The sequence below is a fragment of the Stenotrophomonas sp. SAM-B genome (genome assembly GCF_013387485.1).
Lineage (GTDB): Bacteria > Pseudomonadota > Gammaproteobacteria > Xanthomonadales > Xanthomonadaceae > Stenotrophomonas > Stenotrophomonas maltophilia_AA.
In genome coordinates this window covers 276,539-334,032 of the sequence record NZ_JABBXB010000004.1, presented here as the reverse complement: position 1 = coordinate 334,032, position 57,494 = coordinate 276,539, and the positions used below count along the sequence as shown (strand labels likewise).

General features: G+C 66.5%; 49 protein-coding genes (1 of these 49 cut by a window edge). 17 read left to right on the top strand and 32 right to left on the bottom strand.

All coding sequences use genetic code 11. The features are described from left to right. Positions 1–44 carry the beginning of a PACE efflux transporter gene (locus HH110_RS11635; RefSeq protein WP_176989810.1) on the bottom strand. Its footprint begins 379 nt before the window's first position, so 44 of the gene's 423 nt are visible here — the first part of the coding sequence; it begins with the start codon at positions 42–44; its stop codon lies beyond the left edge, outside the window. A gap of 98 nt (positions 45–142) precedes the next feature. Here HH110_RS11635 and HH110_RS11630 point away from each other — a divergent pair, with 98 nt between their 5' ends. Next, positions 143–1,027, top strand: coding sequence for a LysR family transcriptional regulator (locus tag HH110_RS11630; RefSeq protein ID WP_176989809.1), 885 nt, complete (start codon positions 143–145; stop codon positions 1,025–1,027). 94 nt (positions 1,028–1,121) lie between these two features. On the opposite strand, the gene guaA is transcribed toward HH110_RS11630, so the two are convergent. From guaA to moeB, 5 genes are all read right to left on the bottom strand, one after another. Then, the gene (gene guaA / locus HH110_RS11625) at positions 1,122–2,687 is read right to left on the bottom strand and encodes a glutamine-hydrolyzing GMP synthase (protein ID WP_176989808.1); all 1,566 of its coding nucleotides are present in this window, start codon (positions 2,685–2,687) and stop codon (positions 1,122–1,124) included. 111 nt (positions 2,688–2,798) lie between these two features. Continuing rightward, positions 2,799–4,256 (bottom strand): IMP dehydrogenase, encoded by a 1,458-nt coding sequence (guaB, locus tag HH110_RS11620; protein ID WP_176989807.1) that lies wholly within the window; start codon positions 4,254–4,256, stop codon positions 2,799–2,801. A gap of 154 nt (positions 4,257–4,410) precedes the next feature. Beyond that, complete coding sequence (gene folD, locus HH110_RS11615) at positions 4,411–5,292, bottom strand: bifunctional methylenetetrahydrofolate dehydrogenase/methenyltetrahydrofolate cyclohydrolase FolD (RefSeq protein ID WP_152150574.1); 882 nt, start codon at positions 5,290–5,292, stop codon at positions 4,411–4,413. Positions 5,293–5,439: 147 nt separating this feature from the next. Next, a complete protein-coding gene (locus HH110_RS11610) occupies positions 5,440–7,266 on the bottom strand; it encodes a monovalent cation:proton antiporter-2 (CPA2) family protein (protein ID WP_176989806.1) in 1,827 nt (608 codons plus the stop codon). A 223-nt stretch (positions 7,267–7,489) separates the two neighbouring features. Beyond that, complete coding sequence (moeB, locus tag HH110_RS11605) at positions 7,490–8,626, bottom strand: molybdopterin-synthase adenylyltransferase MoeB (RefSeq protein ID WP_176989908.1); 1,137 nt, start codon at positions 8,624–8,626, stop codon at positions 7,490–7,492. A gap of 293 nt (positions 8,627–8,919) precedes the next feature. Between moeB and HH110_RS11600 the strand changes: the two genes are divergently transcribed. After that, positions 8,920–9,366: a hypothetical protein gene (locus HH110_RS11600; RefSeq protein WP_176989805.1), complete on the top strand. Its 447-nt coding sequence runs from the start codon at positions 8,920–8,922 to the stop codon at positions 9,364–9,366. Between the two features lie 322 nt (positions 9,367–9,688). On the opposite strand, the gene der is transcribed toward HH110_RS11600, so the two are convergent. From der to ndk, 7 genes are read right to left on the bottom strand one after another with little or no spacing between them, the layout of a single operon-like run. Then, complete coding sequence (gene der / locus HH110_RS11595; RefSeq protein WP_176989804.1) at positions 9,689–11,080, bottom strand: ribosome biogenesis GTPase Der; 1,392 nt, start codon at positions 11,078–11,080, stop codon at positions 9,689–9,691. Positions 11,081–11,092: 12 nt separating this feature from the next. Beyond that, positions 11,093–12,301, bottom strand: a complete 1,209-nt coding sequence (gene bamB, locus HH110_RS11590; RefSeq protein WP_176989803.1) for an outer membrane protein assembly factor BamB — start codon at positions 12,299–12,301, stop codon at positions 11,093–11,095. Next, positions 12,301–12,939, bottom strand: coding sequence for a tetratricopeptide repeat protein (locus tag HH110_RS11585; RefSeq protein ID WP_176989802.1), 639 nt, complete (start codon positions 12,937–12,939; stop codon positions 12,301–12,303). The genes bamB and HH110_RS11585 overlap by 1 nt, the downstream gene beginning before the upstream one ends. Before the next feature lie 59 nt (positions 12,940–12,998). Then, positions 12,999–13,862, bottom strand: coding sequence for a RodZ domain-containing protein (locus HH110_RS11580; RefSeq protein WP_176989801.1), 864 nt, complete (start codon positions 13,860–13,862; stop codon positions 12,999–13,001). A 6-nt stretch (positions 13,863–13,868) separates the two neighbouring features. Continuing rightward, positions 13,869–14,666, bottom strand: a complete 798-nt coding sequence (gene pilW / locus HH110_RS11575) for a type IV pilus biogenesis/stability protein PilW (RefSeq protein WP_176989800.1) — start codon at positions 14,664–14,666, stop codon at positions 13,869–13,871. Continuing rightward, positions 14,653–15,858 (bottom strand): 23S rRNA (adenine(2503)-C(2))-methyltransferase RlmN, encoded by a 1,206-nt coding sequence (gene rlmN, locus HH110_RS11570; protein WP_176989799.1) that lies wholly within the window; start codon positions 15,856–15,858, stop codon positions 14,653–14,655. Before rlmN ends, pilW begins: the two co-directional genes overlap by 14 nt. A 10-nt stretch (positions 15,859–15,868) precedes the next feature. Then, on the bottom strand, positions 15,869–16,294 hold the full coding sequence (gene ndk, locus HH110_RS11565) for a nucleoside-diphosphate kinase (RefSeq protein WP_008265389.1): 426 nt from the start codon (positions 16,292–16,294) through the stop codon (positions 15,869–15,871). A gap of 319 nt (positions 16,295–16,613) precedes the next feature. On the opposite strand from ndk, the gene HH110_RS11560 reads away from it, so the two are divergent. From HH110_RS11560 to HH110_RS11550, 3 genes are all read left to right on the top strand, one after another. Continuing rightward, positions 16,614–17,276, top strand: a complete 663-nt coding sequence (locus tag HH110_RS11560; RefSeq protein ID WP_176989798.1) for a TetR/AcrR family transcriptional regulator — start codon at positions 16,614–16,616, stop codon at positions 17,274–17,276. A gap of 44 nt (positions 17,277–17,320) precedes the next feature. Continuing rightward, positions 17,321–19,693, top strand: coding sequence for a 3-hydroxyacyl-CoA dehydrogenase/enoyl-CoA hydratase family protein (locus HH110_RS11555; RefSeq protein WP_176989797.1), 2,373 nt, complete (start codon positions 17,321–17,323; stop codon positions 19,691–19,693). A gap of 90 nt (positions 19,694–19,783) precedes the next feature. After that, positions 19,784–20,992, top strand: a complete 1,209-nt coding sequence (locus tag HH110_RS11550; protein WP_176989796.1) for an acetyl-CoA C-acyltransferase — start codon at positions 19,784–19,786, stop codon at positions 20,990–20,992. 243 nt (positions 20,993–21,235) lie between these two features. On the opposite strand, the gene galU is transcribed toward HH110_RS11550, so the two are convergent. The 8 genes from galU to cmk all read right to left on the bottom strand — a co-directional run bounded on the left by galU (position 21,236) and on the right by cmk (position 29,545). Continuing rightward, complete coding sequence (gene galU / locus HH110_RS11545; protein WP_176989795.1) at positions 21,236–22,117, bottom strand: UTP--glucose-1-phosphate uridylyltransferase GalU; 882 nt, start codon at positions 22,115–22,117, stop codon at positions 21,236–21,238. Continuing rightward, entirely contained in the window at positions 22,117–24,024 is a 1,908-nt protein-coding gene (locus HH110_RS11540) for a nucleoside-diphosphate sugar epimerase/dehydratase (RefSeq protein WP_176989794.1), read from the bottom strand. Before HH110_RS11540 ends, galU begins: the two co-directional genes overlap by 1 nt. 16 nt (positions 24,025–24,040) lie before the next feature. Then, complete coding sequence (locus tag HH110_RS11535; RefSeq protein WP_176989793.1) at positions 24,041–25,015, bottom strand: glycosyltransferase family 4 protein; 975 nt, start codon at positions 25,013–25,015, stop codon at positions 24,041–24,043. Positions 25,016–25,018: 3 nt separating this feature from the next. Further along, entirely contained in the window at positions 25,019–26,197 is a 1,179-nt protein-coding gene (gene lapB, locus HH110_RS11530; RefSeq protein WP_176989792.1) for a lipopolysaccharide assembly protein LapB, read from the bottom strand. Between the two features lie 6 nt (positions 26,198–26,203). Further along, entirely contained in the window at positions 26,204–26,488 is a 285-nt protein-coding gene (locus HH110_RS11525) for a LapA family protein (RefSeq protein ID WP_121042138.1), read from the bottom strand. Between the two features lie 103 nt (positions 26,489–26,591). Beyond that, positions 26,592–26,897 (bottom strand): integration host factor subunit beta, encoded by a 306-nt coding sequence (locus tag HH110_RS11520; RefSeq protein ID WP_019183098.1) that lies wholly within the window; start codon positions 26,895–26,897, stop codon positions 26,592–26,594. An 87-nt stretch (positions 26,898–26,984) separates the two neighbouring features. Beyond that, positions 26,985–28,670: a 30S ribosomal protein S1 gene (rpsA, locus tag HH110_RS11515; protein WP_176989791.1), complete on the bottom strand. Its 1,686-nt coding sequence runs from the start codon at positions 28,668–28,670 to the stop codon at positions 26,985–26,987. 194 nt (positions 28,671–28,864) lie between these two features. Beyond that, positions 28,865–29,545, bottom strand: a complete 681-nt coding sequence (gene cmk, locus HH110_RS11510) for a (d)CMP kinase (protein WP_176989790.1) — start codon at positions 29,543–29,545, stop codon at positions 28,865–28,867. 194 nt (positions 29,546–29,739) lie between these two features. Between cmk and ykgO the strand changes: the two genes are divergently transcribed. The 6 genes from ykgO (at position 29,740) to HH110_RS11480 (ending at position 34,456) form a co-directional block, all read left to right on the top strand. Continuing rightward, on the top strand, positions 29,740–29,865 hold the full coding sequence (gene ykgO, locus HH110_RS11505) for a type B 50S ribosomal protein L36 (RefSeq protein ID WP_057628212.1): 126 nt from the start codon (positions 29,740–29,742) through the stop codon (positions 29,863–29,865). Positions 29,866–30,046: 181 nt separating this feature from the next. Further along, positions 30,047–30,373, top strand: a complete 327-nt coding sequence (locus HH110_RS11500) for a hypothetical protein (RefSeq protein WP_176989789.1) — start codon at positions 30,047–30,049, stop codon at positions 30,371–30,373. A 47-nt stretch (positions 30,374–30,420) separates the two neighbouring features. Beyond that, positions 30,421–31,455: an agmatine/peptidylarginine deiminase gene (locus HH110_RS11495; protein ID WP_176989788.1), complete on the top strand. Its 1,035-nt coding sequence runs from the start codon at positions 30,421–30,423 to the stop codon at positions 31,453–31,455. A gap of 337 nt (positions 31,456–31,792) precedes the next feature. Then, complete coding sequence (locus HH110_RS11490) at positions 31,793–32,680, top strand: carbon-nitrogen hydrolase (protein WP_176989787.1); 888 nt, start codon at positions 31,793–31,795, stop codon at positions 32,678–32,680. 20 nt (positions 32,681–32,700) lie between these two features. Further along, positions 32,701–33,231, top strand: a complete 531-nt coding sequence (locus HH110_RS11485; protein WP_123729052.1) for a GNAT family N-acetyltransferase — start codon at positions 32,701–32,703, stop codon at positions 33,229–33,231. A 4-nt stretch (positions 33,232–33,235) separates the two neighbouring features. Further along, the gene (locus tag HH110_RS11480) at positions 33,236–34,456 is read left to right on the top strand and encodes a TraB/GumN family protein (protein WP_176989786.1); all 1,221 of its coding nucleotides are present in this window, start codon (positions 33,236–33,238) and stop codon (positions 34,454–34,456) included. A gap of 91 nt (positions 34,457–34,547) precedes the next feature. Here the strand turns inward: HH110_RS11480 and HH110_RS11475 are convergent, their stop codons facing one another. From HH110_RS11475 to HH110_RS11465, 3 genes are read right to left on the bottom strand one after another with little or no spacing between them, the layout of a single operon-like run. Next, positions 34,548–37,646, bottom strand: a complete 3,099-nt coding sequence (locus tag HH110_RS11475) for an efflux RND transporter permease subunit (protein ID WP_176989785.1) — start codon at positions 37,644–37,646, stop codon at positions 34,548–34,550. After that, positions 37,643–41,152: an efflux RND transporter permease subunit gene (locus tag HH110_RS11470; protein ID WP_176989784.1), complete on the bottom strand. Its 3,510-nt coding sequence runs from the start codon at positions 41,150–41,152 to the stop codon at positions 37,643–37,645. The genes HH110_RS11475 and HH110_RS11470 overlap by 4 nt, the downstream gene beginning before the upstream one ends. Beyond that, positions 41,149–42,294, bottom strand: coding sequence for an efflux RND transporter periplasmic adaptor subunit (locus HH110_RS11465; protein WP_176989783.1), 1,146 nt, complete (start codon positions 42,292–42,294; stop codon positions 41,149–41,151). Before HH110_RS11465 ends, HH110_RS11470 begins: the two co-directional genes overlap by 4 nt. Positions 42,295–42,498: 204 nt before the next feature. On the opposite strand from HH110_RS11465, the gene HH110_RS11460 reads away from it, so the two are divergent. Together HH110_RS11460 and HH110_RS11455 are read left to right on the top strand one after the other, a co-directional pair. Continuing rightward, entirely contained in the window at positions 42,499–42,891 is a 393-nt protein-coding gene (locus HH110_RS11460) for a c-type cytochrome (protein ID WP_019183109.1), read from the top strand. A gap of 8 nt (positions 42,892–42,899) precedes the next feature. Next, a complete protein-coding gene (locus tag HH110_RS11455) occupies positions 42,900–43,361 on the top strand; it encodes a cytochrome c (RefSeq protein WP_019183110.1) in 462 nt (153 codons plus the stop codon). 185 nt (positions 43,362–43,546) lie between these two features. Here the strand turns inward: HH110_RS11455 and HH110_RS11450 are convergent, their stop codons facing one another. Both HH110_RS11450 and HH110_RS11445 read right to left on the bottom strand, forming a co-directional pair. After that, positions 43,547–45,430, bottom strand: a complete 1,884-nt coding sequence (locus tag HH110_RS11450; RefSeq protein WP_176989782.1) for an ATP-binding cassette domain-containing protein — start codon at positions 45,428–45,430, stop codon at positions 43,547–43,549. Positions 45,431–45,465: 35 nt separating this feature from the next. Beyond that, complete coding sequence (locus tag HH110_RS11445; RefSeq protein ID WP_176989781.1) at positions 45,466–46,362, bottom strand: LysR family transcriptional regulator; 897 nt, start codon at positions 46,360–46,362, stop codon at positions 45,466–45,468. 104 nt (positions 46,363–46,466) lie between these two features. On the opposite strand from HH110_RS11445, the gene HH110_RS11440 reads away from it, so the two are divergent. Both HH110_RS11440 and dbpA read left to right on the top strand, forming a co-directional pair. Further along, complete coding sequence (locus HH110_RS11440) at positions 46,467–47,543, top strand: YeiH family putative sulfate export transporter (RefSeq protein WP_176989780.1); 1,077 nt, start codon at positions 46,467–46,469, stop codon at positions 47,541–47,543. A 33-nt stretch (positions 47,544–47,576) separates the two neighbouring features. Continuing rightward, positions 47,577–48,959, top strand: a complete 1,383-nt coding sequence (gene dbpA / locus HH110_RS11435) for an ATP-dependent RNA helicase DbpA (protein ID WP_176989779.1) — start codon at positions 47,577–47,579, stop codon at positions 48,957–48,959. Positions 48,960–49,144: 185 nt separating this feature from the next. On the opposite strand, the gene HH110_RS11430 is transcribed toward dbpA, so the two are convergent. Next, positions 49,145–49,681 carry an adenine phosphoribosyltransferase gene (locus tag HH110_RS11430; protein WP_176989778.1) on the bottom strand — a complete coding sequence of 179 codons (537 nt, stop codon included), beginning with the start codon at positions 49,679–49,681 and terminating at the stop codon, positions 49,145–49,147. 305 nt (positions 49,682–49,986) lie between these two features. Between HH110_RS11430 and HH110_RS11425 the strand changes: the two genes are divergently transcribed. After that, positions 49,987–52,446: a membrane-bound PQQ-dependent dehydrogenase, glucose/quinate/shikimate family gene (locus HH110_RS11425; protein ID WP_176989777.1), complete on the top strand. Its 2,460-nt coding sequence runs from the start codon at positions 49,987–49,989 to the stop codon at positions 52,444–52,446. 96 nt (positions 52,447–52,542) lie between these two features. Beyond that, the gene (locus tag HH110_RS11420) at positions 52,543–53,397 is read left to right on the top strand and encodes an IclR family transcriptional regulator C-terminal domain-containing protein (protein ID WP_176989776.1); all 855 of its coding nucleotides are present in this window, start codon (positions 52,543–52,545) and stop codon (positions 53,395–53,397) included. Between the two features lie 94 nt (positions 53,398–53,491). On the opposite strand, the gene pcaC is transcribed toward HH110_RS11420, so the two are convergent. The 5 genes from pcaC to pcaH form a co-directional block, all read right to left on the bottom strand. Then, entirely contained in the window at positions 53,492–53,884 is a 393-nt protein-coding gene (pcaC, locus tag HH110_RS11415; protein WP_176989775.1) for a 4-carboxymuconolactone decarboxylase, read from the bottom strand. A 49-nt stretch (positions 53,885–53,933) separates the two neighbouring features. Continuing rightward, positions 53,934–54,710 (bottom strand): 3-oxoadipate enol-lactonase, encoded by a 777-nt coding sequence (gene pcaD, locus HH110_RS11410; RefSeq protein ID WP_176989774.1) that lies wholly within the window; start codon positions 54,708–54,710, stop codon positions 53,934–53,936. 15 nt (positions 54,711–54,725) lie between these two features. Beyond that, positions 54,726–56,078: a 3-carboxy-cis,cis-muconate cycloisomerase gene (locus HH110_RS11405; RefSeq protein WP_176989773.1), complete on the bottom strand. Its 1,353-nt coding sequence runs from the start codon at positions 56,076–56,078 to the stop codon at positions 54,726–54,728. 68 nt (positions 56,079–56,146) lie between these two features. Beyond that, complete coding sequence (pcaG, locus tag HH110_RS11400; protein ID WP_176989772.1) at positions 56,147–56,710, bottom strand: protocatechuate 3,4-dioxygenase subunit alpha; 564 nt, start codon at positions 56,708–56,710, stop codon at positions 56,147–56,149. Positions 56,711–56,714: 4 nt separating this feature from the next. Beyond that, on the bottom strand, positions 56,715–57,425 hold the full coding sequence (pcaH, locus tag HH110_RS11395; RefSeq protein WP_176989771.1) for a protocatechuate 3,4-dioxygenase subunit beta: 711 nt from the start codon (positions 57,423–57,425) through the stop codon (positions 56,715–56,717). Positions 57,426–57,494 lie beyond the last annotated feature (69 nt).

Genomic DNA, 57,494 nt, shown 5'->3' with positions numbered 1-57,494 from the left:
TCATAGCCCCCGACGTAGATCACCTTGCGTTTTACGCCCTGCATTACATCCTCCTGCTTGGTCACTGGCGAAGGGTCTGGATGCTATATTCAGAATCACTGACTGAAAAAGTCATCTCCTTTCAGAATTATTGAAAAGATATATGTCCCTCTCCAGCGATGACATCGATCTCTTCCTCGCTGTGGTCGACCACGGCTCCTTCTCCGGCGCGGCCCGCGCGCTGCGTCGGGTGCCTTCCGCAGTGAGCATGGGCATCGCCAACATCGAGGCCGGATTGGGTTATCCACTGTTTGACCGCTCGCGCCGCGAGGCGTTACCGACCGCACAAGCACTGGCCCTGCTGCCCCACGCGCGCTCCGTCGCCAGCAGGTTGCGGCTGTTGCAGATCCATGCCGTGGAGCTTTCGCAGAATCTGGAGAGCACTCTGACCGTCGCTGTCGCCGCCGGCGTTCCGGACCAGACGTTGCTGGAGGCGCTGGCCCGGGTGGGCTGTCGGTACCCTCTGCTGCGGGTGAACCTGCTTCGACTGCCCCAGGACCAGGTTCGCGAGATGCTGCACCAGGAGCGGGCCGATCTGGTCCTGCTGCCCGTCTCCACGGAGGTGGATCGAGAAGAGGCCTTCACCTATGTCACCAACGTTCTTTTCATCGCCGTCGCTTCGGCCACGGCGGACACGCCCGGTCTCCCGGCGGACCTTCGGCGTCTGGAGGATCTCAGCGGCAGCCGCCAGATCGTGGTGGCTGGGCCCGACGACGACGTCGCAGATCGTCGGCTGCTGGTGTCCGACGCCCGCTGGCATGTGGACTCTGTGGATGCTGCGCTGGGGCTGGTGGAACGCGGTGCTGGCTGGGCCAACCTGCCGGCGGATGTCGTTGAGGTCGCCGTTTCTGCTGGACGCGTGAGTGTACTGGCGTTCGACAACCTGGAGAACGGCGTCACGATGCCGGTGCACCTGGTGTGGCTGCGCAGGAAGCCGGTGCGACGTGCCGCTGGCGATGTGATCGCGCTGATGCGCGACCACCGGTGACCCCGTACACCCGAAGAGAACAAAAAAGCCCGCATTTCTGCGGGCTTCCGTGTACGTCCGTGCGTCTAGATACGAGCCAGGGCTGGACGCAGACTCATTCCCACTCAATGGTCGCCGGCGGCTTCCCCGAGATGTCGTAGACAACCCTTGAAACCCCCCGCAGCTCATTGATGATCCGGTTGCTCACCGTGCCCAGGAACTCATACGGCAGATGCGCCCAATGCGCGGTCATGAAATCAATCGTCTCCACCGCGCGCAGCGCGATCACCCACTCATACGCACGCGCATCACCCACCACGCCCACCGACTTCACCGGCAGGAACACCGCGAACGCTTGGCTGGTCTTGTCGTACAGATCGGCCTTGCGCAGTTCGTCGATGAAGATGGCATCGGCCTTGGCCAGCAGTTCGGCGTATTCGCGCTTCACTTCGCCGAGGATGCGCACGCCCAGGCCCGGGCCCGGGAACGGATGGCGGTAGACCATGCTGCGCGGCAGGCCGAGTTCGACGCCGAGGCGACGCACTTCGTCCTTGAACAGCTCACGCAGCGGCTCGACCAAGCCCAGCTTCATGTGCTCGGGCAGGCCGCCGACGTTGTGGTGGCTCTTGATCACGTGGGCCTTGCCGGTCTTGCTGCCGGCCGACTCGATCACGTCGGGGTAGATGGTGCCCTGCGCCAGCCACTTGGCATTCTTCAGCTTGGTGGATTCTTCATCGAAGATGTCCACGAACAGGTTGCCGATGATCTTGCGCTTGGCTTCCGGATCGCTCACGCCTTCGAGCTTGCTGAAATAGCGGTCCGCGGCATTCACGCGGATCACCTTGACGCCCATGTGCTCGGCGAACATCGCCATCACCTGGTCGCCTTCCTGCCAGCGCAGCAGGCCGGTATCGACGAACACGCAGGTCAGCTTGTCGCCGATTGCCTTGTGCAGCAGCGCGGCCACGACCGACGAATCGACGCCGCCGGACAGGCCCAGGATCACTTCGTCATCGCCGACCAGTTCGCGCACGCGGGCGATCTGGTCGTCGATGATGTTGGCGGCGGTCCACAGGGTCTCGCAGCCGCACACGTCCACCACGAAGCGGCGCAGCAGCGCCTGGCCCTGCAGGGTGTGGGTCACTTCCGGGTGGAACTGCACGCCGTACCAGCGCTTTTCTTCGTTGGCCATCGCGGCCACCGGGATGCGATCGGTCACGGCGGTGACGGTGAAGCCCGGGGGCGCGACGGAGACGTGGTCGCCGTGGCTCATCCAGACGTTCAACTTCGGCTCGCCGCCGTGGTCGCTCAGGCCCTTGAACAGCGCATCCGGGGCGACGACGTTGACTTCGGCATGGCCGAACTCACGCTGGTCGGCCGCTTCGGTGGCCCCGCCGAGCTGGGCGGCCAGGGTCTGCATGCCGTAGCAGATGCCGAAGATGGGCAGGCCGCTGTCGAACACTTCCTGCGGTGCGGCGGGCGCGCCCGGCAGCGTGGTCGATTCCGGGCCACCGGACAGGATGATGCCCTTGGCGCCGAACGCGGCGATGTCGGCCGGGTTGTGGTCCCATGCCCAGATCTCGCAGTACACGCCGAGCTCGCGGATGCGGCGCGCGATCAGCTGGGTGTACTGGGCGCCGAAATCGAGGATGAGGATCTTGTCGTTATGGATGTTGGTCATGGTGCCCGGGCAATGCAGGAGTGAATACGGGGAACACAGAGTCGTCACCGGCGGCGGATAGAGAAAGAGGAACGGGAATCAGCTTCCTCGTTCCTCTTTGCTCATGCCGCGTCAGGCGCGGTAGTTCGGCGGCTCTTTGGTGATCTGCACGTCGTGGACGTGGCTCTCACGTTGGCCGGCGCCGCTGATCTTGACGAACTTCGGCTTGGTGCGCATGTCATCGACGGTGCCGCAGCCCACGTAACCCATGGTGGCGCGCAGGCCGCCCATCAGCTGGTGGATGATGCCGCCGACCGGGCCGCGGTACGGCACGCGGCCTTCGATGCCTTCGGGCACCAGCTTGTCGGCGCTGGAGGCGTCCTGGAAGTAGCGGTCCTTGGACCCCTTCTCCATCGCGGCCAGCGAGCCCATGCCGCGGTAGCTCTTGTAGGAGCGGCCCTGGAACAGCTCGGTCTCGCCGGGCGATTCCTCGGTACCGGCCAGCAGGCCACCGATCATGATGGTGGAGGCACCGGCGGCCAGCGCCTTGCCGATGTCGCCGGAGTAACGGATGCCACCGTCGGCGATCAGCGGGATGCGGTCCTGCAGCGCCTCGGCGACCAGGTCGATCGCGGTGATCTGCGGCACGCCGACACCGGCGACGACGCGCGTGGTGCAGATCGAGCCCGGGCCGATGCCGACCTTGACCGCGTCCGCGCCGCTGTCCAGCAGCGCCAGTGCGGCTTCACCGGTACAGATGTTGCCACCGACGACCTGCACCTGCGGGAAGTGCTTCTTGACCCAGCTGACGCGGTCCAGCACGCCCTGCGAGTGCCCGTGCGCGGTGTCGACCACCAGCACGTCCACCCCGGCGGCGACCAGCGCCTCGACCCGGCGGTCGGTATCCCCACCGACGCCGACGGCCGCGCCGACCAGCAGGCGGGTGGCGGTGTCCTTGGCGGCGTTGGGGTAATCGGTGTTCTTCTGGATGTCCTTGACGGTGATCAGGCCGCGCAGGGCGAACTCATCGTTGACGACCAGGATTTTCTCGATGCGGTTGCGGTGCAGCAGCTGCAGCACTTCATCGGAGGCCGCGCCTTCCTTGACCGTGATCAGGCGATCCTTCTTGGTCATGATGTGGCGGACCGGATCGTCCAACTCGGTCTCGAAGCGCATGTCACGGTGGGTGACGATGCCGACCAGCTGGCCGCCGCCGTCCACTACCGGCACGCCGGAGATGTTGCGCGCCTGGGTCAGGGCCAGCACGTCGCGGATGGTGGTTTCCGGGCCGACCGTGATCGGGTCGCGGATGACGCCGGCCTCGAACTTCTTGACCTTGGCGACTTCGGCAGCCTGCTGCTCGACGCTCAGATTCTTGTGGATGATGCCCATGCCGCCGAGCTGGGCCATGGCGATGGCCAGGCGGGCTTCGGTGACGGTATCCATGGCAGCCGAGAGGATCGGAAGCTTCAGCCGCAGGTCGCGCGTCAGGCGCGTTTCCAGACTGACATCCTTGGGCAGGATGATGGAATGAGCGGGGACGAGGGAGACGTCGTCGTAGGTGAGAGCTTCAGCCTGGATGCGCAGCATCGGCATACCCGAGATGTGGGGAAGCGCGACATTTTACCCTGATTCGGGCGTCTTTGGCAGGGGTCGGATGCGACGCTGTGTCGCGCCGGCAAACGCCGGTTCAGGACGGTGGTGCCGGTAGGTGACGACCGTTGGTCGTCACGCCGTTCCCGGGTCAGAAGGCTTCCGCCGCCTCGATCGTGTTCTGCATCAACGTGGCCACGGTCATCGGCCCTACCCCACCCGGGACCGGGGTGATCCAGCTGGCACGCTGGGCGGCAGCCTCGAAGCCGACGTCACCGACCAGGCGGCCATCGTCCAGGCGGTTGATGCCCACGTCGATGACCACGGCGCCCGGCTTCACCCATTCACCCGGGACGATGCCCGGGCGGCCCACGGCGACCACCAGGATGTCGGCGTTGCGCACCGACTGCTCCAGCACGTCCTTGGGGGTGAACTTGTGGCAGCTGGTGACGGTGCAGCCGGCGATCAGCAGCTCCAGCCCCATCGGGCGGCCGACGTGGTTGCTGACGCCGACGATGGTGGCGTTGCGACCGCGAACCGGCTGGTCGGTGTGGCCCAGCAGGGTCACGATGCCGCGCGGGGTGCACGGGCGCAGGCCGAACTCGCGCAGGGCCAGGTGGCCGACGTTCTCCGGGTGGAAGCCGTCCACGTCCTTGCGCGGGTCGATCCGGTGAATCAGGCGGTTGGCGTCCGGAATGCCCGGCAGCGGCAGCTGGACCAGGATGCCGTGGATCTTGGGATCGGCGTTGAGCTGGTCGATCAGGGTCAGCAGCTCGGCCTCGGTGGTGCCGGCCGGCAGGTCGTAATCAAAGGCTTCGATCCCCACTTTCTCGGCCGCGCGGCGCTTGTTGCGCACGTACACGGTCGAAGCCGGGTCGCCACCGACCAGCACCACGGCCAGGCCCGGACGGCTGCCACCGGCAGCCAGGCGGGCATCGACCCGGACCTTGAGGCTGTCCAGCAGGTCTTCGGCGATGCGGCGGCCGTCGAGAATGCGGGCGGAAGAAGCGGTGTCGGAAGTCGGTGAGCTCATCGAGGGCGGCAGGCGTGGGGGCGACGGTCGTCTATTGTCCCCGATTCGGCCCGCCCCGCCCACCGGGGTAGTGCCGGCCGCTGGCCGGCAGCCACGACCGCCCGGCAGCGCTACCTGGGTGCCGGCCAGCGGCCGGCACTACCCTCATCATTCTTCTTCGGGCACCTCGTCCGCGTTGAGCGTGCGCGCCTTGCGCTTGGGTGCGGTGAACGGCGTCGGCGTCGGCACACCGGGCAGCGCGCTGCCGAACACCATGTGCGCGCCGGCGCGCAGGTCTCCGCCGGCCATCTCCAGCTCGAAGCGCTCCGCATCTCGTTCGCGGATCTGCTCGGCGATCTCGCGCGCATCGTCCGGATCGGCGCCCAGCTCCATCAGCGCGGCCTGGCCGAACTGCAGCGCCGACTCGAAGGTTTCGCGGATCTGGAAGTCCACGCCGGCATGGATCAGGCGCAGTGAATGTTCGCGATCGAACGAGCGCACCAGCAGCTTGGCCTGCGGGAACTCGTGGGTGACCAGCTCGACGATGCGATCGGCATCCTGGTCGTTGTTCACGCACACCGCGATCGCACGCGCCGACGCCGCGCCCGACGCATGCAGTACATCCAGCCGGGTACCGTCGCCGTAGTAGATCTTGAACCCGAAGCGCTCGGCGTTGTGGATCATGTCCACGTCGTTGTCGATGATGGTCACATCCACGTCGCGCGCCAGCAGCGACTGACTGGCGACCTGGCCGAAGCGACCAAAGCCGATCAGCAGCACGCTGCCGGACAGACCGTCGGCTTCTTCGACGCCATCGAGCGAGACTTCGCGGTCCGGCATCAGCTTGTCGTGCAGCAGCACGAACAGCGGCGTCAGTGCCATCGAGAGCACGACGATCGCGGTCAGATTGGCGTTGACCTGCACATCGATCACACCGGCCACGGCCGCGGCGGAGAACAGCACGAACGCGAACTCGCCGCCCTGTGCCATCACCACGCCGCGATCCAGCGCCTGTCGATGATCACTGCCGAGGATGCGCGCGACCACGTAGATGCACACCGCCTTGGCCAGCATCAGCGCGAACACGCCGGAGACGATCAGCGGCCAGTTGTTGGCGACGACGGTGAGGTCCAGCGCCATGCCGACGCTGAGGAAGAACAGGCCGAGCAGGATGCCGCGGAACGGTTCGATGTCCGCTTCGATCTGATGGCGGAAGGTGGATTCGCTGAGCAGCACGCCGGCGAGGAACGCGCCCATCGCCATCGACAATCCGCCCAGCTGCATCAGCAGCGCGGCGCCGAGCACGACCAGCAATGCGGCAGCCGTCATCACTTCGCGCGCCTTGGCGGCGGCGAGGATGCGGAACAGCGGATTGAGCAGGAAGCGGCCGACCAGCACCAGCCCGACGATCGCACCGGCGGCGATACCCACGGTGACCCAGCGCGAACTCTCGCCGGCATCGCTGTGCACGGGCGCCATGAACGCGACGACGGCCAGCAGCGGCACGATCAGCAGATCCTCGAACAGCAGGATCGAGACGATCTTCTGGCCGCTCGGCAGCGCGATGTCGCCGCGTTCGGCGAGCAGCTGCATCACCACTGCGGTGGAGGTCAGCACGAAACCGGCGGCGCCGATGAAGGCCACCGGCAAGGGGAAGCCGAGCAGCATGCACACGCCGGTCAGCACGGTGCCGCAGACCACGATCTGCAGCGTGCCCAGGCCGAAGATCTCGTTGCGCAGGCTCCACAGGTGCGAGGGCCGCATCTCCAGGCCGATCACGAACAGGAACATCACCACGCCGAGCTCGGCGGTATGCAGGATCGCCTGCGGATCGGAGAACCAGCCGAACCCGAACGGGCCGATCGCCAGGCCTGCGGCGAAATAGCCCAGCACCGAGCCCAAGCCGAGCCGGCGGAACAGCGGCACCATGACCACTGCCGCACCCAGCAGGGCGACCACTTTCACCAGTTCACTGGCACCTGCTTCCACCGCCATGCGGTTGTTTCCCCGGACTGCACAAGATGGGTCAACGATAGGGCAAAGCGGTGAAGGGCAATAGCGCGGATGATGCGTTTTATCGTGCTGAATTCAGAACGATATTGAATCCGGATGCGGCATCGTCCCGAAATCGCTACCGAACCCACCGGTAGACCCATGCCACGCGTGGCTGCGCTCACCCGGCGGCCCCTGGCCAACGGCATCCACGCATGGCGTGGATCTACGCGCCGCTGCAGAACGCCGCGTAATCGATGTAGCCCGGGAATGCGCGCCCGGGCGCGCACAACGGGCAGGCCGGATCCGGGCGCAGGCGTGTCTCGCGGAAGCGCATGCCCAGCGCATCGAAGCTCAGCAGCCGGCCGATCAGCGGCTCACCGATGCCGAGCAGCAGCTTGAGAACTTCGGTGGCCTGGAGCAGGCCGACCATGCCGGGCAGCACGCCGAGGACACCGGCCTCGGCACAGTTGGGCGCGAACGCCGGCGGCGGGGGCTCGGGAAACAGGCAGCGGTAACACGGCGCGGTGCCGCGCTGACGCCCGGCATCGAACACACTGACCTGGCCGGTGAAGCGCTCCACCGCCCCATACACCAGCGGGATGCCGTGCTGGACGCAGGCATCGTTGAGCAGGTAACGCAGCGGGAAGTTGTCCGAACCGTCCAGCACCACGTCGACACCTTCGAGCAGTGCATCGATGTTGGCCGAAGTGACCCGCGCCTGCACAGCCTCCACGTCCAGCGAGGGATTGAGGGCAAGCAGGCGTGTGCGCGCGGAGAGCACCTTGGGCTCGCCGACGCTGGCATCGGTATGGATGATCTGCCGATGGAGGTTGCTGCGGTCGACCACGTCGTCATCGGCGATGCGCAGGTGCCCTACCCCGGCCGCGGCCAGGTAGAAACTGGCCGGCGCGCCCAGCCCGCCGGCGCCGAGCACCAGCACGCGCGAGGCGAGCAGCGTCTTCTGGCCGTCGATACCGACCTGCGGCAGAAGCAGATGACGCGAGTACCGCTCGTTGAAGTCACGCTCGGCGTCGCTCTGCATCGGCTGCACCAAAGGCAACCCATCGGCACGCCATGCGGCGGTGCCGCCATCGACGGAGGCGATATGCGTGTAGCCCAGGTCCGACAGGAAAATCGCGGCGTCCATCGAACGCCTGCCGCTCTGGCAGATCAGGAGGGCCTCGCGATCGAGTCCCGGCAGGTGTGTGCTCGGCTCGGCCTGGAGATCGCCCCGCGCAATGCCGAGCGCGCCTTCGGCCATGCCGGTGGCACGTTCATGTGCCTCGCGGATGTCGATCAGCAGTGCGCCGTGGGCGAGGCGCTGGCGGGCCTGGGCGGGAGATAGCTGCGGGATGTCCATGCCGGCATTATTGCGCACGAGGGTGTAGGCCGGAGCCCGGTCGTCTTCCATCTACAGCCTCCGGCCAGCGCGTGGCACGTGGCCCCTGGCGATCTGGCAACGTGGGTGTCGATGCGCGCAGCGTATAAAAGTAGGGAAGCTGCTCCGCCCTGGAAAGTTGGTGCGATTCACGTGCGTGCAGGGAAACCAGTGAATTGCAAATAAGCGTGACTGAGCACGCAATTTGAAGACATTCCCGGATATAGCCTGTCCGCGCCTCGATAAGCCCCCGATGACCAATGACAAGGATTGCCATGCGCATCATGCACCTATCAAGACTTCCATTCATTTTCGCTACGCTTGCGGTACTGCCGAGCACGCCCGCCATGGCTGCATCGGCGCCCATCACCCATGCCAGTGGAACGCCCATTGAAAACATCGGCCGTCCCGAGCGCGCGCGCATCGAAAAGATGCTCGACAAGGCGCTCTCTGAAGCAGCCGAAAACCTGACCCTCATCGAAGGTCAAACGGGATTCAACATCCGGACGCGGCTCGTTCCAGAGCGCCGAACCGTGATCATAGACCTGGGCGGGGGGGCGGTTCCCTCCCATACGGGCGGGGACCTGGAGGACCAACAACACCGTCTGGCGCTCGTGGCGCTGGATCTCCTGCGCGGAGTCGTCGCCGTGGATGGCGCGGATTTCCAGTTTGCCGGCCACTACATCCACCAGCTACGGCCGGATCCACTGCCCCCCGATTGAACCACGCCAGCGACAAGGCTCCAGAACGAACGTTGCTCCTCCGAAGGTTGCGCTGGCGGGTGGACATGCGCTGTATTTCAACTATCAGTAAAACGATTGGCGTGCCCAGCGTGATCCGTCAAACGGAATCACCGAGGATTTCATCACTCCGTATTTTGCCCTCGTCGCGTGGCTGACCGATACAAGCGACATCAAGACGAAGGAAGTTGAGTACACATACAGCTGTACAGCCAACGCTTGAATTCCGCCGCAACTGGAAGCAGAAGAGCCGGCTCGCGCCGGCTCTTCTTTGCTCTGTCCCGTCAGGTTCACCCCGCCGGTTTCAGCGGCCCTTGACGTGCTTGATCAAGCGGCGCTTGCGCTTGAGCTGACGTTCGGTGAGCACGTTCTTCTTGCCTTCGTACGGGTTCACACCCTCGCGGAAGATGAACTGCACGGGCGTGCCGACCAGCTTGAAGCGCTTGCGGAAGAAGTTCTCCAGGTAGCGCTTGTACGACTCCGGCAGGTCTTTCAGACGGGTGCCGTGGACGATGAAGGTCGGCGGATTGGAACCGCCCGGATGCACGTAACGCAGCTTGGACACGTGACCACGGATCGCCGGCGGCGGGTTGGTCTCGTACGCCGTTTCCAGCGCCTTGTTGACTTCGCTGGTGCTGAACTCGTGCGTCGCCGAGGCGTGCGCGGCGTGGATGCAGCGGAACAGCTCACGCAGGCCCGAGCCGTGCTTGGCCGAGATGCGCACCACTTCCGCCCACGGCACGAAGCCGAGCTTGCGCGATACCAGCGCTTCAGCCTGCTCGCGCTGGTAATCGGTCAGGCCATCCCACTTGTTGATCGCCACCACCAACGCACGGCCGGCATCGAGCACCGCGCCGAGCACGCTGGCGTCCTGATCGGTCACGCCTTCGGAGGCATCGAGCATCAGCACCGCGACCTGGCACTGCTCGATGGCCTGCAGGGTCTTGATGACGCTGAACTTCTCGACCACTTCCTCGACACGCGCCTTGCGACGCAGGCCAGCGGTATCGATCAGGCGGTACTCACGCCCGTCGCGCTCCATGTCCACCGCGATCGAGTCACGGGTGGTACCGGGCACTTCGGAGGCGATCATGCGCTCTTCGCCGAGCAGACGATTGACCAGCGTCGACTTGCCCACGTTGGGGCGGCCGACGAAGGCGATGCGAATGCGGTTCGGATCAGTGTCCAGGGTCTCGGTGGTGCCCTCTTCCGGCAACCGTTCCACGACCTCGTCCAGCAGATCATCCAGGCCCTGGCGGTGCGCGGCCGAGACGGTCAGCATTTCGCTGAAGCCGTAACGGGCAAACTCCGAACGCACGGTGTCTTCATTCATGCCGTCGATCTTGTTGATCAACAGCAGGGTCGGACGGGCCAGCCTGCGCAGCCAGGACAGGATCTCGTCGTCCATCGGGCCCTCACGGGCATCGACCACGAACAGGATCAGGTCCGCCTCGGCGGCGGCGGCGCGGGCCTGGCGGGCGGTAGCGCCGGCCAGACCTTCTTCTTCACCGGCGATACCGCCGGTATCGACCACCAGGAACGGGTGGTCCTCATCAAGACGACAAACACCGTAATTACGGTCCCGGGTCACGCCGGGCTGGTCATGGACCAGCGCGTCGCGCGTACGGGTAAACGCATTGAACAGCGTGGACTTGCCGACATTCGGCCGTCCAACCAGGGCGACCAAGGGCAGCATCGCGGTAACTCCTTATTGTGCCAACCGGAATGCGGTCAGCTTTCCATCAACGTTCTGCACCAGCAGAATCCCATCGGCGGCTACCGGCTGGGCCAGGAGGGCGTCGCCGCCACTCTTGGCGCGCGCCGCGAACTCACCGTTATCGGTCCGCAACCAGTGCAGATACCCCTTGTAATCACCGACCACAACGTAATCGCCGTGGATGACCGGACCGGTCAGCGAACGACGGGCCAGGCCCGTCTGCGACCACATGGCCGAACCGCTGGCCTTGTCCAGGCCGAACACGCCGCCCTTGTTGTCGGTGACGAACACAGTGCTCGAGGTCAGGGCCACGCCGCCGGCGCCACCATGATCACGGGCCCACAGCGGACGGCCGGTCGGGCCCTCGATCGCCATGGTCTGGCTCTTGAAACTGCTCACGAACAGCGTATTGCCTTCCAGCACCGGCGCGCCGTCGATATCGGCCATGCGGTCCAGCTCGGTACGGCCTTCGCCGGTGCCGACCATCTGGTCCCACAGCGTGCGGCCGTCCTGCATGGCCAGCGCGGCGACGGAGCCGTCGTCGTTGCCGATGAACAGCACGCCCGGGCCGGTGACGACCGGCGCGTTGCCGCGCACGGTCAGTGCCGGCAGCTCGCGCGGATTGAACCAGCGCTGGGTGCCGTTTTCGGCATCCAGGCCGGTCACGCGACCGTCGTTGCTGCGCACGAACACCATGCCCTGGCCCACGGCCGGTGCGGAAATCACTTCACCCGGCACCTTGGCCCGCCACTTTTCGGTGCCGTCGGCCGCGTTCAACGCGATGACTTCGCCGTCCAGGGTGCCGATGACGACCAGGCCGTCACCCACGCCCGGGCCACCGGACAGACGAAGCTTGGGCTTCTTCTTTTCCTTGGCCGGCTCGTAGGTCCAGACCTTCTTGCCGGTCTGCAGGTCGATGGCATGCACGCCACCGTAGATGGCGGCTGCGTAGACGCGGCCATCGGCGACCACCGGGCCCTGGCGGACGCCGATGCGCTTCTCGCCCTTGCCGACGTTGGCCGTCCAGATCTTGTCGACCTTGGCGGTGGCATCGAACTTGACCAGTTCGGCCGGTTCCAGCGCCTTCTTGGCCGCCGCATCCTTGCCGGCGAACCAGCCCTTCATCGTGCTGCAGCCGGTCAGGGCCATGCCCAACAGGGCAACCGTGGCAACGCGCTTGATCATGACCATCTGATTCATTACACCGACTCCGCAGGATCGGTGACGGTGCCACCGGCATCCGTCAACTTGGTTTCCAGCAGGCGCCGCTGGGGCGCTGCCACGTCCAGCGTCTTGAGCGCCTTCTCATACTGCTCGCGGGCAGCATCACGCTTGCCCTGCGCCATCAGTGCATCACCATGGATTTCCAGGCTGGCGCTGTCGGTAGCGGTGCCGAGCTGCTTGATCGCATCCTCGGTCTTGCCGGTGGCCACCAGCAGGCGCGCGACGCGCTGCTCGATCACCGGCTTGAATTCGGGGTCGGCCTTGATCGCGCGCAGGGTCGCCAGCGCGTCTTCGTTCTTGCCGGCATCGACCTGGGCCTTGGCCAGTTGCAGGGCAGCCAGATCGGCATAGATGTTGGCCTTGCCGCTTTCCAGGTCCTTCACACCCTTGGCGGCCTGCTCCAGATCCTTGTCTTCCAGGCTCTTGAGGACGATCTGGTACTGGACGTTGGCGCCGGCCAGGCTATTGCTGTGCCGGGTCTGCCATTCTTTCCAGCCCCAGATGCCACCGATCGCGATGGCTACGCCAGCGAGGATGCTGACACCGTTCTTCCGCAGCCAGCCGCGGACGCGTTCACTTTGTTCGTGCTCGTCGAGCAGGTCGTCGATCGCCATGCGTACTCTCGCCCCGCCCATGAGGAGGAGCTATTTGAATTGGATTGGGGAAACGCGGTTCAGTGCGAAACTGGGACCACGGAGCCGTCAGAGGATACCGTAAAGCGTGCCACGTTGGCTCGCTGGTACGGCGAAAGGTCGACGATAGTGCCGGCCTGCTGAACCTCGACCGCCGATGCATTGCCCAGCACCATGCGGGCCACCTGGCCCGGTGCGAAGCTGCGGGTCTCGCCCGACTTGATCAGGGCCTTCTCGACGGTGGCGCCGTCCGGCCCGGAGATGTCCACCCAGCTGTCGCCTTTGAACTGCAGGCTCAGCGCGCCGGCCTGCGGCATCGGCGCGGACGCCGGACGCGGGACCGGGGTCAGCGATGCCAGGTACGGTGCTGCCGGTGCCGTCGGCTTGGCCGCCTCGACCGCCGCGGGTGCGGCCGGATCCGGGGTCTCGCCACCGGCCACCGGCACCGCCGCCGGGATCACATCCAGCGAGGCGGTGTTCGGGGTGCTCGCCGTGCCATCGAAATGGCCGCGGGTGGCGAACCAGACCGGCACGGCCAGAACCGCGGTGATGCCGACATACAGGACGCGACGCCCCAGGCTCTCGGCAATGCGCCGGGCCCGCGGGGTATGGGTATGGCTGACCAGCTGCGGCGGCACGATCGGCCCGATATGGGCCTGTTCGAGGATATCGCCGATGTCCACCTTGAGCAGACGGGCGTAGCTGCGCAGCTGGCCGCGGACGAAGACCGGCGCGCCGAGGCGCTGCCACTGCTCGTCTTCGAGGGACTTCACGACCTGGACCGGCATGTGCAGCTGCTGCCCCACGGCCTCCAGGGTCAGTCCGGCCGCTTCCCGGGCCTGGCGAAGACGAGCTCCGCAACCGGCCGCAGTATCAAAAGCGTTCACAGTCTGGTCATCAATCACAATGCTTCAACCCCGGGGATTAGGTGCCGCATCCTGCGGAAATTCGTCATGAATTCGCTGCAGATAGCGACCGGATGCCACGCTGTCGCCAAGCCGCGCCTCGATTTGAGACGCAAGTTGTAACACGGAACGTGTGGCCGGTGCAGCCGTCAAACGCCGTTGCGAAAAGGCGCGGGCCTCGAAATAACGCCCTTGGGCGAACTCGTTGCGGGCCATCGACTCCAGCGCGTAGGCATTGACCGGATCGATCTCAAGCGCCCTGCGCAGGTCCGGAACCGCCCGTTCGGGCTGGCCGGCATCCAACGCACAGCCACCGGCATTGGCCAGGGCAGAGGCCGGTGTCGTATAGCCCGGCGCCTGGAGGGCCCGGTCGAACCACACCAGCGACTCGGCCGGTCGGCCATGAGCACATAGCCACGCGCCATAATTGTTGAGCACATCGCCGCGCTCCGGGCCCAGCTCGGCGGCCTTGGCGTACAACTGCCCGGCCTCGGCCTCGTTGCCGCGCTGGGCGGCGATGGCCGCCAACAGCATGTAGGCCTCGGGACGGCGCGCGTCGATCTTCATCGCCGCCCGCACCCGTTTTTCGGCCGCCTCCGGCGAGCCCGCACGCAGCGACTCGCCGGCCAGGACCATCTGGTCCTGGTAGTTCACGCGCTTGCGGATCTCGGGGTTGTCGCGGGCCTCATAGGTCGGCGCGACCTCGAGGGTACCGGACGGCGGTTTGATGCCCTGTTTGCCGCAGCCGGCCAATGCCAGCGCGATGAAAACAACGGCTGGCAATCGGCGATCAGGCAGCGGCATCCCGGTTTTTCCCGTCCTGCAGCGTTTTGTTGAACTCGGCCTGGCGGCGCGTGCGATCCATGACCTGGCCCTTGAGCTGGCCACAGGCGGCATCGATGTCGTCGCCACGGGTGCGCCGCACCATCGTCAGCACCTTCGCATCGAGCAGGATCTTCTGGAAGGCGCGGATGTCGGTTTCGCCGGAACGCTCATAGCGCGTGCCCGGGAATGGATTGAACGGAATCAGGTTGACCTTGCCCGCGTTAGAGGCCTGCACGGCGTTGTCGAACTGGCGCATCAGCCGCGCCAGCTGGCGGGCGTGCTCGGGCTGGTCGTTGATTCCCTTCATCAGGGTGTATTCGAAGGTGACCGATTCGCGGCGCTTGTTGGCGCGCAGGTAGCGTGCACACGAGGCCATCAGCTCGACGATCGGGTACTTCTTGTTGAGCGGGACCAGGGTCTCGCGCAGGGCATCATTGGGCGCATGCAGCGACACCGCCAGCGACACGTCGCTCTCGGCGGACAGCCGGTCGATCTGCGGCACCAGGCCGGAGGTGGACAGCGTCACGCGCTTGTTGGCCAGGCCATAGCCCAGATCGTCGCGCATCACGCTCATGGCGCGCACGACGTTGTCGAAATTCATCAACGGCTCGCCCATGCCCATCATCACCACGTTGGTGAGACGACGCTGCTTGTGCGGGATGTTGCCCAGATGCCGCGCCGCCACCCACACCTGGCCGATGATCTCGGCGGTGGAGAGATTGCGGTTGAAGCCCTGGGTCGCGGTCGAACAGAACGTGCAGTTCAGCGCGCAGCCGACCTGCGAGGACACGCACAGCGTGCCGCGGTTCTTGTCCGGGATGTAGACCGCTTCGATCGCGTTCTTGCCGTCGGTGCCCATGGCCAACAGCCACTTGTGGGTGCCATCGGCGGAGGGCTTGTCGAACACGATGTTCGGAACCAGCACCTCGGCATGCTGCTTGAGCTTGGCGCGCAGCGCCTTGCCGAGGTCGGTCATTTCATCGAAATCGGTGACGTAGTGATGGTGGATCCACTTCATCACCTGATGGGCACGGTAGCGCGCTTCGCCGAGCGTCTCGGCGAAGAAGCGCTCCAGACCCTCGCGATCGAGGTCGAGCAGGTTCTGCTTGGCCACAGCCGGGCTCGACACGAGCACGGATGGGATGGCGGTGGGCTGTACGACCTCGTTCACGGCATCACTCTCAGCGCGAGACGACTTCAGTCGCGGCGAAGAAGTAGGCGATTTCGATCGCGGCATTCTCAACCGAGTCCGAGCCGTGGGCGGCATTGGCATCGATGGATTCAGCGAAGTCGGCGCGGATGGTACCGGCGGCGGCTTCCTTCGGGTTGGTGGCGCCCAGCAGGTCGCGGTGGGCCAGGACAGCGTTCTCGCCTTCCAGCGCCTGGATCATCACCGGGCCGGAGATCATGAACTCGACCAGCGCGTTGAAGAACGGACGCTCGCGGTGCACGGCGTAGAAACCTTCGGCTTCACGGCGCGACAGCTGCTTGTACTTGGCGGCGACGACCTTCAGGCCGGCCTTTTCAAAGCGGGCGTAGATTTCGCCGATGACGTTCTTGGCGACGGCGTCCGGCTTGATGATGGAAAGGGTGCGCTCCAGCGCCATGGGAATACTCCGTTGGGCGGGCCACTTGATCGGCCCGAGGTTAACATGAAAAAAACCCGCGTCAAAACGCGGGCTTAGCCTGATATACGTGCGCCAATTCTAACGTGTCCTCCGGATCTACGGTAGTGCCACGCCATGCGTGGCAGGCCCGGACCGCATGGGGCAGCCCGCCCCGTTCAGGCACAGCGAGGTTGCCAGCCATGGGCAGGCACTACACAGCGGCGGATGAACGGACGCCCATTTCTGCTGCGCCGCACAATGCGACGGCGCAGCCACGGGTCTAATATCAAACAATCGTTTGATTGAACTTCCCTGCCCCATGGCCAAACCCGCCCACTTCTCCACCAAGGACCGCATCCTCGGCGCCGCCGAGGAACTGTTCGCCCTGCACGGGTTCGCGGGCACCTCGCTGCGCCAGGTCACCAGCCAGGCCGATGTGAACATCGCCGCGGTCAACTACCACTTCGGTTCCAAGGAAAACCTGGTCAATGAGGTCTTCCGCCGCCGGATGGATGAAATGACCTCGGCGCGCCTGGCCCAGCTGGACGCCGCTCGTCGCGAACACCCCGGTGAACTGCGCCCGGTGCTGGCCGCCTTCGTCGAACCGGCCCTGGCCATGGCCCAGGACCGACAGACCGGCGGCGCGTTCGTACGGGTCATCGCCCGCGCCTATGCCGAAAAGAACGACAACCTGCGCAAGTTCCTCTCCGACCATTACGGCCACGTCCTGCGCGACTTCGGCAAGGCGATCTCCGCCTGCGTGCCGGGGCTGAGCAAGGAAGAGCTGTACTGGCGCCTGGACTTCCTCGCCGGCTCGCTGACCTATGCCATGGCCGACTTCGGCCTGATCAAGCGACCCGCCGGTGTCACCGAAGCGGCGCATCGTGCCCATGCCGCCCAGGAACTGATTCATTTCGCCGACGCAGGATTCCGCGCCAGCGCGGCCTCGAGCGCTTCGACGACCTCCCTTTCCACCCCGTAGAGCCAGGCGCTGCCCGGCTGCCCGACCAACAAAGGCTTATCGACATGTCCAATTCCCTGCTAGTCCGCCGTGCCGCCGTGCTGGGTGCCGGCGTCATGGGTGCCCAGATCGCCGCCCACCTGACCAACGCCGGTGTCGACACGGTGCTGTTCGACCTCCCCGCGAAGGAAGGTCCGGCCGATGGCATCGTGCTCAAGGCCATCGCCAACCTGGGCAAGCTCAGCCCGGCCCCGCTCGCCAGCAAGTCCTACGCCGAGGCGATCACGCCGGCCAACTATGAGACCGGCCTGGAGCAGCTGAAAGACTGCGACCTGATCATCGAAGCCATCGCCGAACGCATGGACTGGAAGCAGGACCTATACAAGAAGATCGCCCCGTTCGTGGCCGATCACGCCGTGCTGGCCTCCAACACCTCCGGCCTTGGCATCAACAAGCTCGCCGACGTCCTGCCCGAGCAGCTGCGCCACCGCTTCTGCGGCGTGCACTTCTTCAACCCGCCGCGCTACATGCACCTGGCCGAGCTGATCCCGGCCACCACCACCGATGCCGCCGTGCTGGAAGGCCTGGAAGCGTTCCTGGTCACCACCCTGGGCAAGGGTGTGGTGTACGCCAAGGACACCCCGAACTTCATCGGCAACCGCATCGGCGTGTTCTCGATCCTGTCCACCATCCATCACACCCAGGCATTCGGCCTGGGCTTCGATGAGGTGGACGGCCTGACCGGCCCGCTGGTCGGCCGCCCGAAGTCGGCCACCTACCGCACCTCGGACGTGGTCGGCCTGGACACCATGGCGCACGTGATCAAGACCATGGGCGACACCCTGCCCAACGATCCGTGGCATGAATTCTTCAAATCGCCGAAGTGGCTGGATGCATTGATCGCCAAGGGCGCGCTCGGCCAGAAGACCGGTGCCGGCATCTTCCGCAAGGTCGGCAAGGACATCGTCGTCCTCGACCTGGAAAAGCAGGACTACCGCCCGGCCGATCGCACCGCCGCCCCGGAAGTGGTCGAGATCCTGAAGATCAAGAACCCGGCCGAGAAGTTCGCCAAGCTGCGCGAGAGCCAGCATCCGCAGGCGCAGTTCCTGTGGGCGACCTTCCGCGACCTGTTCCATTACAGCGCCTACCACCTGGCCGACATCGCCGAGACCGCGCGCGACGTCGACCTGGCGATCCGCTGGGGCTACGGCTGGTCGCTGGGCCCGTTCGAAACCTGGCAGGCCGCCGGCTGGAAGCAGGTTGCGCAGTGGATCGCCGATGACATCGTCGCCGGCAAGAGCATGAGCAACGCCCCGCTGCCGGATTGGGTGTTCGATGGCCGCGACGGCGTGCACGCCGCCGAAGGCAGCTACAGCCCGTCGCGCAACGCCAAGCTGCCGCGCTCGGCGCTGCCGGTGTACCAGCGCCAGCGCTTCCCGGATCCGCTGCTGGGCGAGAGCTTCAGCCCGGGCGAAACCGTGTTCGAGAACGATGGCGTGCGCATGTGGCACGACGGCGACGGCATCGCGGTGGTCAGCTTCAAGACCAAGATGAACACCGTTTCCGACCACGTGCTCAATGGCCTGCAGGAAGCGATCAAGCGCGCCGAGCAGGACTACAAGGGCCTGGTGATCTGGCAGCAGAAGGAGCCCTTCTCCGCCGGTGCCGATCTGGCCGGTGCGCTCGGCCTGCTGCAGGCCGGCAAGGTCGACCAGTTCGAAGAGATGGTGCACAACTTCCAGCGCACCAGCCAGGCGATCAAGTATTCGCTGGTGCCGGTGGTGACTGCCGTGCGCGGCCTGGCCCTGGGCGGCGGCTGCGAGTTCCAGATGCACAGCGCCAAGAGCGTGGCCGCGCTGGAAAGCTACATCGGCCTGGTCGAGGCCGGCGTCGGCCTGCTGCCGGCTGGTGGCGGCCTGAAGGAACTGGCCGTGCGTGCCTCGCAGGCGGCCGGTCCGGGCGGCGACGTGTTCGCCGAGCTGAAGAAGACCTTCGAAACCGTCGCGATGGCCAAGGTCTCCAACTCGGCGGTCAACGCCAAGGAACTTGGCCTGATGCGCGCGACCGACAAGGTCGTGTTCAACAGCTTCGAAGCACTGCACATCGCCAAGGCCGAGGTGCTGGCGCTGGCCGAAGGCGGCTACCGTCCCCCGATGCCGGCCCGCCGCATCCAGGTCGCCGGTGATGTCGGCATCGCCACGTTCAAGATGATGCTGGTCAACATGCTGGAAGGCCGCTTCATCAGCCCGTACGACTACGAGATCGCCGTGCGCATCGCCACCGTGCTGTGCGGCGGCGAAGTGGATCGCGGCACGCTGGTGGACGAAGAGTGGCTGCTGACGCTGGAGCGCAAGCACTTCGTCGAACTGGCCCAGCAGGAAAAGACCCAGGCCCGCATCGCGCACATGCTCAAGACCGGCAAGCCGCTGCGTAATTGATGGCGCGCCGGGCGCGACGGACCCGTCCGCGCCCGGTAGGTGCCGACCGTTGGTCGGCACACCTGTCCCCACATTCAAGAGATCACTGCAATGACCAAGCAAATCCAGGACGCCTACATCGTCGCCGCCACCCGCACCCCGGTGGGCAAGGCGCCCAAGGGCGTGTTCCGCAATACCCGTCCCGACGACATGCTGGCCCACGTGCTCCGCTCCGTGGTCGCGCAGGCGCCGGGCGTGGACGTCAACCGCATCGATGACGCGATCATCGGCTGCGCGATGCCCGAGGCCGAGCAGGGCATGAACGTGGCGCGCATCGGCGTGCTGCTGGCCGGCCTGCCGGACACCATCGCCGCGCAGACCGTCAACCGCTTCTGCTCTTCGGGCCTGCAGGCCGTGGCCATGGCCGCCGACCAGATCCGCCTGGGCAACTCGGACCTGATGCTGGCCGGTGGCACCGAATCGATGTCGATGGTGCCGATGATGGGCAACAAGATCGCGATGGCCCCGAGCGTGTTCGACAACGACCACGTCGCCATCGCCTACGGCATGGGCATCACCGCCGAGAAGGTCGCCGAAGAGTGGAAGGTCTCGCGCGAGGACCAGGATGCGTTCGCCCTCGCCTCGCACCAGAAGGCCATCGCCGCGATCCAGAACGGCGAGTTCAAGGACGAGATCAGCCCCTACGACGTGCGCACCCGCCAGCCCGACCTGGCTGACGGCCGCCGCATCATCACCCGCGACAGGATCGTGGACACCGACGAAGGCCCGCGCCTGGATTCGTCCGCTGAAGGCCTGGCCAAGTTGCGCCCGGTGTTCCGCAACGGCCAGTTCGGCGGCACCGTCACCGCGGGCAACTCCTCGCAGATGAGCGATGGCGCCGGTGCGGTCCTGCTGGCGTCCGAGCAGGCGATCAAGGATTACGGCCTGACCCCGCTGGCCCGCTTCGTCAGCTTCTCGGTCGCCGGCGTGCGCCCGGAAGTGATGGGCATCGGCCCGATCGCCGCGATTCCGAAGGCGCTCAAGCAGGCCGGCCTGACCCAGGACCAGCTCGACTGGATCGAGCTCAACGAAGCCTTCGCAGCGCAGTCGCTGGCCGTCATCCGCGATTGTGGCCTGGACCCGTCCAAGGTCAACCCGCTGGGTGGCGCGATCGCCCTGGGCCACCCGCTGGGCGCGACCGGCGCGATCCGCACCGCCACCCTGCTGCACGGCCTGCGCCGTCGCCAGCAGAAGTACGGCATGGTGACCATGTGCATCGGCACCGGCATGGGCGCGGCGGGTATCTTCGAATCGCTGTGAGGCAATGATCGGTGCCGGCCGATGGGTCGGCACCGATGCAACGGTTATCACCGATGCAACGGGCAACACCGGTCAACGGGCATCGCCGATGCGACGGGCAACAAATCAAAGGGTAGGCACCGACCGTTGGTCGGTGCACCGCCGGTAACGAAAAGGGCAGCCTCGCGGCTGCCCTTTTCTGTTCTCTCGGGAGCCGGCCAGCGGCCGGCACTACCCATCGCTACAACGTGCGAGGGCGTTCCCTCAGCCTTCGGCGAGCATCTTCTGCAGCGCTTCGCGCGCAGGACCGGCCAGCTTCTCGTTGTCGAGGGCAAAGCGGATCGTAGCTTCCACCAAGCCCAGATGGGTACCGCAGTCGAAGCGGCGGCCCTCGAAGCGGAACGCATCCACGCGCTCGGTCTTGAGCAGTTCGGCGATCGCATCGGTCAGCTGGATTTCGCCACCCGCACCGGTACCGGTCGCTTCGAGCAGCTCGAAAATCTTCGGGCTCAGCACATAACGGCCCACCACCGCCAGATCGCTCGGGGCATCTTCCGGCTTGGGCTTCTCGACGATGGCGCTGATCTTGCCCTGGCGGCCATCGAAGGCCTCGGTGGCCACGATGCCGTAGCTGCCGGTCTTCTCATGCGGCACGTCTTCCACCGCGATGATGCTGGCGCCGGTGGCTTCATTGGCATCGGCCATCTGCTTGAGCGCACCGTTGCCACGGTTCCAGATCAGATCGTCCGGCAGCAGCACCGCGAAGGGTTCGTCGCCGATGATCGCCTTGGCGCACAGCACCGCATGGCCCAGGCCCAGCGCTTCGGCCTGGGTCACGAATACGGCGCGCACGCCGTTGGGCAGCACATGGCGGACCAGCTCAAGCTGTTCCTTCTTGCCGGCGCGCTCGAGTTTCTGCTCCAGCTCGTAGGCCTTGTCGAAATAATCGGCGACCGCATGCTTGTAGCGGTTGGTGATGAAGATCAGCGTGTCACAGCCCGCCTCGATCGCCTCATCAACGGCGTACTGGATCAGCGGCCGATCGATAATCGGCAGCATTTCCTTGGGAACGGTTTTGGTGGCGGGAAGGAATCGCGTTCCCAACCCTGCGACAGGAAATACTGCCTTACGAATACGCTTGCTCATCAGAACCTGTTGGCCTCACGCGCCGGAAAGGCCAGCACTTTAGCAGAGCTGACGTGATCGTCCTGTTGCAGCGGAGAAAACTCCGGCATGGTTGCAAACAGAATGCTGTTGATTGCATCGGTGTCATAACTGATGATCGCCTCGCGCAGTTTCGGCACGTTGGCCAATACCTGCTCGCGCGCAAACGTGCGCACGCCGGCTTCGAGAATCTTCGGATGCGCGGTCGGGCGATAATCTTCGTCGGAATAGAACAGCGTCTCGTGCAGTTTTTCGCCCGGGCGCAGGCCCGTATAGACGATGGCGATGTCCTTGTACGGCTGCTTGCCGGCCAAGCGGATCATCTGCTCGGCCAGCACGCGGATCGGCACCGGCTCGCCCATGTCCAGGGTATAGATCGCCCCATGCGAAGCCGAGGCGGCCGCCTGCAGGATCAACTGGCAGGCTTCGGGAATCGTCATGAAGTAACGGGTGACTTCCGGGTCGGTCACGGTGACCGGGCCGCCCTTGAGGATCTGCTCGCGGAACACCGGCACCACGCTGCCGGCCGAGGCCAGCACGTTGCCGAAGCGCACGGTCACGAAACGGGTGTGGCTGGTCTTCTGGTCCAGGCTCTGGCAGATCATCTCCGCATAGCGCTTGCTGGCGCCCAGCGCATTGACCGGGTCGACCGCCTTGTCGGTGGAAATGAAGACGAAGTGCTCGATGCGGGCTTCGACGCAGGCCCGGGCCACGGTCTCGGTGGACAGGATGTTGTTGCGCACCGCTTCGCGCAGCTGGCGCTCCAGCACCGGCACCTGCTTGTAGGCCGCGGCGTGGAAGACCGAGTCCACCCGCGACAGCGACAGCGCGTGGCGGATCACCGCGGGATCGCCGCAGTCACCCAGCACCGCCTCCACGACCAGGTCCGGGAAGCTGCGCTGCAGCTCGGCCTCGATCGTCAGCAGCAGCAGCTCGCTCATCTCGACCAGCACGATGCGCCCTGCCCCATGGCGGGCACACTGGCGGCACAGTTCAGAACCGATCGAACCACCGGCGCCGGTCACCAGCACGGTGCGGCCCCCCAGCCAGCCGCGGATCAGCGCCCAGTCCGGCAGGATCGGCTTGCGGCCGAGCAGGTCCTCGATCGCCACTTCCTTGAGCTCGCCCGGCAACGAGTGGCCGAGCAGGATGTCATTGAGCTTGGGCACCATGCGGAACGGCACGCCGGTGCTTTCGCAGATGGCCACCACCCGCTGCATGCCCACGGCATCCAGCGACGGGATGGCGATCACCAGCAGCTTGGCGGCCGTCTCACGGACCACGGCGGGGGCGTCTTCCAGCGTGCCCAGGATCGGCAGGCCCTGCAGCTTGGCGCCCTGCAGATGCGGGGCATCGTCGAGCAGGCCGACCGGTTCGAAATCACCGGAACGACGCAGATCGCGGACCAGTGCCTCGGCCGCTTGGCCGGCACCGAGGATCAGCACGCGGCGGGCGGTGACGTCCGACTGCAGCGCCTGGTAGTCCTTCCACGCGCGATACAGCAGGCGCGGGGCGCCCAGCAGCGCCGACAGCGCGAACGGATAGATCACCAGCACCGACATCGGGACGCCATCGAAGCGCTTGTAGGCCAGCGCCACCACGATCGCGAGCAGGCCGATGAAGCTGGCTTTGAAGATGTTGAGCAGATCGGCGACGCTGGCGAAGCGCCACAGGCCACGATACAGGCCCACCCGCCAGAACACGACGGCCTGGATGATCAGCACCAGCGAGGTATCGATGTTCCAGAGCGGCAACGCCGGCGCATCGGCCAGCATCGAGTAGCGCCCCGCATGCAGCAGCTGCCAGCACGCCCAGACCATGAACAGGTCGTGGGCGACGATGGCCGCACGGGGCATCAAGCCGGTAAGTCGGTCCTGCCAAGGCGTCATAAACAGCGTAATCCTTCTAGTTGCGCATTCCCTTGCGCAGGAGCAGCCAAAGACCGGACGCGAGGATCAACCACGCGATGGCCACGGCAGCCTCCCACCTCGGCTGCAAATTCGTGCATGCATTAAACACTGCCGCACTGAATATTCCAAAAACAAGATACACCCCGGTGACGGAAGTGTGGCTTGCACCACCTTTCACCGCGCGCTGATAGAGATGCTGCGTGTGGGGTTCCATCCAGCGCTGTCCGGACAGGATGCGCGAAAGCAATGTGAAGCCCGCGTCCACAAGAAAGGCCGAAAGCGGCACCAGCAACAGCAGCCAGTGGATATCCGTACGCACACTGACCAGGCAGACCAGGGCCGCGATCGCATAGCCGAGCGCCCCGCTGCCGACGTCGCCCATGAAGATGCGTGCCCGCGGGTAGTTGAACGGCAGGAAGCCGAGGCAGGCCAGTCCCAGCACCACGCCGGCCAGCCCATACGGCGGGGGCAGCACCATCGCGAAGGCGAGCCCGGCCAGGATCGCCTGGGTGGTGGCGATGCCGTTGATCCCATCCATGAAGTTCCAGATGTTGATCAACGAGGTGGCGAACAACAGCGCCAGCAGCGCCTGCCAGGGATTGCCGGTGGCGTGCCAGACCAGCCCGGCCAGCAGTGCCGCGGCGATCACATGGACCAGCAGGCGACGCACCGCCGGCAGCGGCCGATGGTCGTCCCACCAGCCGATCCCGGCGACAAGCACCAGGCCCAGGGCGAACACCGCGAGCGTGATCCGGGCGGTCGGCCAGATCACCGCCGCGACCACGCAGGCCAGCAGCAGGGTCAGGACGATCGCAATACCGCCGCCCCGGGGCGTCGCCACGCCGTGGCTGCGCCGCTCGCCCGGCTCATCCACTAGATTGCGACGCAGCGCATACGCGCGCGCGCCCCAGGTCACGCCCGCCGATACCGCCAGCACCGCCAGCAGCCCCGCCATCCAGGCGACCATCATGGTTCAGAGCACCGCGTAATTGAGCAGTGGCTTGACGGTGCCCCATTCCTTGCAGCTCGGGCACTGCCAATGATGGGTGCGCGCACCGAAGCCACACCGGGTGCAGCGGTACGCCGGGTTGCGGACCAGCAGCTGGTCGGTGATGTGCTTGAGGTCGTGCAGGGTCGCGGTGGAATCGGCGCCCTCGGCGAGCGTCAGGTCGATCAGCGCCGATTCGCCACGGACCGACGGACGGTCCTTGAGCTGGCGCCCGAGGTAGGCGCGCGCCGGCGCGACGCCCTCCTGCTCTTCCATCAGCTGGGTCAGTGCCAGCACCGGCGCGATGCCGCGATAGTGCTCGGTCATCTCCGACAGGAACGCGCGTGCGCCGCCGAGATCACCGACCTTGCGGTAGTTCTGCATGAGCGCCTGCAACACTTCGGGCAGGTACTCCGGATCGTTGCGTGCCGCACGTTCGAACGCACGGACCGCTGCTTCGGCGTTGCCGGCATCGTCTTCCAGGCGGCCTTCGATGATGCCGGCACGGACCGACATCGCATCGGCCTGGTACGCACGCGCGATCGCGGCGCGCGCTTCGTCGATCTTCCCCGCCCCGCGGTAGCGCTCGGCCAGCTCGCACTCGAACTGACCGATCAGCTTGCCCATCGGCTCGCCGGTGACTTCCTCGAAGCGGCTGGCGTTGTCGATCGCCTTTTCCCAATCGCGCTCGGCCTGGTAGATGCCGATCAGGTGCTTGAGCGCCTGCGGGGCACGCTGGTCGATCTGGGCCAGCTCGGTGAACACGGTTTCGGCGCGGTCGAGCAGGCCGGACTTCATGTAATCCTCGCCCAGGGCCAGCAGCGCCTGGACGCGTTGCTGATCGCTCAGGTCCGCGCGGTTGACCAGGCCCTGGTGCAGGCGGATCGCACGATCCACCTCACCGCGGCGGCGGAACAGATGGCCCAGCGCGACCTGGGTCTCGAAGGTTTCCTTGTCCAGCTCGGCGATGTGCAGGAACAGCTCGATCGCCTTGTCCGGCTGCTCATTGAGCAGGTAGTTCAGGCCGCGGAAATACGTGCTGGACAGATGGCTGACCTGGTTGTCGCCATGGCGCTGGCCACCGCGACGCCCGATCACCCAGCCCGACAGCGCGGCCAGGGGCAGGAACAGGAAGAACCAGAACCACTCGGAGACAAATTCCATCGGCGCTCAGCGTCCGTCGAATGTAGAAGAAGAAGGGGGTGCCACGACCACGGCGGGCGCGGCCTTCTGCGCACGGCGCAGTTTGGCGTACAGCGGGATCACCACGCTGGCGAGCACGAGGCCGCCGCCGATGAGGGCACCGGACAACAGGGCGATGATGATCGCCACGCCGGTGGTGGAATTGATCTGGGTAAAGCCCAGGCTGATGATGATCGGTTGTGAGTTGAGGGCACCGATGATGAGGCCCACGACCAGAACCGCCAGCAGGATCAGCAGACGTACGATGTTCATGCAGCAGCTCCAGTTCCGTAGGGCTCAAGAGTAGCGGACTAACACTCCGCTCTACCAGCCGACTCCATGGAAATCATGCATCCGCCCCGTGGCGGATGGACACTCAGGCAGGATCGCTTTCCAGCGGCACCACGGCGCTGACGCGCTCACGCAGTTCCTTGCCCGGCTTGAAGTGCGGGACATGCTTGCCCGGCAACGCAACCGATTCCCCGGTCTTGGGATTGCGCCCCAGCCGTGCCGGCCGGTAGTGCAACGAAAAACTGCCGAACCCGCGGATCTCGATGCGATCCCCGCCGGCCAGCGCCCCGCCCATCATTTCCAGCAACGACTTCACGGCCAGATCGACATCGTCCGACTTCAAATGCGCCTGTCGGCGCGCCAGGATTTCGATCAGCTCGGATTTGGTCATTACGGGCTCTTGGGGAGGAACTCAGACCCTGAAACGGCCCGGACTGATGTCCGGGCCGTCCAGGAAACTACGACAGCGACAGACCGATTACTCGGACTTGTTGCCGTTCAGCTGTGCACGCAGCAGCGCGCCGAGCTGGGTGGTGCCGCTGGAAGCCGAAGAGGACTGGTATTCCTCCAGCACTTCGCGCAGTTCCGCGTCGTCCTTGGCCTTGATCGACAGCTGCAGGGTACGACCCTTGCGATCCATGCCCACGAACTTGGCTTCAACCTTGTCGCCGACCTTCAGGAACTGGGTCGCGTCGTCGACGCGCTCGTTCGCAACGTCGCGAGCAGCCACGTAGCCTTCGATGCCGTCAGCCAGTTCGATGGTAGCGCCCTTGGCGTCCACTTCCTTGACCACGCCTTCGACCTTCGAACCCTTCGGGTTGGCAGCCATGTACTGACCGAACGGATCCTGCTCCAGCTGCTTGACGCCCAGGCTGATGCGCTCGCGCTCCGGATCGACGGCCAGGACGACGGCGTCCAGGTTGTCGCCCTTCTTGAAGTTGCGGACCACGTCTTCGCCGGTGGTGTTCCAGCTGATGTCGGACAGGTGCACCAGGCCATCGATACCGCCGTCCAGGCCGATGAAGATGCCGAAGTCGGTGATCGACTTGATCTGGCCCGACACCTTGTCGCCCTTCTTGTGGATCGCAGCGAAGGTTTCCCACGGATTGGCGGCAACCTGCTTCATGCCCAGCGAGATGCGGCGACGCTCCTCGTCGACGTCCAGGACCATGACTTCAACTTCGTCACCGACCTGCACAACCTTGGACGGGTTGACGTTCTTGTTGGTCCAATCCATTTCGGACACGTGAACCAGACCTTCGACGCCCGGCTCGATCTCGACGAATGCGCCGTAATCGGTGACGTTGGAGACCTTGCCGAAGACGCGGCTGTTGGCCGGGTAACGACGGGCGATGTTGTCCCACGGATCCTCGCCCAGCTGCTTCAGACCCAGCGAAACGCGGTTGCGCTCGCGGTCGAACTTCAGCACGCGGACGTCCAGCTCGTCGCCGACGTTCACGACTTCGGACGGATGGCGCACGCGCTTCCAGGCCATGTCGGTGATGTGCAGCAGGCCGTCGATACCGCCCAGGTCAACGAATGCGCCGTAATCGGTCAGGTTCTTGACGACACCCTTCAGGATCGCGCCTTCCTGCAGCTTGTCCATCAGCTGCTCGCGCTCTTCCGAATGCTCGCTCTCGACGACTGCACGACGGGACACAACGACGTTGTTACGCTTGCGGTCCAGCTTGATGAGCTTGAATTCCAGCTCCTTGCCTTCCAGGTAGGCCGGGTCGCGCACGGGGCGCACATCCACCAGCGAACCGGGCAGGAACGCGCGGACATCCTTGATGTCCACGGTGAAACCACCCTTGACCTTGCCGCTGATGCGGCCGGTGATGGTTTCGTTCTTTTCCAACGCTTCTTCCAGCTCGTCCCACACCATCGCGCGCTTGGCTTTCTCACGCGACAGAACGGTTTCACCGAAGCCGTTCTCGATGGAATCGAGGGCAACCTTGACGACGTCGCCTTCAGCGACATCGATCTCGCCAGCGTCGTTACGGAACTGTTCGATCGGCACGATGCCTTCGGACTTCAGGCCGGCGTTGATCACCACGACATCGCCGCGGACTTCAACAACGACACCGCTGACGATCGAGCCCGGCTTCAGCTTGGCCAGATTGGCCTGACTGGCTTCGAACAGCTCTGCAAATGATTCGGTCATTAGATTTACTCTGTTGGACACATGGGCATTGGCCCCCGAAGGGAACCGCATACTGCCCGCCTGTTGGTCGACCCCGGAAACGCAGGTCGTGTGTTAAGTAGGAAAACCGCCACGCATCATTGCGGGACGGAGCTTTTGTTGCCTTGCGATGGTGCGACACCGTCGATGCCCTGACGGCCCTCCTTTACAACGGATCAGGCACCCGAAACCGGAAGCAGATCCAATACCTTGGCAACGACGGCGTCGATGCCAATACCACTGGTGTCGATGATGACGGCATCGTCTGCCGGCTTCAGGGGCGCCACTGTGCGCTGTGCATCACGGGCGTCGCGGGCCATGATCTCGCGCAGGAGGTCGTCAAAGTTAACCGAAACACCCTTGTCTTTCAACTGCTTATGCCGCCGCTCGGCCCGTTCCTCGGCGCTGGCGGTCAAAAAGACCTTGAATGGGGCGTCCGGGAAGATGACCGTGCCCATGTCCCGACCGTCCGCGACCAGGCCCGGCTCCATCCTGAATGCGCGTTGGCGCTCTTTCAGCGCCGCCCGGACTTCCGGGATGGCCGCGATCGCCGAGGCCAGGGCGCCGGTGGTCTCCAGCCGCAGCTCGTCGGTGGCATCGGTCTCGTTGACCAGCACCCGCAGCCCGCCGTCGGCCGATTCCACGAACCGCACGTGCGTATCAAAGGTGCAGCGGACCAGCGCCGAGGCGTCGGAGGTATCGATATCGGCCCAGCTGGCGGCCACGCCCACCGCCCGGTACAGGGCGCCCGAATCCAGGTAATGCCAGCCCAGCCGGCGTGCGACAATGCGGCTGACAGTGCCTTTGCCGGCCCCGGAAGGACCGTCGATGGTGAGCACGGATGGAAGCTGATTCATGGGTTTCCCGATAGATGTGACCGCCCATTCTAGCCCCTGCCCGGGGTGGCCTGAGACTTTTTTGGCCCAACCACTTGAAAGGATGGGGAAAAGCCCGGTAGAATGGCGGGCTTGAACGGGCGTCACCTGCCGATTGTCATCTGCATATCGCGGCCGCGCTCCAACCGAATCCAACGTTTACGCCGAGGTATGCAATGAAAGTCCTGTCTTCCCTGAAGTCGGCCAAGACCCGTCACCGCGACTGCAAGGTCGTCCGTCGCCGCGGCAAGATCTTCGTGATCTGCAAGTCGAACCCGCGCTTCAAGGCTCGCCAGCGCTGAGCCGGCTGGCCTCACGGCCGCCACCGGTCCCTCACCGGACCGGGCGATGAACAAAAAGCCGCCTCCGGGCGGCTTTTTGCTGCCATTTTTGTTGTAATCGCCGGGTAGCTCACGACCGTTGGTCGTGAGACCTGCCGTCGTGAGACCTTCCGCATTCTTGACCACTGGGGAGTAGTTCGAGATGAAGCGTTACCTGACCACCTTGCCGTTGCTGGCCGTCCTGGCCGTTTCCAGTGCCCACGCCGACACCCTGCTGATCGACCGTAGCCGTGAGAAGCCCGCCATCGCCCTGCCCGTCCGCGGCCAGAGCATGCAGCAGGTCCAGGCCCAGTTCGGCGACCCGGGCGAACGCCTGGAACCGCGCGGCGGACAGAAGCAGCAGTGGCCGACGATCAACCGCTGGGTCTACCCACAGTTCACCGTCTACTTCGAAAAGCAGAAGGTGATCGACGTGGTCGCCAACCGCGCCGACGCCAACGAGATCGGGCCGAAACCGCCGATCCGCTGACCCCCCTACCCCTTGCCCGCCCGCCGGCGGGCCTTCGCACTGAGATCATGAACGACACGCTCCGCTTTCCGGCCGAATGGGAATCCCAGTCCGCCATCCTGATCGCCTGGCCCCACGCCGACACCGACTGGGCCGACCGCCTGGGTGACGTCGAGGACACCTACATCGCCCTCGTCGCTGCCATCACCCGCTTCCAGCCGGTGGTGATCATCGTCGCCGACGACGACCTGGAGGCGTACGCCGACGCGCGCCTGCGCTCGAACCGGATCGACACGGACCGCGTGCGGTTCGTGACGGCCCAGTACGACGACACCTGGCTGCGCGATTCCGGCCCGATCACGCTCAAGCGCGCCGATGGCGGCTTCCGTCTGCTGGACTTCCGCTTCACCGGCTGGGGCGGCAAGTTCGACGCCAGCCTGGATGACCAGCTGGTCGGCGTGCTGCACGCCGCCGGGCTGTTCAGCGCTGCGGAGCTGCAGAGCATTCCGTTCGCGCTGGAAGGCGGCGGCATCGAGACCGATGGCGCCGGCACCCTGCTGACGACCTGGCAGTGCCTGCACGAGCGTCATCCGGATCGCAGCCGCGAATCGCTCAGCACCGACCTGGCCACCTGGCTGGCCCAGGACCGCGTGCTGTGGCTGGACCATGGCTATCTGGAAGGCGACGACACCGACGCCCACATCGATACCCTGGCCCGCTTCGCCTCGACCGACAGCATTGTCTACCAGGCCTGCGATGACGCCGGCGATTCGCACTATGCCGAACTGCAGGCGATGGGTGCCGAACTGGCTGCGCTGCGCACCCGCGACGGCCAGCCGTACCGCCTGTTCCCGCTGCCGTGGGCGCAGCCGGTGATCGACGAGGGCCGCCGCCTTGCGGCCTCGTACGCAAACTACCTGATCCTCAATGGCGCGGTGCTGATGCCGGCCTACGGCGATGTCGCCGACGAGGCCGCGCGTGCGGTGCTGGCCCAGGCCTATCCGGACCGCGAGATCGTGCCGGTGCCGTGCCGCTCGCTGATCTGGCAGAACGGCAGCCTGCACTGCATCACGATGCAGCTGCCGGCGGGGTTGTTGGCTTAAGCGCCACGACCAACGGTCGTGGGCTACCGCTGTTTGCCAGGCCACCGACGCACTGTCGAAGGGATGGCGGGTGTGGAGGTGCGGGACCGTCAGGGCGCCATGGATGGCGCCCACGAGCCCCCAGGGAAGGGTTTACGGCGCGTCCCGCACCTCCGCACCCGCCAGCCCAGCCGCCGCAGCCTGCAGACCACGCGCTTGGGCTTGTCTCGATGTTTCCTGCAGAGCCGGCCAGCGGCCGGCACTACCGACGCGTGGGCGCTGCCCATTTAGCAGCCAGCACGCTGCGTGCACCCATCCGCGATAAACTGCGTTTTTCCCCTTGCAGGACCGTCTCCGGATGAGCTCACGCCACACCCTTTCCGTCGCCCTGATCCAGGAGCGCAACCACGGCGATGCTGAGGCCAATCTGGCCGTCATCGAAGCGCGCGTGGCTGAAGCGGCCACACAGGGTGCCAAGCTGATCCTGCTGCAGGAACTGCACAACGGCGCGTACTTCTGCCAGCACGAGTCGGTGGATGAATTCGACCTGGCCGAGCCGATTCCGGGCCCGAGCACCGAGCGCCTGGGCGCACTGGCCAAGAAGCACGGCGTGGTGATCGTCGGCTCGCTGTTCGAACGTCGCGCTGCCGGGCTGTATCACAACACCGCCGTGGTCTTCGAAAAGGACGGCACCCTGCTCGGCAAGTACCGCAAGATGCACATCCCGGATGATCCGGGCTTCTACGAAAAGTTCTACTTCACCCCGGGCGATCTGGGTTTCAACCCGATCGATACCTCGGTGGGTCGCCTTGGCGTGCTCGTGTGCTGGGACCAGTGGTACCCGGAAGCCGCCCGCCTGATGGCGCTGGCCGGCGCCGAACTGCTGCTCTACCCCACCGCGATCGGCTGGGACCCGGATGACCAGCAGGACGAGCAGGGCCGCCAGCGCGATGCGTGGGTGCTGAGCCACCGTGGTCATGCCGTGGCCAACGGCGTGCCGGTGCTGAGCTGCAACCGCGTCGGCCATGAGGCCTCGCCGCTGGGCGCCTCGGGCATCCAGTTCTGGGGCAACAGCCACGTGCTGGGCCCGCAGGGTGAGTTCATCGCCGAAGCCGGTGGCGAGCCGACCGTGCTGGTCTGCGATGTCGACCTGCAGCGCAGCGAACACGTCCGCCGGATCTGGCCGTTCCTGCGCGATCGCCGGATCGACGCGTACGGCGATCTGCTCAAGCGCTACATCGACTGACCGACCAGGACGCCCCCACCGTGACCGTGCACCTGCGCGACGCCACCGATGCCGACATCGCGGCCATCACTGCGATCTATGCGGTGGAAGTGACCGACTTCGTCAACACCTACGAGTACGAGATCCCGGAGGCGGCGGAAATGCGCCGCCGCATGCAGGACATCGTCGGCCGCGGTTTTCCGTACATCGTGGCCGAGGTCGATGGCCAGGTGGCCGGCTATGCCTACGCCAATACCTATCGCGGCCGGATCGCCTACCAGTGGACCGTGGAGAATTCGGTCTATGTGGATGCGGCGTTCCAGGGCCGCGGCGTCGGCACCGCGCTGATGCAGGGCCTGATCGATGCCTGCGTCGCCCGTGGTTACCGGCAGATGGTGGCGGTGATCGGCGAGCCGACCAATACCGCCTCCATCAAACTGCACGAGCGTTTCGGTTTCCAGACCGTCGGCGTTTTCCGCGGCCTCGGCCGCAAGCATGGCCGCTGGCTGGACACCGTCCAGATGCAGCGCGCGCTCGGCGATGGTGCCGACAGCGCCCCTTCGAATGAATGATGCAATGACCGATACCCTGATTGACGCCGGCGACACCCTGTTCGCCGGCCAACCCGTGCGCGTGGTCGAGCGTGATGGCGTGCGCTACACCCTGCTGGGCACCGCGCACGTCTCGCAGACCAGCGTGGAAGCGGTGGAACGTGCGATCGAGAGTGGCCGCTTCGATGCGGTCGCGGTCGAGCTCGACGCGCAGCGCCTGCAGGCGCTGACCAACCCCGATGCCCTGGCCAAGCTGGATCTGGTCGAGGTCATCCGCAAGGGTCGCGTCGCCCTGTTCGCCGCCAATCTCGCCCTGGCCGCCTACCAGCGCCGCCTGGCCGAACAGCTCGAGATCGAGCCGGGCGCGGAGCTCAAGCGCGCGGTGGTGATGGCCAACGAACGCAACCTGCCGGTGCATCTGATCGACCGCGAGGTCGGCCTGACCTTCAAGCGCGCCTCGCAGCGGCTGGGCTTCGTCGGCAAGATCAAACTGGTCATGGGCCTGGGTGCCGGCCTGTTCGCCTCCGAAGAAGTCGGCGAAGACGAGATCGAGAAACTCAAGCAGGGCGACATGCTCGAAGCCAGCTTCGGCGAGTTCGCCAGCGAGAGCCCTGCCCTGTACGAAACCATCATCGGCGAGCGCGACCGCTACATGGCCACCAGGCTGCGTGAAGTGCACGACCCGGCCCAGCGCGAAGTGCTGGCCGTGGTCGGTGCCGGTCATCTGGCCGGTCTCGCCAAGTACCTGGAAACCGACACCGACGCGCCGGGGCCGCTGCGCGAGTCGCTGGAAGACGTGCCAAAGAAGCGCAACATTCCGTGGATCACGCTGGCGATCCTGGCCATCGTGTTGACCGGCATCGGCGTGGGCTTCTACCGTGGCGGACTGGGTGTCGGCAGCGAACTGCTGGCGGTCTGGGCGATGTATACCGGTGGCCTGGCGGGCCTGGGCTGCCTGTTGGCCGGCAGCCACCCGCTGAGCATCCTGACCGCGATCGTGGTCGCGCCGTTCAAGCCGTTCCGGCTGAGCATCCCGACCGGTGCGTTCTCCGCGCTGGTGGAAGCGCGCCTGCGCAAGCCGGCCTACGAAGACTTCCTGAAGCTGCGCGACGATGCGCAGAGCGTCAGGGGCTGGTATCGGAACCGGGTGACCCGCGTAGTGCTGACCTTCATGCTCACCAACCTGGGCAGCATGCTGGGCCTGTGGCTGACCGGGTTCCAGGTGTGGGGAAAGGTCGCGGGGTGATTCCCGCGCAGGCGGTGAATCGAAAGGCCACGCCATGCGTGGATACGGTTCGCGAAAAAAGGAGGCCCGCCCAACGGGCCTCCATGCACCCTCAAACCGATTCTGCGCCCGGCTCGACCACCGGGGCATCCACGCCACGGCCACGCGCGCGACGAATGATCCGTGACACCGCCGTACTCATGTCGTCGAGCATCGCGTAGATGGTCGGCAGGAACAGCAGGCTGACCACGGTGGAGAACGCCAGGCCGCCGGCGATGGCGCGCGCCATCGGGTAATACGGCGGGCCGTCTCCGAGCAGCTGGGTGTCCGTCATGGAGATCGGAATCATCGCCAGGATCGCGGTGCCCATCGTCATCATGATCGGGCGCAGGCGTTCGCGTGAGCCTTCCACCAGCGCCTGGGTCCGGCCCATGCCGCGGCGGCGCAGGTTGTTGATGTGCTCGATCATCACGATGCCGTTGTTCACCACCACGCCCATCAACACCAGGATGCCGATGAAGGACATGATCCCGAACGAGGTGCCGGTGATCCAGAACAGCCAGAACACACCGAAGATCGAGAACAGCACGCCGCTCATGATCGCTGCCGGGAACAGCAGGGACTCGAACACCGCGGCCATCACCACGTAGATCATCACCAGCGCGATCACCAGATTGAACATCATCTGCGCCATCGCCTCGTTGTCGTCGCCGTAGTCGCCGCCGTCGAAGCTGAAGGTGTAGCCGGCCGGGAAGCTCATCGGTTTGAGCATCTCCTCCATCGCCTTGCGGCCTTCCGGCACGGTGACCTTCTCGGCCAGATTGGCCTTGATGGTCAGCGTGGTCTGCCGGTTGGTGCGGCCGATCTGCGTGGCCGAGGGCTTGATCGCCACATCGACCAGGCTCAGCAGCGGCACCGAGCGGCCGTCGCCGGTACGCACGGTGTAGCTGGCCAGATCTTCCGGGCTGCTCTGCTCGGCACCGGCGAAGCGGACCCATACCGGCACTTCGCTGTCGCCACGGCGGAACTCGCGCAGCGGCGCGCCGCGCAGGGCCAGGCCGACGAAGCTGGCGACCTGCTCGGCGTTGAAGCCGAACGCGGCGGCGCGCTCGCGGTCGACGTGGATGGACAGCTCGCTGCCCTTCTCGCCGTTGTCGATGCGCACGTCGCGCAGTTCCTTGCGCTGGGCCAGCAGCGGCACGACTTCCTCACCGATCTCCTGCAGCATCTTGGTCGAGTCGCCGACCAGTTGCACCTGGACCTGGTTGTTGCCGCTGCCGCCATTGCCCTCGCCCGAATTGCCGACCACGTAGTCGGCACGCGCCGAGCGCGGCAGGCCTTTGCGCAGTGCTTCCTGTACGGCCGGCATGTTCTTGGCATGCTCGGTGTCGAAGGTCACGATGGTGCTGCTGCCTTCCTGCTCGCTGTACCAGGAATACACCTGCGTGATGTGCAGCTGCGCGCGGTTGTCATCGAGGTAACGTTCGACGCGCGCTACTTCCTCGGACATCTGGCCGAAGGTATAGGCGCCCTTCCAGTTGTAGCCGATGAACACCTCGTGGCCACCCTCGCCCCCGAACATGTCGATCTTGGTCAGCTTCATCGGCACCAGGCTGACCAGCACCACCATCAGGATGCCGAACACGCTCCAGCCGCGGTGCTCCAGCGTCCACTGCAGCAGCGTCGCGTAGCGGCGCTGCAGGCGTGCGATCACGCCCGTCTCCGAATGCACCAGCTTGGGCGTCTGCATGCGCGCGGACAGCATCGGGATCAGGCTCACCGCCACCAGCCAGGAGGCGAGCAGCGAGACCGAGATCGTGATCGCGATCTGCGACATGAAGATGCTGATGTTGTTGGTCTCGCCGAACAGGTTCGGCACGAACACGATGCAGTGGCACAGCGTGCCGGCACTGAGCGCGATGGCCACGTTGCGGGTGCCGATGATCGAGGCCAGCCGTGGCTGGTCGGGCATCCGCTCGCGTTCCTGGTAGATGCTCTCCACCACCACCACGGCGTTGTCCACCAGCATGCCGACCGCCAGCAGCAGGCCCATCATGGTGAGGATGTTGAGGGTGACGCCGGCGAAATACATGAAGCCCAGCGTGATCACGAAACAGATCGGGATCGCCAGGGTCACCATCAGCGTGGACGGCCAGTGGCGCAGGAAGAAGAACAGCACCGTGATCGACAACAGCAGGCCCACCGCGCCGGCCTCGGCCAGCTCCAGCAGCGAGGACGTCACCATCTTGCCTTGGTTGTCGATCACCTTGATCTGCACATCGCGCATCGAGGGCTGCGTGCGGATCGCCTCGACCTCGGCCAGTGCCGCGCGCGAGACCTCGACCAGATTGGCGCTGCGCTCCTTGAAGATATCCAGGCCCACGGCCGGGTTGCCGTCCAGGCGGCGGCCGTAGTTCATCCGGGTGGGCTTGAGCCGGATCTCGGCGATGTCGCCCAGGCGCAGGCCCTTGTTGTCGATCACCAGATCACGCAGTTCCTGCAGGTCGGTGATCTCGCCGACCGGCTGGATGCGCACGCGCTGGCCGTTATCGTCGATCTGCCCGGCCGAGATCGAGAAGTTCAGCGTGCGCAGGCGGTCGCTGAGCTCGTTGATGCTCAGGTTGTGGGCAGTCAAGCGATCGGGGCTGATCGCGATCTCCACCTCGTTCGGCGGTGCACCGGAGATGTTGACCCGGGCCACGCCGGGGATGCGCTCGATCCGCCGCTTGAACTCGCGGTCGAGCATGTCGTAGGCACCGGTCAGGTCGGTGGCGCTGGCCAGGCGCACCTTCAGTACCGGGTCATCGCTGCTGGACCACTTGAACACGTTGTAGCGCTGCAGGTCGTCCGGCAGGTCGCTGCGGATCGCATCGATCCGCTCACGCGCATCCGAGGCCGCGATGGCGATATCGCGGTCCCAGTCGGTGAACTCGATGAAGATGCTGGCGCCTTCGGAGGTGGCCGAGGAGCGCATGCGCTTGATCCCGGTCATCGTCGCCAGCGCTTCCTCGGTCGGCCGGATGATGTTGCGCTCGACCTCCTCCGGGGTGGAGCCGGTATACGGCACCTGCACGAACAGGAACGGGGCGGAGATGTCCGGCAGCGCTTCCAGCGGCAGCCGGAACGAGGCGATCAGGCCCACCACCGCCAACGACACAAAACACATGATCGTGGTGATGGGCCGGCGGATGGAGAACTCGGCAATGCTCATGCCGGCTCCTGGGCTGCGTCATGGCCGGTGCCGGCCAGCGGTGTCTTGAGGTGACGACCGCGCTCGCGGTAGTAGGCATCGCCACGACGGTCGAGCAGGTCGTACACCACCGGAATCACCACCAGGGTCAGCAGGGTGGAGACCAGCAGGCCGCCGATCACGGTGATCGCCATCGGCGCGCGCACTTCCGCGCCCTCGCCCATCGCCACCGCCAGCGGCAGGAAGCCGAACAGCGTGCACAGCGTGGTCATGATGATCGGCCGCAGGCGTGAGCGTGCCCCTTCCACCAGTGCCTCGCGCTTGGGCACACCGGCCTCGCGCAGCTGGTTGACCTTGTCGATCAGGATGATCGCGTTCTTGGTCACCAGCCCCACCAGCAGGATCAGGCCGATGAACACCACGACCGAGATCGGCTTGCCGGTCAGCATCAGCGCCAGGATCGCACCGACCAGGGCCAGCGGGATGGTGAACAGGATGACGAACGGGTGCAGCAGGGATTCGAACTGCGAAGCCATCACCAGGTAGACCAGGAAAATCGCCAGCCCGAAGGCGAAGACCAGCGAGCGTGCCGAGTCGGCCAGCTCCTCGCCCTGCCCGCCGATGTGCATGCCGACCCCGGCCCCCAGCGGCTGCCTGGCGACCAGGTCCTGCACTTCGCGCACGGCGCCGCCCAGATCGATGTCGCGCAGGTTGGCCGAGACCACCGCCACGCGGGTCTGGTCGGCGCGGTGGATCTCGCTCGGGCCGTTGGTGGCGACCACCTCGGCCACCGCATCCAGCGTGACCGGCCGGGTGCTGCCCGGATTGACGATCAGGCGGCGGATGCTCTCCACGCTGGCCCGGTCGCCTTCCTGGGCACGCACCAGTACATCGATCTTGCGGTCGCGGAAGCTGTAGCGCGTGGCCACGTCGCCGCGCACTTTCTTGACCACCACATCGGCGATCTGCCGCGTGGTCAGGCCGAGCGCACCGGCGCGCTCCTGGTCGAAGCGGATCTGGATCTCCGGGAAGCCCTCTTCCACCGTGGATTTGACGTCAGCGTAGTGCGGGTTGTTGCGCAGCATCGCCGCCAGCGCCTTGCCGGCGGTTTCCAGCGTGGCCATGTCCTGGCCGCGCAGCTCCACTTCCAGCGGCGTGGAGAAGCTGAAGAGCGCCGGGCGGGCGAAGTCGACCTGCACGCCGGGGTGCTGCTGCATCGATTCGCGCAGCCGCTCGGTGATCGCCGCTTCGGTGCGCGCGTTGCCGCCCCCGGCCATCACCACGGTCAGCTTGCCGATGTTCTCGCCGCTCTCGGTCGGGCTGGCATCCAGCCGGGTGCCACTGCCACTGACGCCATACAGCGAGGCGATGCTGTCGTCCTTGGCATGGGCGAGCTGCATCTCGCGGACCAGCGCATCGGTCTGCTTCAGCGGCGTGCCGGCCGGCAGCTTGGCGGTCATTTCGAAGCGGTCCTGGGCCAGCTGCGGGATCAGATCCGCACCGAGCATCGGCACCAGCGCCATCGTGCCGACAAAGGCCAGCGCCGCCAGCCCCAGCACCTTGCCCGGATGATGCAGCGCGCCCGGCAGCAGCTTCAGGTACCCGCGCTCGGCACCGGCGTACGGCTTCATCGCCACATCGCTGGCCTTGCGCATCACCGGCCCGATCACGGCCACCAGGCCGCGCCAGACGCGGATCACCGACCAGGCAATCCCGAAGCAGATCCAGCGCACCAGCGTGCCCACGCCGCGACGGCTGCCGGCGACCGGCTTCAGCCAGCGGCTGTCCGGCTGCCACGGCTGATGCGCGGGCTCTTCCGGGAACGCCAGCGGCGGGCGGCCCTTCAGTGAGCTCAGCATCGGGATCAGGGTCATCGAGACCAGCAGCGAGATCGCGATCGCGATCGCCACGGTCAGCGCCTGGTCGCGGAACAGCTGGCCGGCGATGCCGTCCACGAACACCAGCGGCAGGAACACCGCGATGGTGGTCAGGGTCGAGGCGACCACGGCCATGCTCACTTCGCGGGTACCCACAATGGCGGCCTGCAGGATGCTCAGGCCGCGCTCGCGCGCCTTGGCGATGCTCTCCAGCACCACGATGGAGTCATCCACCACCAGGCCGGTGGCCAGCGCCAGCCCACCCAGCGACATCACGTTCAAACTCAGGCCGAGCTGGCCCATGAAGAAGAACGTGGTGATGATCGAGACCGGCAACGACAGGCTGATCACGAACGTGCTCCAGCCATCGCGCAGGAACAGGAAGATGATCAGGATGGCGAGGATGCCGCCGATCACCGCGTCTTTCTTGACGTCGCTGATGGCATGTTCGATGAAGCGCGACTGGTCTTCGATCGTGGTCAGTTCGGCATCGCCGGGGACCTGGCCCTTGATCTGCTCCAGGCGCGCACGCAGCGCCTCGGCGGTCGACACCGTGTTGGCGTCGCCCTCCTTGTAGATCGCCAGCTCGACCGCTTCCTTGCCCCCGAGGCGGATGATCGCTTCGCGTTCCTTGTACCCCTGGCGCACGGTGGCGATGTCCTTGAGCCGCACCGGCACGCCGTTGGCGATGTTGGTGGAGCTGCTGCTGGACGCACTCTGCGCGGCAGAGGCAGCGGCCACGGCGGCATCCGAGCCGGTCGAGGCCGCGATCGCGAACATCTGCTGCATCGCTGCATCGGCGGCGCTGCCGTTGCTGCTCTGGGTGGTCACCAACAGGTTGCGGATGTCCTCCAGATCGGCGAACTGGTTGACGGTACGCACCAGGTAACGCTGAGAGCCCTCCTCCAGGCGACCGCCGGAGATGTTGATGTTCTCTTCCTTGAGCCGCTTGATGACGTTGTCGATCGGCAGGTTGAGCTGGGCCAGCTTCTGCTGGTCGATGTCGACCTGGATCTCATCCTCCAGGCCACCACCGACCTTCACCGCGGCCACGCCGGCGACCGGCTCCAGCTTCTTCTTCAGGTCTTCATCGGCATAGCGGCGCAGCTCGGTGAGCTGGCGCACGGCTTCGGCGTCGCTGGAGGTGTCGGTCCTGGCCGAGATCACCAGGCGCATGATCGGCTCGGTGGACGGATTGAAACGCAGCAGCACCGGAGACTTCGCCTCCAGCGGCAGGTTCAGCGCTTCCATCTTGTCGCGCACCTCCAGGCTGGCCTGGTCCATGTTGGTGCCCCACGCGAACTCGAGCACCACATCGCTCTGCCCGGTACGCGAGATCGACTTGAGCTTGCGCAGGTTCTTGACCACGCCGACGGCCTCTTCGACCGGTTCGGTGATCAGCGTTTCGATTTCCGCCGGGGCCGCACCGGTGTACTCGGTGCGCACGGTCAGGGTCGGGTAGCTCAGGTCGGGCAGCAGGTTGACCTTGAGATTGCCCAGCGCGATGAAGCCAAACAGCATCAGCGTGACGGTGAACATCGCGATGGTGACGCGGCGGCGGGTGGCGAACTCCACCAGGCCGCCACCGTGGGCACCCGGGCGCTCGCCCTGGTGCGGATCGTTGCCGTGGTCGTTGCCGGCCGCTGTCATTGACGGCTCTCCGCCTTGGCCGGTGCCGGTTTCGCAGCGGCGGTGGCGGCCGGCTTGGCGCCGATCACCTGCACCGCGGTGCCATCGCGCAGCGCGACCTTGCCGGCGGTGACGACCTGGTCACCCGCGGCCAGACCCTCGCGGACTTCCACCCAGGGGCCTTCGGCATACCCGAGCTTGACCGGCACCCGCGCGACCTTGCCATCGCGGACGCGGAACACCGCCGGCTCACCGTCGTCGAGCAGCGCCAGGCGCGGCACCACCAGGGCGTCGGCACGCTGGTCGTAGTCGATCCGGATGCGGCCGAACATGCCCGGCTGCAGGCCCTCGGCGTCTTCGCCGAAGCCGCTGACCACGCGGAACGTGCCGCTGCCGGCATCGACCACCGGCGAAATGCGGTCCACCGTGCCCGGGAAGGTCTTGCCCGGCAGCGCATCGGCGATCAGCGTGACCGGCTGGCCCGGGCGCAGCGTGGCCAGTTCGCGCTCGGGGACGTTGAGCGTGGCTTCCAGGCGCGAGTTGTCGACGATGCGGAAGATCGGCGTGTTGATCTGCACGAAGTTGCCGGTCTTGATCGAGCGCGAGGCGATCACGCCCGAGATCGGCGCGATCACCGTGGTGTAGGACAGCTCCAGCGTGGCCAGCCGGTACTGCGCGCGGACGTTCTCCAGGTCGTACTTGATCTGGTCGACGTCGGCGGCGCTGACCATCTGTTGACCGACCAGTTTCTGGGCGCGCTGGTAGTTGTTCTCCAGCTTGCGCAGCTGTGCTTCGCTCTGGGCGACCGCCAGGCGTGCACGGTCCGGGTCCAGCCGCACCAGCGGTTGCCCGGCACGCACCTGCTGACCTTCTTCGACCAGCACCGCCAGCGCGACGCCGGAGGTCTTGGCGACCACCTGCGACTCGCCCCGCGGCTCCAGTGCGGCGGTGCCGGTGTAGCTGGCGGCGACGGCGCGACGGCTGGCCGCGACGGCTTCGACCGGCACTGCGTCGGCGGCCTTTTCGGCCTTGCCGTCTTTTTCAGCCGCTTGGGCTTCGGCGGGACCGGCACCGCCACAGCCGCTGAGCAGCAGCGTGGTGGTGATCAGCAGTGCAGCGGCACAGCGTCCGGTGCGGCCGGGCAGGAAAGATTGTCGCGACATCGTCGTGTCCCTAAGGATGCGTGGGCAGGTGTGGTAGCAAAGTAATGCACCACGTCACGACCACACCATATCCCAAAGGTCATGGTGACCTGCGGCGATGGCTTCCGGGACCCGGTTTCAGCTAGATGAAATGGCAGGCTATACTCGCCCCAGTTCCGTACCCCACGCCGGAACGACCAGACCCGTTTATCGGAAAAGGACATCATGCGCCCGCAGCCGCTCGCCGCTTGTCTCGTTCTGGCCGTCCTCCTGCCCCTCGGGGCCGCCGCACAGGCCGCAACACCCGCTCCTGCCGTACCTGCCACACCCGCTCCGGCCGCCACCGCGCCGGCGCCTGCCGCCGTCACCGGCCGGTTCGACAATGGCCGGGTGCTGGCCTACACGTGCCAGGGGTGCCATGGCATCACCGGGTACAAGAACGCCTACCCCAGCTACAAAGTGCCCAAGATCGGCGGGCAGACCCGTGAGTACCTCAGCCAGGCGCTGACCGAGTACCGCCACGGCAAGCGCAAGCATCCGACGATGCAGGCGCAGTCGATGAGTTTCAGCGAACAGGAGATCGCCGATCTCGCTGTTTACCTGTCCACCGTCAAATAAGCGCGCTCATGTCGAAAGCCACGCCACTCCAGCGTTACGCCATCGCCCTGTCCGTTGCCCTGCTGATGACTGCGTGTTCGCAGTCACAGGTGGAGAACAGCGCAGATTCCGCCGCCGATCCGGGCCACGCCAGTGGTGAACACGGGTCCGGCTCCTCCGCCGGCCTGCCGGCCGGTCGCATCGCCGCCGGTGAGGCGCGTGCCCAGGTCAAGGGCAAAGCCACCGGCCAGAGCTGCATCGACTGCCACGGGGCGGACGGCAACAAGCCGATCGACCCGACCTACCCGAAACTGGGTGGGCAGTACGGGGATTACCTGGCGCACAGCCTGCAGGCCTACCGCGCGGGGGATCGCCAGCACGCGCTGATGACCCCGCAGGCGACCGACCTGAGCGATCAGGACATCGCCGATCTAGCCGCGTATTTCGGATCACGGCCGACCCAGCTGCGGGATCTGCACGGGTTGAAGTGACGGCGCAAGCCGTCACGTGTAGAGCCGACCGTTGGTCGGCTGCTTTCCGTCCGGCGACATGAAGCCCTGAAAGGTAGTGCCGGCCGCTGGCCGGCTCCTCGGGATTGCCTGGAGCCGGCCAGCGGCCGGCACTGGTCGGCTGCCATCAGCCACGCATGGCGTGGCTCCCCTGCCCGGTTGCCGGATCAGGCGTCCAGCTCTTCCCAGCGCGCGTATGCGGCATCCAACTCGGCCTGCACCTTGGCCAGCTTGGCATTGTGCGCGGCCATGTCGGGCGCGCTGCGCTGATAGAACGCGGGGTCGTTCATCGCGGCGGTGAGACCTTCGACATCCTTCTCCAGCGTTTCGATCTTCAGCGGCAACTGCTCCAGCTCACGCGCGTCCTTGTAGCTCAGCTTGCGCTTCGGCTCGGCCGCCGCCGCCGCGGCAGCGGCCGCCGCAACGGGCTTGGCCGTCACCGCGGGTGCGGACGCCGCCGCGGCGGCCACGCGTGCGGCATGACGCTGCCAGTCGGTATAGCCGCCGACGTATTCGCCGACCACGCCGTCGCCTTCCATCACCATCGTGGACGTCACCACGTTGTCCAGGAAGTCACGGTCATGGCTGACCAGCAGCAACGTGCCGGTGTAATCGCTCAGCAGCTCTTCGAGCAGCTCGAGGGTTTCCACGTCCAGGTCGTTGGTCGGTTCATCCATCACCAGCAGGTTGGACGGCTGCGCGAACAGCTTGGCCAGCAGCAGGCGGTTGCGCTCGCCGCCGGACAAACGGGTGATCGGCGCGCGGGCGCGCTCCGGCGAGAACAGGAAGTCCTGCAGGTAGGCATGCACGTGCTTGCGCTTGCCGTTGAACTCGATGAAATCGCGGCCCTCGGCCACGTTTTCGATCGCGGTCCAGTCTTCGCGCAGCACCGCACGGTACTGATCGAAATACGCGATCTGCAGGTTGGTACCGGCACGCACCTCACCGCTCTGCGGCTGCAGGTCGCCGAGCAGCAGCTTGAGCAGCGTGGTCTTGCCGCTGCCGTTCGGTCCGATAAGGCCGATGCGGTCGCCGCGCAGAATGACGGTGCTGAAATCCTTGACCATCACGCGCTCGCCGAAGGCGAACGAGATGTCCTTGACGTCGATGACCTTCTTGCCGGAGTTCTCCGCCTGGGCGGCTTCCATGCGCACGTTGCCGCCGAGTTCGCGGCGCTGCGAGCGATCGTTGCGCATTGCCTTGAGGCGGCGCACACGGCCTTCGTCACGGGTACGGCGGGCCTTGATGCCCTGGCGGATCCAGATTTCTTCCTGGGCCAGCAGCTTGTCGAAGCGCGCGTTTTCCTGCGCCTGCGCGTTCATCCGCTCTTCGCGGCGACGCTCGTAGTTGGCCCAGTCGCCCGGCCAGCTGGTGACCTGGCCGCGGTCGATCTCGACGATGCGGGTGGCCAGTGCACGCAGGAAGCGACGGTCATGGGTGACGAACACCACGCTGCCGTTCCAGTTCTTGAGGAACATTTCGAGCCAGTCGATGGCTTCGATGTCCAGGTGGTTGGTCGGTTCGTCGAGCAGCAGCAGATCCGGCGAGGACACCAGCGCGCGGCCGAGCAGCACGCGGCGCTTCATGCCGCCGGACAGGCGCGCGAATTCGGCATCGCCGTCCAGGTCGAGCTTGGTCAGGGTTTCGCTGACGCGCTGGTCCAGGCCCCAGCCGTTGGCGGCGTCGATCTTGGCCTGCACGGCCGACAGCGCATCGCCGTCGAATTCTTCGGCCATGCTCAGGTGATGGAACTCGGCCAGCCACTGGCCCAGTTCGCCCAGGCCGTCGGCGACCACGTCGAAGACGCTGCCGGCGGCACCGTGCGGCACCTCCTGTTCCAGGCGGGTGATGCGCACCCCCTGCTGCACGCGGACTTCGCCGTCATCGGGCTTGTGATCGCCGGACAGCAGTTTGAGCAGGGTCGATTTGCCGGCGCCATTGCGCCCGATCAGGGCGATACGCTCGCCCGGCTCGATCGACAGTTCGGCTTTTTCCAGCAACAGGGGGCCGCCGACGCTGAAGTCGACGTTTTGCAGAGTAATCAGAGGCATCCGACCATTGTACGGTCTGGCGGCAACCGCGTCGCTTACTCCCGACCGAACGCGTCCGCAGGCAGCCCCAGCAGCGCCCGCAGCGGCGGGGGCACCCGCTTGCCCGGATGCCGCACCACCCAGAGCTGGCGTGACATCGGCGGCACCTGGGTGTCGACAACCGTCAGGCTGCCCAAAGCGATCAGATCGGCCACGGCATGTCGCGACAGGCAGGCCAGCCCGAGGCCAGCCGCGGCGGCCTGCTTGATCGCCTCGGTGCTGCCCAGCTGCATCGAACGGGCGAAGTGGTGCAGGTGCGGCAGCAGGGCCTGTTCGACCGCCTCGCGGGTGCCTGAGCCCGGCTCGCGCAACAACCAGCGCGCCTGCGCCAGCGCAGCGAGGTCCATGCGATCGGGCACCGACCCCGCAGCGGCCACGATGACCAGGTCGTCGCGCTGCCACGGCAGCACCTGCAGGCCACTCTCGTGGCACGGGCCTTCGATCAGGCCCAGATCCACCTCCAGGCGCTGTACCGCAGTGACCACGTCGGCGCTGTTGCCGATCCGCAGGTCGACCTGGGCCTGCGGGGTGTTGCTCATCAGTGCCGCGACGCGGGCCGGCAGCAGGTAATTGCCGATCGTGGTGCTGGCCCCGAGCCGCAGCAGCAGGGGCAGCGGGCCGGCGTTGGCCTGCCCCACTCCCCCCACCCGCTCCAGATCGGCGGCGGCCACCAACAGCGCACGGGCGGGATCGAGCAGCGCCCGCCCCTGTGCGTTCAACACCAGCCGACGCCCGATCCGGTCGAACAAGGGGCTGGCCAGCTGGTTCTCGAGTTCATTGAGTGCGGCGCTGGTGGCCGACTGCGACAACGCCAGCTGCGCCCCGGCGGCGGCCGTGGTGCCGGCGTCGGCGATGGAGACGAACACCTGCCATTGGCGGAGGGTGAGATGCATGTGACCTATTAACGCATCAAACGGGTTGAAACAACACGGATAATGCGTTTTACAGGTTGATCAGTGTCGCGCAGGCTGGGCTCGTGAACCCACCGGAGAACACTGTGAACACCGCTGCCGCCGCCCTGCCCTCGCCCTCCATCGCCCAGCGCTGGCGCGGCCGTCTGCCCGGCCTGCTGCTGACCGCGGCCGTCGCTGCCGCCGCCATGGGCCTGGCGACGTTGCCGTGGCTGCAGTCGCACGGGATCAGCGCCCTGACCCTGGCCATCGTGCTCGGCATCGCCGTGGGCAACACCTTCTACCCCCGCCTGGCCGCCCAGGCCGGTGCCGGGGTCGGATTCGCCAAGCACTGGCTGCTGCGCGCGGGCATCGTGCTGTACGGGCTGCGCCTGACCTTCCAGGACATCGGCCAGGTCGGCGCCAGCGGCGTGCTGATCGATGCGCTGGTACTGACCAGCACCTTCGCGCTGGCCTGGTGGGCCGGTACGCGGTGGTTCGGCATCGACAGGGAGAGCGCCCTGCTGATCGGCGCCGGCAGCGCGATCTGCGGTGCGGCGGCGGTGATGGCGGCCGAACCGGTGGTGCGCGGGCGCGCCGAGCAGGTGACCGTGGCCGTCTCGACGGTGGTGGTGTTCGGCACGCTCGCGATGTTCCTGTACCCGGCGCTGTACCAACTCAACCTGGCGCACGGGTGGATTCCGATGAGCGCGCAGGCGTACGGCGTATTCACCGGCTCGACCGTGCATGAGGTGGCCCAGGTGGTCGCTGCCGGGCGCGCGGTGAGTGCGCCGGCGGCCGACACCGCGGTGATCGCCAAGATGGTGCGGGTGATGATGCTGGCGCCGTTCCTGATCGGGCTGTCGATGCTGTTGGCACGGGGCCGCACGGGCGCCGCTGACGGCCAGCGCGCGAAGATCGTGGTGCCCTGGTTCGCGTTCGGCTTCGTGGCAGTGGCCGGGCTCAACTCGCTGCAGCTGCTGCCGGCGGCCGTCGTAGGCGCGGCGGTCGATCTGGACACCGTGCTGCTGGCGATGGCGATGGCCGCGCTCGGCCTGACCACGCATGCCTCGGCACTGCGCAGGGCCGGGATGAAGCCGCTGCTGCTGGCGCTGCTGCTGTTCGGCTGGCTGCTGGCGGGCGGGCTGGGGATCAATCTCGGCGTGCACGCGCTGCTCGGCTGAGGCACGCCGGGCGGACTTCTGCGACACTACCGCATGTCTGAATTCTCCTCCCTGCCGCTGAAACCAGCGCTGCTGCCCGGCATCGATGCCATGGGCTATACCTCGCTCACCCCCGTGCAGGCCCAGAGCCTGCCGGCCATCCTCGAGCGCCGCGATGTCATCGCACAGGCCCCCACCGGCAGCGGCAAGACCGCAGCCTTCGGCCTGGGCCTGCTGCAGGCGCTGGATCCGTCCGTGACCCGCGCGCAGGCGCTGGTGCTGTGCCCGACCCGCGAGCTCGCCGACCAGGTCGGCAAGCAGATCCGCAAGCTGGCCACCGGCATCCCGAACCTGAAACTGCTGGTGCTGACCGGCGGCATGCCGCTGGGCCCGCAGCTGGCCTCGCTGGAGGCGCACGATCCGCAGGTGGTCGTCGGCACCCCCGGGCGCATCCAGGAACTGGGCCGCAAGCGCGTCCTGCACCTGGGCGGCGTGACCACCCTGGTGCTGGATGAAGCCGACCGCATGCTCGACATGGGCTTCGAGGAGCCGATCCGCGAGATCGCCGGCCGCACCAGCAAGGACCGCCAGACGCTGCTGTTCTCGGCGACCTTCCCGGATGAGATCCGCGAGATCGCCCGGGTGCTGCTGCGTGACCCGGTGGAAGTCACCGTGGAAGGCGCCGACCATGCGCCGGCGATCCGCCATCTGTTCTGCGAGACCGAGCTGGCGCTGAAGCAGAAGGCGTTGGCCGGCCTGCTGCTCAAGTACACGCCGGAATCGGCCGTGGTGTTCTGCAACACCCGCCGCGACGTGGACGATGTGGCCATTTCGCTGCAGCAGTTCGGGTTCTCCGCGCTGCCGCTGCACGGCGAAATGGAACAGCGCGACCGCGACGAAGTGCTGGTGCGTTTCGCCAACCGCAGCTGCAACGTGCTGGTCGCCAGCGACGTCGCCGCGCGCGGGCTGGATGTGCAGGACCTGGCCGCGGTGATCAATTACGAGCTGCCGACCGACATCGAGACCTATGAGCATCGCGTCGGCCGTACCGGCCGCGCCGGTGCGACGGGCCTGGCGATCAGCCTGGTGACCCATCGCGAGCGCAGCCGTGCCGATGCGCTGGAAGCCGCCCAGGGCAAGCCGCTGGACTGGCAGAAGACGCCGCTGGCCACCGCCCGCCCGCCGGTGCTGCCGCAGGCCGCCATGACCACGCTGCGTATCGACGGTGGCAAGACCGACAAGCTGCGCCCCGGCGACATCCTCGGTGCGCTGACCGGCGACGCCGGGCTGGCGGCCAAGTACATCGGCAAGATCGATATCTACGCAACGCGCTCGTACGTCGCCATTGCACGCGAACAGGCCGGCCGGGCGATCGCCCAGCTGGAGGCTGGCAAGATCAAGGGCCGCCGGTTCCGCGTCCGCAAGATGGATGTCTGAGCGGTAGAGCCGACCGTGGGTCGGCTGATCGCTTCACGCGTGCGGGAGAGCCGACCGTTGGTCGGCTGCGCCTTCGTCGGGGCGTTTGAGGTGCCGGCCAGCGGCCGGCACTACGGGATGATGCATGGGCTGCCGGCCAGCGGCCGGCACTACCCGACGCGGCCGGGTCACCGCGGATTCCGCGATCAATAGACCAGGTTGGCCAGCAGTGGGACGTCACTCGTCCAGCGTTCGCGGCCGCCGAGGCCTGCCAGTTCCACCAGCACGGCCGCACCGACCACCTCGACCTGCAGCTGACGGGCCAGCGACAACGCGGCCAGCAGGGTGCCGCCCGTGGCCAGCACGTCGTCGATCACCAGCACGCGCGCGCCGGCCGGCAAGGCATCGGCGTGCACTTCAATGCTGTCCGTACGGTATTCCAGGGTGTAGTCCTGGCGCAGCACCTTGCCCGGCAGCTTGCCCGGCTTGCGTACCGGCACGAAGCCCACGCCCAGCACCCGCGCCATGGCCGCGCCCAGGATGAAGCCGCGCGATTCGATGCCCATCACCGCCTGCAGGTTGGCATCGCGCCACGGCGCGACCATCGCATCGATGGCCGCCGCGAAATCCGGACCATCGGCGAGCAGCGGCATGATGTCCTTGAACAGGATGCCCGGCTTGGGGAAATCGGCGATGTCGCGCAGGCGGCCGGCCCAGGCGGGCGTGGCGGAAGACTCGGTCATGGGTCTGGAAACGAACAGGGTGGCATAGGGTAAACGCTTCGGCCGGGAGCTGCCGGGCCCCGGCGTCACGGCATCGCTGCGTTCCAGCGGTGGCGTCGTCCGCTCACCTCGAATTCGCACACTCGTGCGATAATCGCCCTAACTGGTTGTTCACCCCGCTTCCGCGATAAGCAGCGAAGCGTCCTGCGCGCCTGGTCACGGCCAGGGACACGGGATGACACGACCAACGGTCCCCGCCACGCACGGCGCGCGCGGGCCTGACCGGTGCCGGCCGGCATCGGATTTCCTGTAGAGGTTCATGCAACGTGGACGAGAACACGAAACGGTCGGCCTTCGGCCGCACTCTGGTGGTCCTTCTTGGCATCCTGGTGATGCTGTTCGGCCTGGCGCTGCTGGTAGGCGGCATCCGCCTGATCCAGCTCGGCGGCAGCTGGTACTTCCTGCTGATGGGCGGTGCATCACTGCTGGCCGGCCTGCTGCTGGTCCTGCAGCGACCGCTTGGCGCGGGGCTGTATGGCGTGGCGTTCATCGGCACGGTGGTGTGGGCGCTGGCCGATGCCGGCCTGGCCTTCTGGCCGCTGGTCTCGCGACTGGTGATGCCTGCCGTACTGGCGATGCTGGTGGCGCTGGCCTGGCCGGTGCTCAAGCGCAGCCGCGGCGAACCCGCCGGGCGCTCCGCATATGCCGTTGCGGCACTGCTGCTGGTCGGGCTGCTCGGCACGGCGGTCTCCGCCTTCCAGCCGCGCCCGGTCGTCACCGCGCAGGGCGCGCGACCGGCCGTGGTACCGGTCGCCAAAGGCAGCGAACAACGCGACTGGATGCATTGGGGCAATACCACTGCGGGCACCCGCTTCGCCGCGCTGGACCAGATCACCCCGGCCAATGTGGCGCAGCTGCAGGTCGCCTGGACCGCACACACCGGCGATGTACCGAAGAGCGATGGGTTTGGTGCCGAAGACCAGCTCACGCCGTTGCAGATCGGGCAGACCCTGTATCTGTGCACGCCCCACAACCGGGTGATCGCGATGGACGTGGACAGCGGCCAGCAGCGCTGGGCTTTCGATCCCAAGGCGACCGCACCGAACTGGCAGCGCTGCCGGGGCCTGGGCTACTTCGACGCCACGCTGCCCTTGAACGGCGTGCCCACTGTAGCCGCTGCCGCAGCGACGGCTCCTTCCGCATCGTCGGCTCCTGCCGCACCAGAAGCACCGGCCGCCGCCTTGGCGGGCACCGCGCCGGCGATCTGCGAAAAGCGTATCCTGATGACCTCCATTGATGCCCGCCTGTTCGCACTCGATGCCACCACCGGCGCGCCCTGCGCCGACTTCGGCGACAACGGCGTGGTCGACCTCAAGCGCGGCATGGGCGAGATCAAGCCCGGGTTCTACACCCTCACTGCCGCGCCGCTGGTGGCCGGTGAGCTGGTGATCGTGGGCGGCCGCGTGGCCGACAACATCGAGGTCGGTGAGCCGTCCGGCGTGGTGCGCGCCTACAACGTGCGCACCGGTGCACTCGCATGGGTCTGGGACCTCTCCAAGGAGACCCCGGACGTGCCGCTGGATCCCTCGATCCATTACACCCGGGCCACACCGAACGTGTGGACCTCGATGGCCTATGACCCGCAGCTGGGCCTGGTCTATCTGCCCACCGGCAACACCACGCCGGACCAGTGGGCCGGCGAACGGACCCCGCAGGATGACAAGTACAGCTCGGCGGTGGTGGCCCTGGATGTGGCCACCGGCAAAGAGCGCTGGGTGTACCAGACCGTGCATCACGATCTGTGGGATTACGACCTGCCCGCACAGCCGACCCTGACCGATGTGCCCGATGGCAAGGGCGGCACTCTCCCCGCCCTGCTGCAGATCACCAAGGCCGGCCAGGTGTTCATGCTCAACCGCGCCACCGGTCAGCCGATCACCGAGGTGCGCGACATCAAGGCGCCGCAGGGCAAGGCCGATGGTGAGCGTTATTCGCCGACGCAGCGCCTGTCGGTCGGCCTGCCGCAGATCGGTGCGCAGACGCTGACCGAATCGGACATGTGGGGCGCCACCCCGATCGATCAGATGCTGTGCCGCATCCAGTTCAAGGGCTTCCGTTACGAGGGCATGTTCACGCCGCCGGGCGAAGACCTCGCCCTGCAGTGGCCCGGGTCGCTGGGCGGCATGAACTGGGGCAGCGCCTCGGTGGATCCGACCACCGGCTACCTGTTCGTCAACGACATGCGCCTGGGCCTGTGGACCAAGCTCATTCCGCGCGCGGAAATGACCGAAGGCGCGGGCGGCGTGGAGATGGGCGCGGCCTCGCAGACCGGCACGCCATACGGCTCGCTGCGTGATCGCTTCCTGTCCAAGCTGGGCATCCCGTGCCAGCAACCGCCGTTCGGCACGATGTCGGCGATCAACCTGGCCACCCACGAACTGGTGTGGCAGGTGCCGGTCGGTACGGTGAAGGACACCGGCCCGATGGGCATCAAGATGGGCCTGCCGATTCCGATCGGCATGCCGACCCTGGGCGGCTCACTGGCCACGCAATCGGGCCTGCTGTTCTTCGCCGGTACCCAGGACTACTACCTGCGCGCCTTCGACAGCCGCACCGGCGAAGAAGTGTGGAAAGCACGCATGCCGGTGGGCAGCCAGGGCACGCCGATCACCTATGTGTCGCCGAAAACCGGTCGCCAGTACGTGGTGATTTCGGCCGGCGGTGCACGCCAGTCGCCGGATCGCGGTGACTACGTGATCGCCTACGCGCTGCCGACGACGCGCTGAGGCCCGTGCGCCACGGTCCACCGACCGTGGCGCGGCGGCTTCGCTTCGCCGCGTGCAGCCCTTACCATGCACGATCACCGAGCACGAACCACCGCCATGTCTGCCGCACCTCCCAGCCGTCGTCCCAAGCGCGCCCCTGCCCCACCGCAGGATCGCGGGCTCAGCCACGAGCTGATGCAGCAGATCCAGGACAACCAGGGCGATCCGGATTTCATGACGTCCCTTGGCCGTGGCCTGGTGGTGCTGAGTGTGTTTTCACAGCACCCGCGCGAAGTGACGATGTCCCAGATCAGCACCGAGACCGGCATCTCCCGCGCGGCCGTACGGCGTGTGCTGTACACGCTGGAGAAGCTGGGCTACGTGGGCGAACAGGGCCGTGGCTTCGTCCTGCTGCCGCGCGTGCTTGGCATCGGTGGCGCCTACGTTGCCTCTTCGTCGATGACCGCCGCCGCCCAGCCGGTACTGGATGCACTGCGCGACGATGTGCATGAATCCTGCTCGCTGGGCGTGCTCGACGGTGACGACGTGCTGTATGTGGCCCGCGCCGAAACCGTGCGGATCATGTCGATCGGCCTGCGTGCCGGCAGCCGCCTGCCGGCGTACTGCACCTCGATGGGCCGCGTGCTGCTGGCAGCGTTGCCGCGCGACACGCTGGAAAGTTACCTGGAACGCAATCCGCTGCGTCCGCGTACCGAGCGTACCGTGACCCGCATGGAGGACTTCCTCGACATGCTGGATCGCGTGCGCCGCGAAGGCGTCTCACTGGTGGACCAGGAGCTGGAGATCGGGCTGCGCTCGATCGCGGTGCCGGTGCATGCGCGCAATGGCACCGTGGTGGGAGCGCTCAATATCGGCACCCAGGCCGGACGGATCAGCCTGGGCGTGATGCAGTCGCAGCTGCTGCCGCGGCTGCGCGAAGCGGCACAGCGCTTGGGCAACCTGCTGCACTGAAGCGAGGTTGCCCGGCGTTGTCGGGTTGCCGGCCAGCGGCCGGCACTACCTGTGCGTTGGTGGGCGGCGATGGCGTTGGTGGCCGGCGATCCGGTCAGCCGGCCTGTTTGCCGGCCTGCTCTTCGAGGATCGGCTTGGCCAGTGCGAAGGCGTGGTTGGCGGCGGGCACGCCGCAGTAGATCGCGGCCTGCAGCAGCGCTTCCTTGATCTCCTCCGGGGTGACGCCGTTGTTGCGGGCGGCGCGGATGTGCAGCTTGAACTCTTCGTCGTGGCCCAGCGCCACCATCATCACGATGGTCAACAGCGAGCGCGTATGCCGCGGCAAGCCATCACGCGTCCAGACCGTGCCCCAGGCGGTGCGCGTGATGAAGGCCTGAAACTCCTCGGTGAAATCGGTGCGTGCCTGCAGCGAACGCTCCACGTGCGCTTCGCCGAGCACGGCGCGGCGTACGGCGAGGCCGGCTTCGTATCGTTCCTGTTCGTCCATTGTGGGGTACTCGTTCTGAGGAAGAGGCGTACCGACCCGCGCGGGCCGGTCAGCGAAGGTGGGCGACGAGCGCTGCGGTGAATGCGTCGGCGGATTCGATGTTGCAGATGTGGCGCCCAGGCACCGCGATGGAGCGGCCATCGGCCACGCCCTGCGCGATGGCATCGAGATCCGCCGGAGGGCATACCGGATCGTCGTCGCCGGCGATCGCCAGGGTCGGCACCATAATGCGTCCCAACAGGTCGCGGAAGTCCGCCGTGGCCACGGCATGGCAGCAGCCGATGTAACCGGTCACGCAGGTGGCGACGAAACGCTGCAGGATGTCCTCCACCACGGCGGGCTGCGCCTGGGCGAAGGCCGGGGTGAACCAGCGCTCGGCCGTCCCCTCGCGCAGCGGCAGCAGGCCGTCGCGTTGCACCTGGGCGATGCGCGCATTCCAGTTTTCCACTGTGCCGATCTTCGCGGCCGTGGCGGCCACGGTCAGGGTCTGCAGGCGCGCACCGGCGTGCACGCCCAGCCACTGCCCGGTCAGCCCGCCGATGGAGAGCCCGCAGAAATGGCTGCGCTCCACGCCCAGGTGGTCCCACAGCGCGAGTACGTCCGCGCCCAGCTCCGCCACGCTGTACCCACCCGGCGGCGCGCTGGACTGGCCATGCCCACGGCGGTCGTAGCGCAGGATGCGGAACGTCGCCGACAGCGCGTCGACCTGCCGGTCCCACATGTGCAGGTCGGTGCCCAGCGAATTGCAGAACGTCAGCCACGGCGCACCGACCGGCCCGTCGATGCGGTGATGCAGGCGGTGCGACTCCAGCTCAAGAAACGGCATGCAACACTCCAGACATCAGGGGGAGCCGCGCTGCGCCAGCACGCGGTCGATCCAGGTATCGGCCATGCCACGCCAGCTGTCTGGCGCGAACAGGGCATCCAATTGTGGGCGGGACAGCTGCGCGGTGACCTCGGGCATCTGCGCCAGCACCTCGCGCAGGTGCCGCGACTGCGCCAGCGCCTCGCGCGCGGCCTGTTCCACCAGCGCATGCGCAGCCGACTTGCCCAGCGTCTCGGCCAGGGTCACGGCCACCGCCTCGGCGTAGAGCAGGCCACCATGACTGTCCAGGTGATCCTGCATGCGCGCACGGTCAAGCTGCAGGCCCTGCACCACCACGGTCACCTGGGCCAGGCTGCCGGCGCACAGGCGCACGATCTCCGGCACGGTTTCCCACTCGGCATGCCACTGCCCTGCGGCGCGCTCGTGCGGCTGCGGCATCGACACGAACAACGTGGACAACAAGCCCGGCACCCGGCTGGCCGCGGCGATCGCTGCCACGCAGCCGACCGGGTTGCGCTTGTGCGGCATGGCGGAGGAACCGCCCTTGCCCTCACCGGCCGGCTCGAACGCCTCGGCCACTTCCGACTGCATCAGCAGCACGATATCGGTGGCGATCTTGCCCAGCGTACCGGTCAACAGGGCGAACACGCTGCCGAATTCGGCAACGCGATCGCGTGCGGTGTGCCAGGGCAGTGCCGGCACCGGCAACTGGAGCTCTTCGCCCAAGGCCTGGGCCACGTCCAGGCCGCGCGTCTGCAGCGACGCCAGCGTCCCCGCGGCACCGCCGAACTGCAGCACCAGCGTATCCGCACGCAACGCCTGCAGGCGGCGCTGACTGCGCTGCAATGCGTCGAGCCAGCCGGCGGCCTTCAGGCCGAAGGTCACCGGCACCGCCTGCTGCAGCAGCGTGCGCCCGGGCAGGCCGGTATCGCGTTCGGCATCGGCCAACGCGGCCAGGGCATCGCACAGCAGGCGCAGGCGATCCTGCACCCACCCCGATGCGGTACGCAGCTGCAGCACCGCGCCGGTATCGATGATGTCCTGGCTGGTCGCGCCCCAATGCACCCACCGTGCGGCCTCGGCGCTGTCCCGCGCGACCTGGGCGGTCAGCGCCTTGACCAGTGGGATGGCCGGATTGCCGGCCAGCGCGGTTGCACGCCCCAGCGCAGATACGTCATACAGCCCGACCCGGCACGCGGCTTCGATCGGGCCCAGCGCGTCGGCAGGAATCACCGCACAGCGCACCTGCGCCCGCGCGAGCGCGGCTTCGACGTCGAGCATCGCCTGCAGTCGTGCGGTGTCGGTGAACACCGCATCGACCTCCGGCGCACCGAACAGGCCACCGAGCAGGGAACAGGAATCGCTCATCACGCGCCATCCTTCCAAAGGAGGAGCCAGCTTACCCGCGCCCGGTCGGCGCGAAGTGCACGCCAGCATCAGTAATCGAAGAAGACGGTTTCCAGTTCACCCTGCATGCGCACGTCCCAGTGGTACAGGCCATTGCCCTGCGCCTGTGCGATGAGGGTGGAGCGGCGCTCGGCCGGCACCAGCGCCAGGATCGGATCGTCAGCATTATCGGGCCCATCGCTGAAATACAGCCGCGCACTGGCCGCGCGCAGCAGGCCGCGCATGAAGACCAGCACCATCAGGTGCGGCGCCTGCGCCTGCCCGCTGGGCCCTGCCACGCTGCCCGGGCGCACGGTGGTGAACGCGAAGCGGCCGTGCTCATCGGTCGGCACCCTGCCCCATCCGTCGAACGCCGGATCGTGGTCGGCGTGCCGCGGGTCTTCCGGGTGTGCATAGATGCCCTGCGCATCGGCCTGCCAGATCTCCAGCACGGCATCGGAGACCGGTACGCCCAGGCCGTCGAATACCTGCCCTTGGATCTGCACGCGTTCACCCTGCGCCTGTGCCGGTGCGATGTCGGTGCGGTACAGCGGCTCCAGGCCCAGCCGGTAGTACGGGCCCACGGTTTGCCACGGAGTGGATTGGAAACTCATCTGCTTACTCCCACACGGTCATCTTGCGGCCACGCAAGACGATGTCGAAACGATAGCCCAGCGCGAACTCGTTCTCGGTGGTCTCCCAGTCGAACGAAGACACCATGCGCGCGCGGGCCTTGGCATCGTCCACGCAGTTGTAGATCGGGTCGAACTCCAGCAGCGGATCGCCGGGGAAGTACATCTGCGTGACCAGACGTTGGCCGATGCCCTCGCCATGCAGCGAGAAATGGATATGCGCCGGCCGCCATGCGTTGAAGTGGTTGCGCCACGGATACGCACCCGGCTTGATCGTGGTGAAACGGTAACGGCCGTGCTCATCGGTAAGCACCTGACCGGTGCCGGCGAAGTTGGGGTCCAGCGGCGCATTGTGCTGATCGCCTTTGTGCAGGTAGCGGCCGGCGGCGTTGCACTGCCACACCTCGACCACGCGGTTGCGGACGGGGCGGCCGTTCTCATCCAGCACCCGGCCGCTGACCACGATGCGCTCGCCCAGCGGCTGGCCCTTGAAACCAGCCGTCAGATCGGCCGCGTGCTTGCCCAGGGTGATGCGGTCCAGGGTGGGCCCGGTCACTTCGGACAACGTGGCCGGCATCCGGATCGGATCGCGGCCCGGGCCGCGCAGGCGCGTGGACGCATACGGCAGGTGGATGCGGTCCGGCTGGGTGCCGGGATATGGCCTGCGGTAACCGCGCAGGTCAGTAGGATCGCTCATGGCGTACTCCGATTGGCGGGCGGCCGGAAGACCGCGGCTGTGGTGCTACGGCACGCTGCCATGCGGAGG

What these genes read in the sequence shown, in the direction of transcription:
- HH110_RS11630 (WP_176989809.1), top strand. Translation starts at nt 143, where the DNA reads ATGTCCCTCTCCAGCGATGACATCGATCTCTTCCTCGCTGTGGTCGAC.
- guaA (WP_176989808.1), bottom strand. Translation starts at nt 2,687, where the DNA reads ATGACCAACATCCATAACGACAAGATCCTCATCCTCGATTTCGGCGCC.
- guaB (WP_176989807.1), bottom strand. Translation starts at nt 4,256, where the DNA reads ATGCTGCGCATCCAGGCTGAAGCTCTCACCTACGACGACGTCTCCCTC.
- folD (WP_152150574.1), bottom strand. Translation starts at nt 5,292, where the DNA reads ATGAGCTCACCGACTTCCGACACCGCTTCTTCCGCCCGCATTCTCGAC.
- HH110_RS11610 (WP_176989806.1), bottom strand. Translation starts at nt 7,266, where the DNA reads ATGGCGGTGGAAGCAGGTGCCAGTGAACTGGTGAAAGTGGTCGCCCTG.
- moeB (WP_176989908.1), bottom strand. Translation starts at nt 8,626, where the DNA reads ATGGACATCCCGCAGCTATCTCCCGCCCAGGCCCGCCAGCGCCTCGCC.
- HH110_RS11600 (WP_176989805.1), top strand. Translation starts at nt 8,920, where the DNA reads ATGCGCATCATGCACCTATCAAGACTTCCATTCATTTTCGCTACGCTT.
- der (WP_176989804.1), bottom strand. Translation starts at nt 11,080, where the DNA reads ATGCTGCCCTTGGTCGCCCTGGTTGGACGGCCGAATGTCGGCAAGTCC.
- bamB (WP_176989803.1), bottom strand. Translation starts at nt 12,301, where the DNA reads ATGAATCAGATGGTCATGATCAAGCGCGTTGCCACGGTTGCCCTGTTG.
- HH110_RS11585 (WP_176989802.1), bottom strand. Translation starts at nt 12,939, where the DNA reads ATGGCGATCGACGACCTGCTCGACGAGCACGAACAAAGTGAACGCGTC.
- pilW (WP_176989800.1), bottom strand. Translation starts at nt 14,666, where the DNA reads ATGCCGCTGCCTGATCGCCGATTGCCAGCCGTTGTTTTCATCGCGCTG.
- ndk (WP_008265389.1), bottom strand. Translation starts at nt 16,294, where the DNA reads ATGGCGCTGGAGCGCACCCTTTCCATCATCAAGCCGGACGCCGTCGCC.
- HH110_RS11560 (WP_176989798.1), top strand. Translation starts at nt 16,614, where the DNA reads ATGGCCAAACCCGCCCACTTCTCCACCAAGGACCGCATCCTCGGCGCC.
- HH110_RS11555 (WP_176989797.1), top strand. Translation starts at nt 17,321, where the DNA reads ATGTCCAATTCCCTGCTAGTCCGCCGTGCCGCCGTGCTGGGTGCCGGC.
- HH110_RS11550 (WP_176989796.1), top strand. Translation starts at nt 19,784, where the DNA reads ATGACCAAGCAAATCCAGGACGCCTACATCGTCGCCGCCACCCGCACC.
- galU (WP_176989795.1), bottom strand. Translation starts at nt 22,117, where the DNA reads ATGAGCAAGCGTATTCGTAAGGCAGTATTTCCTGTCGCAGGGTTGGGA.
- HH110_RS11540 (WP_176989794.1), bottom strand. Translation starts at nt 24,024, where the DNA reads ATGACGCCTTGGCAGGACCGACTTACCGGCTTGATGCCCCGTGCGGCC.
- HH110_RS11535 (WP_176989793.1), bottom strand. Translation starts at nt 25,015, where the DNA reads ATGATGGTCGCCTGGATGGCGGGGCTGCTGGCGGTGCTGGCGGTATCG.
- lapB (WP_176989792.1), bottom strand. Translation starts at nt 26,197, where the DNA reads ATGGAATTTGTCTCCGAGTGGTTCTGGTTCTTCCTGTTCCTGCCCCTG.
- HH110_RS11525 (WP_121042138.1), bottom strand. Translation starts at nt 26,488, where the DNA reads ATGAACATCGTACGTCTGCTGATCCTGCTGGCGGTTCTGGTCGTGGGC.
- HH110_RS11520 (WP_019183098.1), bottom strand. Translation starts at nt 26,897, where the DNA reads ATGACCAAATCCGAGCTGATCGAAATCCTGGCGCGCCGACAGGCGCAT.
- rpsA (WP_176989791.1), bottom strand. Translation starts at nt 28,670, where the DNA reads ATGACCGAATCATTTGCAGAGCTGTTCGAAGCCAGTCAGGCCAATCTG.
- cmk (WP_176989790.1), bottom strand. Translation starts at nt 29,545, where the DNA reads ATGAATCAGCTTCCATCCGTGCTCACCATCGACGGTCCTTCCGGGGCC.
- ykgO (WP_057628212.1), top strand. Translation starts at nt 29,740, where the DNA reads ATGAAAGTCCTGTCTTCCCTGAAGTCGGCCAAGACCCGTCACCGCGAC.
- HH110_RS11500 (WP_176989789.1), top strand. Translation starts at nt 30,047, where the DNA reads ATGAAGCGTTACCTGACCACCTTGCCGTTGCTGGCCGTCCTGGCCGTT.
- HH110_RS11495 (WP_176989788.1), top strand. Translation starts at nt 30,421, where the DNA reads ATGAACGACACGCTCCGCTTTCCGGCCGAATGGGAATCCCAGTCCGCC.
- HH110_RS11490 (WP_176989787.1), top strand. Translation starts at nt 31,793, where the DNA reads ATGAGCTCACGCCACACCCTTTCCGTCGCCCTGATCCAGGAGCGCAAC.
- HH110_RS11480 (WP_176989786.1), top strand. Translation starts at nt 33,236, where the DNA reads ATGACCGATACCCTGATTGACGCCGGCGACACCCTGTTCGCCGGCCAA.
- HH110_RS11475 (WP_176989785.1), bottom strand. Translation starts at nt 37,646, where the DNA reads ATGAGCATTGCCGAGTTCTCCATCCGCCGGCCCATCACCACGATCATG.
- HH110_RS11470 (WP_176989784.1), bottom strand. Translation starts at nt 41,152, where the DNA reads ATGACAGCGGCCGGCAACGACCACGGCAACGATCCGCACCAGGGCGAG.
- HH110_RS11465 (WP_176989783.1), bottom strand. Translation starts at nt 42,294, where the DNA reads ATGTCGCGACAATCTTTCCTGCCCGGCCGCACCGGACGCTGTGCCGCT.
- HH110_RS11460 (WP_019183109.1), top strand. Translation starts at nt 42,499, where the DNA reads ATGCGCCCGCAGCCGCTCGCCGCTTGTCTCGTTCTGGCCGTCCTCCTG.
- HH110_RS11455 (WP_019183110.1), top strand. Translation starts at nt 42,900, where the DNA reads ATGTCGAAAGCCACGCCACTCCAGCGTTACGCCATCGCCCTGTCCGTT.
- HH110_RS11450 (WP_176989782.1), bottom strand. Translation starts at nt 45,430, where the DNA reads ATGCCTCTGATTACTCTGCAAAACGTCGACTTCAGCGTCGGCGGCCCC.
- HH110_RS11445 (WP_176989781.1), bottom strand. Translation starts at nt 46,362, where the DNA reads ATGCATCTCACCCTCCGCCAATGGCAGGTGTTCGTCTCCATCGCCGAC.
- dbpA (WP_176989779.1), top strand. Translation starts at nt 47,577, where the DNA reads ATGTCTGAATTCTCCTCCCTGCCGCTGAAACCAGCGCTGCTGCCCGGC.
- HH110_RS11430 (WP_176989778.1), bottom strand. Translation starts at nt 49,681, where the DNA reads ATGACCGAGTCTTCCGCCACGCCCGCCTGGGCCGGCCGCCTGCGCGAC.
- HH110_RS11420 (WP_176989776.1), top strand. Translation starts at nt 52,543, where the DNA reads ATGTCTGCCGCACCTCCCAGCCGTCGTCCCAAGCGCGCCCCTGCCCCA.
- pcaC (WP_176989775.1), bottom strand. Translation starts at nt 53,884, where the DNA reads ATGGACGAACAGGAACGATACGAAGCCGGCCTCGCCGTACGCCGCGCC.
- pcaD (WP_176989774.1), bottom strand. Translation starts at nt 54,710, where the DNA reads ATGCCGTTTCTTGAGCTGGAGTCGCACCGCCTGCATCACCGCATCGAC.
- HH110_RS11405 (WP_176989773.1), bottom strand. Translation starts at nt 56,078, where the DNA reads ATGAGCGATTCCTGTTCCCTGCTCGGTGGCCTGTTCGGTGCGCCGGAG.
- pcaG (WP_176989772.1), bottom strand. Translation starts at nt 56,710, where the DNA reads ATGAGTTTCCAATCCACTCCGTGGCAAACCGTGGGCCCGTACTACCGG.
- pcaH (WP_176989771.1), bottom strand. Translation starts at nt 57,425, where the DNA reads ATGAGCGATCCTACTGACCTGCGCGGTTACCGCAGGCCATATCCCGGC.